The organism is Sphingobacterium sp. GW821-FHT03E03 (assembly GCF_059420745.1).
Genome location: NZ_JBWKUH010000017.1, coordinates 57,672 through 115,342 on the forward strand (window position 1 = coordinate 57,672; position 57,671 = coordinate 115,342).

At 40.5% G+C, this 57,671-nt stretch carries 50 protein-coding genes and 3 tRNA genes (2 of these 53 cut by a window edge); 9 read left to right on the plus strand and 44 right to left on the minus strand.

Features of this window, described 5'->3' with window-relative positions; all coding sequences use genetic code 11:
* Together AC07UV_RS17635 and mnmA are read right to left on the minus strand one after the other, a co-directional pair.
* A protein-coding gene (locus tag AC07UV_RS17635; protein ID WP_495184673.1) for a PA0069 family radical SAM protein crosses the window boundary here: on the minus strand, positions 1–631 show its 5' portion. Its footprint begins 434 nt before the window's first position; only the first 631 of its 1,065 coding nucleotides appear in the window; its start codon is at positions 629–631; its stop codon lies beyond the left edge, outside the window.
* Positions 632–1,008: 377 nt separating this feature from the next.
* Entirely contained in the window at positions 1,009–2,100 is a 1,092-nt protein-coding gene (mnmA, locus tag AC07UV_RS17640) for a tRNA 2-thiouridine(34) synthase MnmA (RefSeq protein WP_495184674.1), read from the minus strand.
* 187 nt (positions 2,101–2,287) lie between these two features.
* On the opposite strand from mnmA, the gene AC07UV_RS17645 reads away from it, so the two are divergent.
* Both AC07UV_RS17645 and AC07UV_RS17650 read left to right on the plus strand, forming a co-directional pair.
* Positions 2,288–2,360: transfer RNA gene (locus tag AC07UV_RS17645), tRNA-Phe, on the plus strand.
* Positions 2,361–2,402: 42 nt separating this feature from the next.
* Positions 2,403–2,475 (plus strand) — tRNA-Phe (locus AC07UV_RS17650).
* A gap of 65 nt (positions 2,476–2,540) precedes the next feature.
* On the opposite strand, the gene AC07UV_RS17655 is transcribed toward AC07UV_RS17650, so the two are convergent.
* From AC07UV_RS17655 to fucP (AC07UV_RS17745), 19 genes are all read right to left on the minus strand, one after another.
* A complete protein-coding gene (locus AC07UV_RS17655; protein ID WP_495184675.1) occupies positions 2,541–4,643 on the minus strand; it encodes a hypothetical protein in 2,103 nt (700 codons plus the stop codon).
* A gap of 29 nt (positions 4,644–4,672) precedes the next feature.
* Positions 4,673–6,430 carry a RagB/SusD family nutrient uptake outer membrane protein gene (locus tag AC07UV_RS17660; protein ID WP_282249815.1) on the minus strand — a complete coding sequence of 586 codons (1,758 nt, stop codon included), beginning with the start codon at positions 6,428–6,430 and terminating at the stop codon, positions 4,673–4,675.
* 11 nt (positions 6,431–6,441) lie between these two features.
* Positions 6,442–9,588: a SusC/RagA family TonB-linked outer membrane protein gene (locus tag AC07UV_RS17665; protein ID WP_495184676.1), complete on the minus strand. Its 3,147-nt coding sequence runs from the start codon at positions 9,586–9,588 to the stop codon at positions 6,442–6,444.
* 202 nt (positions 9,589–9,790) lie between these two features.
* Positions 9,791–10,843, minus strand: coding sequence for a hypothetical protein (locus AC07UV_RS17670; protein ID WP_495184677.1), 1,053 nt, complete (start codon positions 10,841–10,843; stop codon positions 9,791–9,793).
* Positions 10,844–10,845: 2 nt separating this feature from the next.
* On the minus strand, positions 10,846–11,862 hold the full coding sequence (locus AC07UV_RS17675) for a LacI family DNA-binding transcriptional regulator (RefSeq protein ID WP_495184678.1): 1,017 nt from the start codon (positions 11,860–11,862) through the stop codon (positions 10,846–10,848).
* A gap of 36 nt (positions 11,863–11,898) precedes the next feature.
* Positions 11,899–12,441, minus strand: a complete 543-nt coding sequence (locus tag AC07UV_RS17680) for an RNA polymerase sigma factor (protein WP_495184679.1) — start codon at positions 12,439–12,441, stop codon at positions 11,899–11,901.
* Between the two features lie 10 nt (positions 12,442–12,451).
* The gene (locus tag AC07UV_RS17685; RefSeq protein ID WP_495184680.1) at positions 12,452–14,116 is read right to left on the minus strand and encodes a ribulokinase; all 1,665 of its coding nucleotides are present in this window, start codon (positions 14,114–14,116) and stop codon (positions 12,452–12,454) included.
* Positions 14,117–14,132: 16 nt separating this feature from the next.
* A complete protein-coding gene (gene fucP / locus AC07UV_RS17690) occupies positions 14,133–15,479 on the minus strand; it encodes an L-fucose:H+ symporter permease (protein WP_282249821.1) in 1,347 nt (448 codons plus the stop codon).
* A gap of 30 nt (positions 15,480–15,509) precedes the next feature.
* Complete coding sequence (locus AC07UV_RS17695) at positions 15,510–17,273, minus strand: L-fucose isomerase (RefSeq protein WP_495184681.1); 1,764 nt, start codon at positions 17,271–17,273, stop codon at positions 15,510–15,512.
* A 5-nt stretch (positions 17,274–17,278) separates the two neighbouring features.
* Complete coding sequence (locus AC07UV_RS17700; RefSeq protein ID WP_495184682.1) at positions 17,279–18,517, minus strand: DUF6786 family protein; 1,239 nt, start codon at positions 18,515–18,517, stop codon at positions 17,279–17,281.
* Positions 18,518–18,528: 11 nt separating this feature from the next.
* The gene (locus AC07UV_RS17705) at positions 18,529–19,677 is read right to left on the minus strand and encodes a glycoside hydrolase family 172 protein (protein WP_495184683.1); all 1,149 of its coding nucleotides are present in this window, start codon (positions 19,675–19,677) and stop codon (positions 18,529–18,531) included.
* A gap of 574 nt (positions 19,678–20,251) precedes the next feature.
* On the minus strand, positions 20,252–21,040 hold the full coding sequence (locus AC07UV_RS17710; protein ID WP_495184684.1) for an L-fucose dehydrogenase: 789 nt from the start codon (positions 21,038–21,040) through the stop codon (positions 20,252–20,254).
* 195 nt (positions 21,041–21,235) lie between these two features.
* Positions 21,236–22,138: an amidohydrolase family protein gene (locus tag AC07UV_RS17715; protein WP_495184685.1), complete on the minus strand. Its 903-nt coding sequence runs from the start codon at positions 22,136–22,138 to the stop codon at positions 21,236–21,238.
* Positions 22,089–22,946: a fumarylacetoacetate hydrolase family protein gene (locus tag AC07UV_RS17720; protein WP_282249829.1), complete on the minus strand. Its 858-nt coding sequence runs from the start codon at positions 22,944–22,946 to the stop codon at positions 22,089–22,091. The genes AC07UV_RS17715 and AC07UV_RS17720 overlap by 50 nt, the downstream gene beginning before the upstream one ends.
* A gap of 62 nt (positions 22,947–23,008) precedes the next feature.
* A complete protein-coding gene (locus AC07UV_RS17725; RefSeq protein WP_282249830.1) occupies positions 23,009–23,773 on the minus strand; it encodes an SDR family NAD(P)-dependent oxidoreductase in 765 nt (254 codons plus the stop codon).
* A gap of 2 nt (positions 23,774–23,775) precedes the next feature.
* Complete coding sequence (locus AC07UV_RS17730) at positions 23,776–25,089, minus strand: alpha-L-fucosidase (RefSeq protein ID WP_495184686.1); 1,314 nt, start codon at positions 25,087–25,089, stop codon at positions 23,776–23,778.
* 20 nt (positions 25,090–25,109) lie between these two features.
* Positions 25,110–26,768, minus strand: coding sequence for a UxaA family hydrolase (locus AC07UV_RS17735; RefSeq protein ID WP_282249832.1), 1,659 nt, complete (start codon positions 26,766–26,768; stop codon positions 25,110–25,112).
* Positions 26,769–26,771: 3 nt separating this feature from the next.
* Positions 26,772–27,104, minus strand: coding sequence for an L-rhamnose mutarotase (locus AC07UV_RS17740; protein WP_495184687.1), 333 nt, complete (start codon positions 27,102–27,104; stop codon positions 26,772–26,774).
* Between the two features lie 9 nt (positions 27,105–27,113).
* Entirely contained in the window at positions 27,114–28,379 is a 1,266-nt protein-coding gene (fucP, locus tag AC07UV_RS17745; RefSeq protein ID WP_282249842.1) for an L-fucose:H+ symporter permease, read from the minus strand.
* 142 nt (positions 28,380–28,521) lie between these two features.
* Here fucP (AC07UV_RS17745) and AC07UV_RS17750 point away from each other — a divergent pair, with 142 nt between their 5' ends.
* Complete coding sequence (locus tag AC07UV_RS17750; RefSeq protein ID WP_282249844.1) at positions 28,522–29,385, plus strand: AraC family transcriptional regulator; 864 nt, start codon at positions 28,522–28,524, stop codon at positions 29,383–29,385.
* Here AC07UV_RS17750 and AC07UV_RS17755 read toward each other — a convergent pair.
* The 8 genes from AC07UV_RS17755 to AC07UV_RS17790 form a co-directional block, all read right to left on the minus strand.
* A complete protein-coding gene (locus AC07UV_RS17755; RefSeq protein ID WP_495184688.1) occupies positions 29,374–30,342 on the minus strand; it encodes an NAD(P)H-quinone oxidoreductase in 969 nt (322 codons plus the stop codon). The genes AC07UV_RS17750 and AC07UV_RS17755 overlap by 12 nt on opposite strands.
* A 79-nt stretch (positions 30,343–30,421) precedes the next feature.
* Entirely contained in the window at positions 30,422–33,187 is a 2,766-nt protein-coding gene (locus AC07UV_RS17760; protein ID WP_495184689.1) for an outer membrane beta-barrel protein, read from the minus strand.
* Positions 33,188–33,323: 136 nt separating this feature from the next.
* Positions 33,324–33,851, minus strand: coding sequence for a ferritin (locus AC07UV_RS17765; RefSeq protein ID WP_223583426.1), 528 nt, complete (start codon positions 33,849–33,851; stop codon positions 33,324–33,326).
* A gap of 385 nt (positions 33,852–34,236) precedes the next feature.
* On the minus strand, positions 34,237–34,611 hold the full coding sequence (locus AC07UV_RS17770; RefSeq protein WP_495184690.1) for a DUF6686 family protein: 375 nt from the start codon (positions 34,609–34,611) through the stop codon (positions 34,237–34,239).
* A 314-nt stretch (positions 34,612–34,925) separates the two neighbouring features.
* Positions 34,926–35,285, minus strand: coding sequence for a ribosome hibernation-promoting factor, HPF/YfiA family (gene hpf / locus AC07UV_RS17775; protein WP_282249853.1), 360 nt, complete (start codon positions 35,283–35,285; stop codon positions 34,926–34,928).
* 14 nt (positions 35,286–35,299) lie between these two features.
* Positions 35,300–36,181 carry a tyrosine-type recombinase/integrase gene (locus tag AC07UV_RS17780; protein WP_495184691.1) on the minus strand — a complete coding sequence of 294 codons (882 nt, stop codon included), beginning with the start codon at positions 36,179–36,181 and terminating at the stop codon, positions 35,300–35,302.
* A gap of 103 nt (positions 36,182–36,284) precedes the next feature.
* A complete protein-coding gene (gene rpsU / locus AC07UV_RS17785; RefSeq protein WP_046672133.1) occupies positions 36,285–36,479 on the minus strand; it encodes a 30S ribosomal protein S21 in 195 nt (64 codons plus the stop codon).
* 89 nt (positions 36,480–36,568) lie between these two features.
* The gene (locus tag AC07UV_RS17790; RefSeq protein WP_495184692.1) at positions 36,569–37,201 is read right to left on the minus strand and encodes an HAD family hydrolase; all 633 of its coding nucleotides are present in this window, start codon (positions 37,199–37,201) and stop codon (positions 36,569–36,571) included.
* Positions 37,202–37,290: 89 nt separating this feature from the next.
* On the opposite strand from AC07UV_RS17790, the gene AC07UV_RS17795 reads away from it, so the two are divergent.
* Positions 37,291–37,364 (plus strand) — tRNA-Ile (locus AC07UV_RS17795).
* Positions 37,365–37,501: 137 nt separating this feature from the next.
* Here AC07UV_RS17795 and AC07UV_RS17800 read toward each other — a convergent pair.
* The 10 genes from AC07UV_RS17800 to AC07UV_RS17845 form a co-directional block, all read right to left on the minus strand.
* Complete coding sequence (locus AC07UV_RS17800; protein ID WP_495184693.1) at positions 37,502–37,864, minus strand: nuclear transport factor 2 family protein; 363 nt, start codon at positions 37,862–37,864, stop codon at positions 37,502–37,504.
* Between the two features lie 61 nt (positions 37,865–37,925).
* On the minus strand, positions 37,926–38,513 hold the full coding sequence (locus AC07UV_RS17805; protein ID WP_495184694.1) for a hypothetical protein: 588 nt from the start codon (positions 38,511–38,513) through the stop codon (positions 37,926–37,928).
* 167 nt (positions 38,514–38,680) lie between these two features.
* Positions 38,681–42,325, minus strand: coding sequence for an ABC transporter permease/M1 family aminopeptidase (locus AC07UV_RS17810; protein ID WP_495184695.1), 3,645 nt, complete (start codon positions 42,323–42,325; stop codon positions 38,681–38,683).
* On the minus strand, positions 42,318–43,202 hold the full coding sequence (locus tag AC07UV_RS17815) for an ABC transporter ATP-binding protein (RefSeq protein WP_282249926.1): 885 nt from the start codon (positions 43,200–43,202) through the stop codon (positions 42,318–42,320). Before AC07UV_RS17815 ends, AC07UV_RS17810 begins: the two co-directional genes overlap by 8 nt.
* Positions 43,203–43,391: 189 nt before the next feature.
* Positions 43,392–43,904, minus strand: coding sequence for a GNAT family N-acetyltransferase (locus AC07UV_RS17820; protein WP_495184696.1), 513 nt, complete (start codon positions 43,902–43,904; stop codon positions 43,392–43,394).
* 136 nt (positions 43,905–44,040) lie between these two features.
* A complete protein-coding gene (locus AC07UV_RS17825) occupies positions 44,041–45,009 on the minus strand; it encodes a dimethylarginine dimethylaminohydrolase family protein (RefSeq protein WP_495184697.1) in 969 nt (322 codons plus the stop codon).
* 69 nt (positions 45,010–45,078) lie between these two features.
* A complete protein-coding gene (locus AC07UV_RS17830; RefSeq protein ID WP_495184698.1) occupies positions 45,079–45,465 on the minus strand; it encodes a VOC family protein in 387 nt (128 codons plus the stop codon).
* Positions 45,466–45,477: 12 nt separating this feature from the next.
* Complete coding sequence (locus tag AC07UV_RS17835; RefSeq protein ID WP_495184699.1) at positions 45,478–45,927, minus strand: SRPBCC family protein; 450 nt, start codon at positions 45,925–45,927, stop codon at positions 45,478–45,480.
* A gap of 108 nt (positions 45,928–46,035) precedes the next feature.
* Complete coding sequence (locus AC07UV_RS17840) at positions 46,036–46,455, minus strand: DoxX family protein (protein ID WP_495184700.1); 420 nt, start codon at positions 46,453–46,455, stop codon at positions 46,036–46,038.
* A gap of 21 nt (positions 46,456–46,476) precedes the next feature.
* Positions 46,477–46,899: an SRPBCC family protein gene (locus AC07UV_RS17845; protein ID WP_495184701.1), complete on the minus strand. Its 423-nt coding sequence runs from the start codon at positions 46,897–46,899 to the stop codon at positions 46,477–46,479.
* A 137-nt stretch (positions 46,900–47,036) separates the two neighbouring features.
* Between AC07UV_RS17845 and AC07UV_RS17850 the strand changes: the two genes are divergently transcribed.
* Entirely contained in the window at positions 47,037–48,005 is a 969-nt protein-coding gene (locus tag AC07UV_RS17850; protein ID WP_282249935.1) for a GlxA family transcriptional regulator, read from the plus strand.
* 98 nt (positions 48,006–48,103) lie between these two features.
* Here the strand turns inward: AC07UV_RS17850 and AC07UV_RS17855 are convergent, their stop codons facing one another.
* From AC07UV_RS17855 to AC07UV_RS17865, 3 genes are all read right to left on the minus strand, one after another.
* On the minus strand, positions 48,104–49,861 hold the full coding sequence (locus tag AC07UV_RS17855; RefSeq protein WP_495184702.1) for a DUF885 domain-containing protein: 1,758 nt from the start codon (positions 49,859–49,861) through the stop codon (positions 48,104–48,106).
* Between the two features lie 93 nt (positions 49,862–49,954).
* On the minus strand, positions 49,955–52,660 hold the full coding sequence (gene mgtA, locus AC07UV_RS17860; protein WP_495184703.1) for a magnesium-translocating P-type ATPase: 2,706 nt from the start codon (positions 52,658–52,660) through the stop codon (positions 49,955–49,957).
* 65 nt (positions 52,661–52,725) lie between these two features.
* Entirely contained in the window at positions 52,726–53,430 is a 705-nt protein-coding gene (locus AC07UV_RS17865) for an MgtC/SapB family protein (protein ID WP_282249939.1), read from the minus strand.
* A gap of 223 nt (positions 53,431–53,653) precedes the next feature.
* On the opposite strand from AC07UV_RS17865, the gene AC07UV_RS17870 reads away from it, so the two are divergent.
* From AC07UV_RS17870 to AC07UV_RS17880, 3 genes are read left to right on the plus strand one after another with little or no spacing between them, the layout of a single operon-like run.
* On the plus strand, positions 53,654–54,127 hold the full coding sequence (locus tag AC07UV_RS17870) for a carboxymuconolactone decarboxylase family protein (RefSeq protein ID WP_495184704.1): 474 nt from the start codon (positions 53,654–53,656) through the stop codon (positions 54,125–54,127).
* 48 nt (positions 54,128–54,175) lie between these two features.
* Complete coding sequence (locus AC07UV_RS17875; protein WP_223583409.1) at positions 54,176–54,514, plus strand: YciI family protein; 339 nt, start codon at positions 54,176–54,178, stop codon at positions 54,512–54,514.
* 45 nt (positions 54,515–54,559) lie between these two features.
* Positions 54,560–55,789 (plus strand): RNA polymerase sigma factor, encoded by a 1,230-nt coding sequence (locus AC07UV_RS17880; protein ID WP_282249944.1) that lies wholly within the window; start codon positions 54,560–54,562, stop codon positions 55,787–55,789.
* Positions 55,790–55,857: 68 nt separating this feature from the next.
* Here the strand turns inward: AC07UV_RS17880 and AC07UV_RS17885 are convergent, their stop codons facing one another.
* The gene (locus AC07UV_RS17885) at positions 55,858–56,400 is read right to left on the minus strand and encodes an STM3941 family protein (RefSeq protein ID WP_495184705.1); all 543 of its coding nucleotides are present in this window, start codon (positions 56,398–56,400) and stop codon (positions 55,858–55,860) included.
* Between the two features lies 1 nt (position 56,401).
* Positions 56,402–56,935: a hypothetical protein gene (locus AC07UV_RS17890; RefSeq protein ID WP_282249946.1), complete on the minus strand. Its 534-nt coding sequence runs from the start codon at positions 56,933–56,935 to the stop codon at positions 56,402–56,404.
* A 199-nt stretch (positions 56,936–57,134) separates the two neighbouring features.
* Here AC07UV_RS17890 and AC07UV_RS17895 point away from each other — a divergent pair, with 199 nt between their 5' ends.
* Positions 57,135–57,671: the 5' portion of a hypothetical protein gene (locus tag AC07UV_RS17895; RefSeq protein ID WP_282249947.1), read on the plus strand. It continues 282 nt past the right edge of the window; 537 of the gene's 819 nt are visible here — the first part of the coding sequence; its start codon is at positions 57,135–57,137; its stop codon lies off the right edge, out of view.

Here is a 57,671-nt window from a genome sequence, read left to right on the forward strand (position 1 = left end):
GGGCCGAAGCTGTAGCGGTCCTGGGCTCCATCTTTTGGCGTACCTCTTCACGAAGCGAATTGATGGTCACGGCAACAGATACCAGATTTAGTGCTGCAAGCTCACCTAGGAGATCAAAATCTCGTCGCATCAATACATTCTTACTGATAATAGAAACTGGATTCCTGTATTTAAGCATCAATTCTAAAAGTGAGCGTGTGATCCCCAATTTCCGTTCAATAGGTTGGTAGCAATCTGTATTGCCGGAGAGCATAATCAAATCAGGCTGATAGCTTGACTTGCGGAATTCATGCTCCAATAGTTGAGCGGCATTGTGTTTGACCAGGATCTTGCGTTCGAAATCTAATCCAGCACTAAAACCCCAATACTCATGCGAATTGCGGGCATAGCAATAAATACAACCATGCTCACAGCCCTGATAAGGATTAATTGACCTTTCAAAGCGCAGGTCTGGACTATTGGATTTGGAGATAATGGACTTCGGATGTGTCGGAATAAACTGTGTTTTTTCGGCCCCAAGAAATTCTTCGTCCAAACCTTCGATATGTTCCTGAACATATTGATTGGAAAAAAATTTGTTATTGGGATTGATCTGTGCCCCTCTGCCCTTAAAATATTCTGACGGATTCATAATTTAAAATTACTAAAATTATTAGTAAATAGAAAATAAAAATCTGTCTTTAAATATTCTCATTTGAACGATTATGGATACAATCTCGGCCACTTATCCATGTTCCAGATATCGATAAGTTTGAGGGCTTGCAAACGGCAGGCATAGTTATTCTCTTTCTTCTAGCAGAACCATGTGAAATAAATATGCTAGTTCAATAAACTTAGTACAATTCGTTTTTAAATCCCGCCAGCACAATAGCTGCAAATAACCTTAGAAATCCCTTATGAAACTAGAGTAGCACGATCGTTTACGCTGGGCGCACAAATAAAAATCCCTATACTGCATCTACAGTATAGGGATTAGATTTCTTCTGCTGAATTTCAGATCAGCTTTTATTATTTCATCAAGAAACCACCGCCTAAGAGATCATTTCCTTCGTAGAATACGGCTGATTGTCCCGGTGCAATACCTTTCACATTGTGTACAAAGTCTATACGCACTTTATCGCCTTCTTGCGAGATGGTAGACAAAGCACCTGAATCTTTATAACGCACTTTTGAAATTGCCTCCATTGGTTGTTCGAGACCTGCATATTTGACAAAGTTCACATTGCGTACATAGGCATGTGATTTTTCAAGCTCATGCTCCTCACCCAATACGACAGTATTACTTTCAGGGAGAATCTCAATCACAAACATCGGTTTACCCAAAGCAATACCTAAACCTTTACGTTGACCGATGGTAAAATAAGGGTAGCCAATATGTTTACCAACAACTGTTCCGTCTGAAAGGATAAAATTACCCGGACCGATCTGCTGATCTAATGTAGGTACTTTATGTCTCAGAAACGCACGGTAATCATTGTCTGGCACAAAACAGATTTCGTAGCTTTCCGATTTATTGGCAAGCTCCTTCTGTCCCATGTCAAGCGCCATTTGACGGATTTCTTTTTTCGTAAAGGATCCTAATGGGAACTGTGTCCGCGCCAGATTTTCCTGCGATACACCCCATAGGACATAAGATTGATCCTTATTTTCATCTTTACCCTTTGATATGACATAACGGCCATTATCGTGCATACGAATATTGGCGTAGTGTCCTGTAGCGATAAACTCGCAATCCAGTTTATCAGCACGTTTCATCAACGCTTCCCATTTGATGTGGGTATTACAAAGAACACAGGGATTGGGAGTACGCCCAGCAATGTATTCCTCTACAAAATTATCAATTACAAAGTCTCCAAACTCATCGCGTATATCTAATATATAATGAGGGAAACCATAGTTTACGGCTAATGTACGAGCGTCATTGATACTGTCGAGGCTACAACATCCAGTCTCCTTAGACGAACCACCTGCAGATGCATAATCCCAAGTCTTCATCGTGATACCTATGACCTCATATCCTTGTTCGTGGAGCATGACAGAAGCAACGGAGCTATCGACCCCTCCACTCATTGCAACTAAAACTCTTCCTCTTTTACTCATCGCTATTTATTGAAATGCAAAGATACAGCTTATTCCTTTTTCTCTATGTTAGTTTCTTGTAATTTTATCTCGATCAAAATCAACACTTTCGAAAAAAGAGCAAAAATAATCCACATAAAAATTTTAGAATTCAAATTATCACACTATATTTGCATCGCAATAGGGGAACAAACCCATAGCAGAAAGCGGTGCCATAGCTCAGCTGGTAGAGCAAAGGACTGAAAATCCTTGTGTCCCTGGTTCGAACCCAGGTGGCACCACGCTTCAATCTGATGATCACAGATTTAAATAAAAGGTCAACTGGTGCCATAGCTCAGCTGGTAGAGCAAAGGACTGAAAATCCTTGTGTCCCTGGTTCGAACCCAGGTGGCACCACAAAAAAAGCCTGTTCATTTGAGCAGGCTTTTTTTGTTTCTTAACTACCATACATTGGTAAAAGACTACAAGCCCTTCCCCTGCAAAAAATCCGTTCCATAATGGTCTAATATTCGATTATAGGCTTCCGCTGCAGCACCATTGCCCCAATCATAAATTGTAAACTCCCCTATGCCCAGACCTTTTGCATTTGTCTCGCCACCATGACCATAGTTTTCCATCATAAAGCCATAATCTTCTTTTCCAAAAAATGGCCACGCTTCTTCCCATTGTACTTGGGTATCCGGGTTTTCAGGACAGTACATCATAACAAAGGAAGCCCGTAAAGCCGCTAAACCACGCTGAAGGTATTCCTTTTGCTTCAATTCCTTACCATAGCGAATAATCAACTCAGCAAACAAACTCTGCCTGGCATCGTTCCATTCTCCATCTGCATTCATCACGCCAAATCCGCCCAAAGCTTTTATCGGAATAAAATGGGGCTGCCATGCGGCCTGTGTCATCAACAGTTCGTCCAAGGTACGCTGGCCAATCTTGAGGTATTGTTTCGATCTAGTGGCTTGATAACATTCCAATAGCGCCTCCGCTGTCCAAAACATAGAAAAATTATTCTGCTTGTACATGTCATTGCGCAATACCTTTTCCCCTACCCAATCTTCGGCACCGACACGCGAACAGGACCAATAGGTTTCAAAATCTTCCCAGCGCCCATTGGGTATAATTTCCTTTATAATTGCTTGCATTGCTCGTAGAGCCGCTACTTTATACTCCTCCTTTTGCGTCATGCGATAAAGAGTCAATAAAAAGGTAACCGACAACGCGCTTTCGGGTGAATCATTTAGGTGAGTAAGAGGCTTTAATGTCTCTACATCAAGCCAGCCTGGAAAAAATCCATCCGCTGATTGAACTTCGAGCAGAGACCTCGCGTAATCTTCGGCATAAGCGAGCAAACGAGGGTCTTTTTCGAGCTCGTCGTACCAACGCAACATCAGCAACGCCGTCCAGCTCATATCCAGCAGATGAAAAGGGGATTTACGGGCATCCCAGGTATAAGGATTTCGATTTGAATTTCCCCAATAATAGTGTTCCCAACCTTTACTACGAACGGATTTTTTATCGCCTTGTCCGTCGATAGTTTCTTCCATTTCAGTTCCGATCAGACCATAGAAAAATCCCCCCTTTTTGGGATAGGATAGCGCCAGTTCCTTGGTTAGATTCGCCTTATCCAGGAGTTCAGAGTCTCCTGTCCGCTTTGCAAAGCGATATAGGCCACTGGCTGAACGTAAAGAACTAAACCAGGCCTGATTCCATATTGAACGAAATTCCCGTTCATTGGTTTTCCCAGGATAATTCGGACTCTGTGTGGTATTGACGATAAAAGTCGGTGCACCTACTTTTTTTCCATTAATTTCAAACGACTGCCATACCTGCTTGACCCAGGATTGAAATGCCCAGTGATAGCTATGCCGCACATAGGCTTCCATATCTCCGGAGATTGGTTCGCCCTTCTCAAAAAGACCTGCGCCCCAATTTTTCCAGTAGAAAGCCAGCGGCCTACGAAAGGGATTTTCTGCCACTTCCCGATCGTCAAAGGCAAGAACATAAAATGCAAATTCAAATTTACCACGCGTGTATGTATTTCCGGATTTCCGTTTGAACAAAACATGTTCTCCGACTTGCGCCAGCGACCGTCCCAGTGTTAACTGTTTTTTTTGCGCGTCCATATCCATATACCAATCCTTGGCCAAAGTACTATTCAACAGATCTACATCGGGAATAATAACAAGTTGCTTCCGTTGATCAGTTAACATTATCATCGGCGCCCTAAAGACATGCTGTGCAATAATATGGCTATCCGAAGGTGTCAAATGTGGTGCCCAATGAAATGTGGGCTGAAATGCTGGCAAAATTCTGATCCGCCAATCATCACAACGCACATCTTCGGGCAGATCTACCGAAACCCGCACCTTCACTACCTGACTCGCAATTTTCTGATAGCTCAATTGGGGCAGTTGCCCCCCTATACTATCAACTTTAATTGCTTTAATCAATGCATTTATTTTCCCTGGATCCACATTCGCCCAGCATTGCTGGTATAAGCAACATAATGTCAACAGTATCAACAAACAGTAAGGAAATACATTATTCTTGATCAATAATTTTATCATCACACTTCGGTTTCATTTATAGTTATGAACTAATAGCCAGGATTTTGTACATAATTCCCTTTGGCCCAGTTAATCTGAGGTTGAGGAATCGGAAAATATTCATCACGTCCTGCTGTAAAACGTCCTGCTCCCAGCCACTTAAACCTATTTTTTTCTACTGAAAAGTAGGCATTCATTGTTGGCTCCAATATTCCCCAGCGTTGCAGATCAAAAAAACGGCGCCCCTCCGCGGCCAGCTCGAGACGATTTTCCCATTGTAATGCCTTCCAGGCAAAAGCTTTATCCCAAGTACAATTGACACCAGGTTGATAGGTCGCAATTTTGTAATTGAGAACCGGAGAACCATCCTTTTTCACTAACCTCGCTGTGCTTTTAGCAGCTCGTTCACGAATCTTGTTGATCAGTATCAATGATTCGTTCCAACGGTCCAGTTGAATCAGTACCTCGGCTTTCCAAAGTAAAACCTCATCATAGCGAATCATTTTCTTGTTCATCGAGTTAAATTGCCAGCCATCATATAACAAACATTTACAATCTGGTTGTGGCAATTCCTTAATAGATTTCAAGTAACCATACTCGGCACCATTTCGAATTCCCTTTGTTTCAAAAAGAAGATTCGGATTATATTTCCAAGGCTGCCCCGGCGCGGCGACAGTATGGCTAAATCGCGGATCAAAGCTGTTCCCACCAAAAAATACAGCGTCCCCATCCGCGTAACTCCCATTATTGTATGTATCAAATAAAGGAAGACCGTTTGTTCCAGTTTTAAATGCATTTGCCATCGTATAGCTGATCTGGTGAAATCCGCAACATTGAAAACCACCCCATTGGAATGGGTGATTTAATCCCTCACCTCGATTGATCTTACCTCCACTCGAACTTCCATCATCAATGGAATATTGAATCTCCCAAATAGATTCTTTTGTCTTGTTATCAAAATTTATGTCAAAATTTTCGGCAAAATCTGTTTGCAAACCAACCTTCCCTCCTTCCTGGTCGGTCAATTTGTTGAGATAAGTCAATGCTTCGCTCAACCTTTCTTTATTAATATTTACAACAGTATGTTTATCATTTTGTTCATACGCCATAAATAACAGCGTTCGGGCAACCATCGCTGTTGCCGCATTTTTATCAACACGTCCTTTCTCAGGCTGCGTCGCTGGTAACAACTGTTCGGCCTCTTTAAAATCAGCCAATATTCTTCCCCAAAGATACTGATCGTTGGGTTGGTCTTTTTCTCTATTCGGTACCGCTTCAAAGTCTGCACTGGTGCCAACGACTTTTTCATCAATATAAGGAATGTATTTCCAAAATTGCTTTAGCCTAAAAAAGGTGAATGTCCGTATAAATTTCACCTCTCCGAGACGGGCATTCTTTTGTGGAAAGTCTTCCTCCTTGATCTGCTCCAATTTTTGTATCGCCGTATTGCAACGTTGAATAATCTGGTAAGAGACATACCAGGGATAGTCTAGGGGCCATCCATTGGGATTGACTCCAACAAAGATCTCCATATTATGCCAGCCATCACCATCCCATGTTCCGCCACCACCTTTATAGGAATCATCTGCCCGCATAGAACCCGACCACCAGGGTGCAAAAGGTGAATCAAATGACGGAATATCGGTCATCCTTGCATAGGCGGCGGTCACAAAACCGTCCATATCCTCTGGTTTAACCAGAAAAGATTCGTCCAGCACCTGTTTGGGTGCAATATCAAGGGAATCAGTACAACTTACAATAGTTAATAGGAAAAGCGCAAGGCATATTTTTATTTTATACGTTTTCATAATAGGGAAGTTTAAAAGGTTACATTGATACCAAAGGTTAAAAACATCGGAGTCAGATAGCCATAGTCAGGCATTTCAGGATCAAAACTGGTATATCGGTCTTTTCCCCAACCTTTTTTGAATGTCAGGAGATTACGGCCAGAGACATAAAATCTTAAATTATTCATGGCTGCTTTCTTGGAAATCGCTTGTGGAAGTGTATACCCAAGTTCTATATTCCTCAATTTCAAATAAGATCCATCCTCCACAGTATAACTGGAGGGGCGCTGTTCCGCATTAAGGGTGGAATTGGAAATCGCCGGAATATCAGCATCCATCTGATCAAAATACCATCCATCCAAAATACGTGTGGGGTGATTTTTGTGTGCTGGGACATTGATATTCCACAGGTCAGATTCCAATTTCCATAGGTTATTTACTTTATTGCCAAAGACCCCCTGAAAGAAGATATTAAGGTCAAAATTGCGGTAACTAAAGTCAAAGGTTATCCCACCGAAAAACTTAGGATCTTTGACTCCAATATAAGTCCGGTCATAAAACTCTTCGATCTTTCCATTGCCATCGATGTCTTTGTAACGTATCCGCCCCACTGCCTTTCCAGGCTGCGCAGCATGATTATCAACTTCCTCTTGTGTCTTAAAGATACCATCTTCTACCATGCCATACAAGATATTTGGTGTCCTACCTAACACAAGGTCATTGACCCCATTTCCCGGGTATTTATTGATGACATCTTTAGGAAGGCTAACGATTTTGGTCTTATAAGTCCCCAGATTTGCAGAGATGGTATACCGAAACGCATTTTGCGGATTGTTGTGATAACTAATATCCAATTCTATCCCGCGGTTATTCATACTTGCACCATTGATCCAGGGTTCCCCACCTTCACCCATGGCGGCAATGTATGGAGTCTGAACCAAGATATCTTTTGTTTTCTTAAAATAGTAACCAAAAGATCCGCTAAGCCTGCTATCAAATAGGCTAAAATCTAGGGCGACATCAGTTTGTGTGGTTGTTTCCCATTTGAGATTAGGGTTGCCTAGCCAGGTCCGTCGATATCCCGAAAATATTGGTCCGGTTTCATTCCCTTCGATCGGGTAAGATGTTCCAAAATAGTCTGTTGTAAATGGTGTCGAGGTATAACCTCTTGGCAGCCCCTGTACACTTCCATTAGCTCCCCATCCGCCACGCAGCTTAAGGTCAGATATAAATGCATATTTTTTCATAAATGGTTCGTTGCTGATCCGCCAACCAGCAGAAAATGCTGGGAACATAGCGAATTTGTTGTTTGCGCCAAAAAGTGAGGATCCATCCCGACGCAAAGTCGCCGACAGCAGGTATTTTTGGTTATACACATAGTTGGCTTTGGCGAAATAAGACAGGTATACATATTCGTCGGCCGTGCTTCCAAGTGAATATTTGGTTCCATTGGTTACTCCAATATGCGCAAAATCACGATCTTCCAGATATATTCCTTCCCGTCGGGCAGAGAAACCTTCCTCGACAAATCGTGTGTATTCAGTTCCCAACACCGCATCTAAGCTATGTTTATCATTCTGCAGGCTGTAAGAAAGCGTATTTGTCCACACATAACTGAGGGGATGAGACTGGGTATTCCCCACATAATTTTCATCGTCACTATTTCGTCCACCTGTTTCCGACCATTTCTTCTCCACATTCCTTCGATAGGCATTCCCATAGTCTATACCAAATTGTGAGCGGGCAGAAATTCCCTTCCAGATATTTAGATCCACAAAGACATTACCGATCATTTTGACATAATTATTTACATTGTCTTTGTTATCGGTCAGTACACGCACAGGATTTGTGAAGTCGTCAAAACCCGCCGCACCAGCCCAGCCGCCATAAATATCATGTACAGGAACAGCTGGTGGATTGATCAATGCCCAACGCATTTCGTTTGCATCACGGTATCTTAAATACGAAACCGCAAAATTCTCCCCTACTTTTAGGCGGTTATTGATTAAATTAATCTCATTGTTAGCACGCAGTGAAAACTGTCTAAAAAAGGTATGGATCTGTGTTCCTTGGTTTTCAAAATAACCCAATGAAAACATGCTTTTTGATTTTTCCGTCCCACTGGAAACAGATACCTGATGATTTGTCATCAGGCCTGGACGGAGAATTTCATCAAGCCAGTCAGTATCGGCGCTTTTCACCGTTTTCTCGGCATTGAGATACTCCGCTGGTTTAACAGCATCGAGCACAGCGCGTCCTTCAGCATCCCTATGCCAGGTAAAATCATACGTTTTGGGCAAAGTCAATGGCACCCCATAGACCGCCTCATCGTAGGCATAAGCCCGAAAGGTCGCCCGCCCATATTCCTCGGCATTCATCAATCTGGGCTTGCGCACAATACTGCTTACTCCAACGCTACCATTATAGTCCACTTTTGTCTGTCCAATTTTGCCCTTCTTAGTTTGGACAAGAATAACCCCACCGGAAGCCCGTGCACCATAGATACTTGCGGAAGCCGCATCTTTCAGGACCTGAATAGATTCAATATCTGCTGCATTGATGTCGCGTAGATTGAGATTCTCGGTAGGCATACCATCCAAAACAATGAGCGGTTTAACTCCGCCGGAAAGTGACGACAAACCTCTGATCTGTACGTTCACACCCTCTGCCGGATTTCCACCATTGGTGGTGATGTGCACACCCGCTAATTTTCCCTGAAGTGATTTCATGGCATTCGCCGATGGGTTCCTAGCAATATCACTCGCATTTGCGATAGAAACGGAGCCTGTTAAATCGGCTTTCCGTTGCGTCATATAACCGACATATACTTCGGCAAGCATATTGCTCTCATCCGTAAGGCTCACATTAATCAAATCGTTTTCACCCACTAAACGTTCTTCAGTCTTCTTCCCGGTATACGAGAAAACAAGTACACTTTCTTTGGAGTCAATCGGGATTTCATATTTTCCGTCTGAGGTGGTGACAGTCCCGCCTGTTTTCCCTTTGACCTTCACATTGACGCCTGCAAGTGTTGTATTCGTACCACTTTCCCGCACTTCGCCCCTGATGATCCTTTGCTGTAATACGGTCGGGGATTCTATAGCTTTTGCATGCAAAAAAAATGTACAAAACAGAAAGGCTATACAGAGCCGGTGTGCTAAATTTAGGTAGCGTTTCATAGTCATTAATATTAGGTGTTATTAATCAGTTTATACTACGGCACAAAAATTTAATCGTTTAAGCTAAATATCGGTAATGATGCAGCAGCTATATACTTAATACGTTCGATCATACGAAATCCTCTGCTGGGAAACTATTTTTTTATTAAATCAACCCGTTCTGCGGGTGGATTCGTTTTCTCGTTGGTTATTGTTTCGTTGGTTAATGTTTGATATGCTGGATGAATGCTTCGGCCGAAAGCGGCGTAATCCCAAAAATAAAGGAATCTCCTGCCTTAAATGGTTCCTTCAATTCAAAATTTTCAATGGAGACGCCTCCGGGTATGGGTTCTTTACTCGCCCAATAAGTGAATCTTCCGGTTAGCAGTCCATTGAGCTGCTCGCTGGGATTCTTTTTTATCCAGTATTGGGTCGCCGGTTTACCCCGATACTTCCAATGCTGATTAGTCCCAGCTGTATAAACGGTTTTGAGATAATCTGCTTCATCAGGAGCTGCAATAAAATAAACATGCCCTTTTTTGTCTCTGATCATACGTTGTTGCGGAAAATAGGCATGTGGCGTAAAATGGATGTCTTTGTAATCGGACCATAACTCCAGCGAGGATTCTTTTCCATCTTGCAAGAAAAGTGTCCTTAGCCTAGATTTATTGCCCATTGTCGCGGTTAGTATGAAATAATCCAGTTCTTCAGATCCTTCATAGGTATAGGTCGCCAATTCAAATTCATAGGGTCTGGATGCAAAAAAACGAAGCCTAGCATAAACTTTTGCACCATTGTCAAAGGGTTCTGCAAATAGATATATTGTGAGGGTCTCCTCACCATTGTTTTGGGCAACGATCCCCCGTGCTGGATATCTTCCATCCAGGGCTGATACCCCTGTCGGATGGTCTGTACTCCAAAAATGCTTTCCGCGTTTTCCGGGATGGATACTACTCATTTCAAGTTCGGAAAATCCACGGGCCTCCTTTCCCTTGGGAATAGGCTCAAAGGCAATAAAATTCATGACTTCCGGAAACCCATAATTTAAATAAGGGGTATAAATCCGGATCAGTCCTCTTGGTCCCGGCAAAGGATCTAATCCGATCCTTATACCATTTACATGTCCCCAAACTGGCATCGCCGGCTTTCCCTGTACAGGTTGTACCCAAGCCCCCATCGTATCCGGTGGTGCCAGTTCCAGCCATGACATGGAACTTCCCTGACCATATAAAAGGTCTGCCACCAACACTAGTAAAGGGAGTAATAGCCGTTTCATTTTTATTTTTGACAAGACTTTCGTGCAACGATTTCCACATCCAACATAACCTTCTGTTCGCTGGAAACTTTCCCACGTAATTGTTCAAGCAATATCTTCACTGCTTCTTTCCCGATCATGGACAATGGTTGTTTGACATAGCTTATTGGGCAATAAAACAGATCATAGGCTTCACTCTCATCAAAGCAAAAAACTGCTAAATCATCTGGAACAGTAATATTCAGTTCGTTGATAATCTTTAAACCCATAATAGATAGGGTATTTGTTGAAAAGAGAATAGCGTCTACACCCCTATCCGGCTGCAACAGCTCGATAAATTGCTCCCTAAAGTAAGTCGCATTATTAAACTCCACCTCACATACCAAGCTACTGTCCTCGGTATTCCCCTGATCTAGTAACGCTTGCAGGTAACCGCTATAACGATCCTCTGTATGCTGCAGCTGGTTTTTATAACAGACATAGGCAACTTTAGTATGCCCTTGGTTCAGCAGCAGCTGGGTAGCCTGATAAGTTGCGTTAAAATTATCAACAACCACATAACTTGTTTCCAAATCCTTAAAATAACGGTCAATGAGTACGAAAGGAATATTGGCTTTCTTCAGATATTCCAGTTGCGAAGCTGTACCCTCTGCAGGTGCTATAATAAAACCGTCTATCTGCCGATTCATAAATGTATCGATCAATCGCTGCGAGTTTTCTAGATTCTCATCAGAACTTCCAAAAAGCACACTATAACCATGTTTTTTAGCTTCATCCTCTATCGCACGAGCGAGATTCCCAAAAAAAGGATTGGAAATATCAGCCACCAATAATCCAATCGCCTGCGACTTACCGCTTTTTAAGCTTTTCGCAATCTGATTGGGTTGGTAGTTCATCTCTTTTGCCATCTCCCGTATACGTTTTGCCGTGTCTTTATTTACCCTTGTCTGTTCGTCTTTATCGTTCAATACATAAGACACTAATGCGGTAGAAACGCCTACCGCTTCTGCTATATCCTTCAGTGAGATCTTCTTGCTCATATTTTTATACTAAATAGTGTGGACACCGTTATCATATTAGTTCCAATGCACTTTAATAAACTGCATAGCCTTAACGATGTGGTCACTTATTGTTGATGGTGAAATATGCAATAATTCGCTTACTTCTTCATAACTCCTTCGCTCAAATTTACACAGTTCAAACACCTGCTTTCTTCGCGGGGGTAATTTATTGATAATTCCTTCTAATTTAGAATATTTGTCCTCATGGAATATACATTCCTCATCAATTTGATCCACCACATTTATAAAATCACGATAGGTCAATGTAAAACCTTGCTCCCTTTTTTGCCTACGATAGTGATCCATAATTAAATTTCGGCCAATCTGAAACAGATAGCTTTTCAATGATTTTTCGGTCTTGATCGTATCCCGCAATTGCCAGGTCTTCAAAAAAACATCTTGAAGAATATCCTCTGCTGTCTCTTGAAAATTGAGCAGAAACATAAACTTTTTATACAAAGTCCCCTGATAGGTTGTATAGACCAGATTAAAAGTATCATGATCCAGAACACCCTGCAGCCCGCCCATATGGGCTTGTTTTTGCATTATCGTTTCCATCCTAAAAGCATTAAGTCAGCACTTTATTATCATGATTATTTTGAACAGCACCATAACGTAAATACTGTGCATACCGATGATCAAAATGCGCCCTATATTCAGGTCTAGGCTGTACAATTTCCTTATCTCCCTTTCCCATACGGGCTGCCGCTTCTTCTATTGTATCATAACTGTTGCTAACCACTGCTGCAAACATACAAGCTCCCAATGCGCAGACCTGTTCTGTAGCTGCAATATGTATCGGTCGATTTAATATATCAGCCATCATCTGCATAGCGAAGGGAGATTTACTAGCGATTCCGCCAATCGCATTGATCCCTTCCACCCTTACCCCTTCGCTTTCGATACGCTCCATAATCGCCCGTGAGCCAAAGCAAGTTGCCTCAACCAAAGCGCTAAAAATTGCAGGTGCCGTTGTCCCTAAGGAGAGACCACCGATCAGACCTTTCAGCGTTGGCGCTGCATCCGGTGTCCGTCGACCATTAAACCAGTCTAAAGCAAAAGGATCATCGATATGCAATGGTAACTGTGCAGCTGTACGATTGAGTTCCTTTAACAGTTCTGTTTCCAAATGTTCATAAACAGCACTGAAATCGGCCGAAGAATTTAATTTTGCTGGCCAGAGAAGCAAATCCTTAAACCAAGAAAACACATCGCCAAAGGCAGACTGTCCAGCTTCAAGTCCCACCATCCCCGGAATAATGGAGTCTTCAACCTGACCACATATACCTTCCACAAATACGCCTTCCATCTCTGGTTTGGGCACGACCATCATATCGCATGTCGATGTACCTATAACTTTGCTGATGTAGTAGGGTTTTATTTCTCCTCCTACAGCGCCTACGTGCGCATCGATGGACCCGATACCGATTTGCACGTCGGTAGAAAGCCCCAGTCGCTCAGCCCATGCTGCGCAAAGGTATCCCGCGGATTCAGTAGCCGTATATACGCTATCCCCAAATCGTTCGGCATAGGTACCCAACATCGGATCGATCTCATTAAAAAACTCCGTATCGGGTAAACCGCCAAAAGCGGGTGACCAAAGTGCTTTATGTCCTGCCGCACATACATTCCGCTTCATCTGATTTGCATCATTGCCACCTACCAACAAAAAAGGCATCCAGTCACTGTGTTCTACCCAGGTATAACAAGCTTCCCTAACGGCTGGATCAACACGAAGTACATGTAATAATTTTGCCCAGTACCACTCCGAAGAATAGATTCCACCGACATATCGCAAGTAACCTCGGTGATCTTTTTTTCCGACCACATTGATTTCTGCCGCTTCATGGATAGCTGTATGATCCTTCCAAAGCACAAACATTGCATTGGGATTTTCCTTAAGAGTATCAAGAAGAGCCAGGGCCGTCCCCTGTTCATCAACAGCTACGGGTGTCGATCCCGTCATTGCCATAGATAAGGCGCCAATGCTTTGTCTAACTTCCGGATCCACCGTCTGTAGACAGGTTTTAACCGCTGAGGTCAACCCTTCTATATAATCCGATGGATGCTGACGAAATTGACTGCTGCCGGCATCACAGTACAAACCTTTATGCCACCGTTCATATAAACAAACCGATGAAGAAAGGATCTTTCCAGTGATTGTATCCATCAGCATAGCCCTGACAGAATCCGTCCCAAAATCCACTCCAATAACATACTTATTCTTACTCATATTCCTGTTCTCCTTATTAATGGGACACACCCACAGTGATACGTTCTGTTTTAAGTTTACGCTTGATCCAAAACCCGTAAAACGCAATAAACAAATAACATAGTAATGGTATAAAAAAACCAACAGCCATCTTAGAATGATCAGAAATCAATCCCATAATGGGTGGACAGAAGGCTCCCCCTGCAACAGCCATCACCAAGAAAGAAGAAGCCTTCTTCGTCAATGTACCTAGATCTTGAATTCCTAGTGCAAAGATGGTCGGAAACATGATGGACATAAAAAAATATGTCGTGAATAGGCTGAAAACCGAAAGCCATCCGATATCAGCAATGACAACCGTAACCAACACACTATTCGCTATCGCGTACCACATCAATAATTTACGTGGACTCACAAACCGCATAAAATATGCACCAGTAAGACGCCCGATCCAGAAGGCTCCCATCCCACCGATAGCGAGCAGGATCGAGGCCGCCTGTTCATTATTTTTGGGCATAAAAAAATCGCCAAAATAACCTAAGTGCACCATGATATTGCTGATAGGCGTTTGCAGATCATGAACAGCATCTATGACATAATTGATAAAAAATGAATTCGTGCCGGTCTGTGCAGCGACATATAAGAATTGCGCTGCAACAGCCAATATAAAAGCTGGATATTGCAATAGCTTTCGCAATGGCGGGTTTTCCTCCCCATCTGTATCGGGGTCTTCTTTGACTTCGGGCAGCTTGATGACCATAAAAATAAGCAGCACCACCACCACGATACTACCGATCATCATATAGGGTGTCACTAAAGAATCAAACTTATCATGTTCACCCGTTGACTCCATCCCAAAAACGAAAAGCCCTCCGATAAGTGGTCCTAATATCCACCCGAGTCCGTTGAAAGATTGAGAAATATTAATTCGTCGGGCAGCTCCAGCCTTATCTCCCAATACAGTAGAATAGGGATTAGCAGCAGTTTCTAAAAAAGTAAGTCCACAGGCCAACACAAACAAAGCGATTAGGAAAGGAATAAAAGCGCCCAAGGCCGCAGCAGGATAAAACATAAAAGCACCTATAGCAAAAATAGCTAGGCCAAGGATAATACCTCTTTGATACCCATAGCGTTTAATGAATAATCCTGCAGGCAAGGCCATGGCCAAATATCCAATATAAAGGGAAAACTGCACAAAGCCGGATTGCGCTTTACTGACATGCAAAAGATCCTGAAAATGCTTATCCAGAACATCTAAGAAACCGTGGGCAAAGCCCCAAAGGAGAAATAGGCTGCAAATAAAAATGAACGGCACAAGATAATTAACTCCTTGCTCATTGACAAAAAGGGATTTTTTCTTTTTTCTTGGGGATGTCGTGTTCATGGTAATAGAAATTTTATTGAAGCCTAAATCTTATTTATACAGGGGTCCATATACCTGGCATGCTCTATAATCGCTGCCCTCACTGTCCATTCCAAAAGCTCCCCATGCCGATGGTCGAAAGATTACCTCCTGCGCTACATTATGCATATTGACAGGAATGCGTAACATGGCTGCCATCGTAATCAGATCTGCACCAATATGCCCATAGCTAATGGCGCCATGATTGGAACCCCAATTGGCCATAACGGCATATACACTAGAAAAATTAGTTTCTCCGGTCAAGCGTGGTACAAACCAGGTGGTTGGCCAGATTTTATCTGTGCGTTCATCCAATATACGATGGACATCTTCTGGTAGATCGATTGTCCATCCCTCAGCAATTTGCAAAACTGGCCCTACCCCCTTAATGAGATTGAGGCGGCACATGGTTACAGGCATTCCCCCTTCAGTGACAAACTTGGACGAAAAACCACCGCCTCGCATATAATCTCGATTGGAGGGATAAAATGTGGTGGCCTTCAGACAGGCATCCACTTCTTTATCCGAAATTTCCCAATGTGGTTTCATCACAGGCTTATCCCCAAGACGCTGTTTCCCCGTACCATCAAGGGTCGCCGATCCGGAATTAATTAAGTGCAGAAATCCATCCGCAGCCCTTCCCTCAGGTTTCCAACCAGACACGCGCTTCACGGCCTTAGGACTCCAATAAGTCCGCACATCAGCAAAGATCTGCGCAGTATTGGTCAATAGATAATTAAACAGCATGGATACTCCATTCAAAGCATCGTTTTCAGTAGCCACCAAATAAGGTGCACGTATGCCATTCCAATCAAATGACGAATTCAATAGTGCTTCGGAAAAATCACCATCTGGTAAGAAATCTGTCCATTGCCGTTGCCCCTGAAATCCAGCCAAGAGCGCATGGTGGCCTTGTGCTTCTTCTCCAAAGCCTTGATCGACAAGTCTTGGATTGCCGATCATGAGATCACGCATAATCATCGTCATCTTGACAACAAACTCCCAATCCTGATCTTTCTCTTCGCGGTTTTTGACATTCTTTGGTTGATTAAAGTCTTCACCCTCCTGACAATGTTCACGCGTCCACTTCAATGCTAATTTAAACTCCTCCGGATCAAAAATATTTTGTTGTATCCGGCGTAAGATTTCTGAGGAATCCACATACTCATTACGCATACCAAGGTAACTTTGAAAAAAATCAGCGTCTACAATGGACCCCGCTATTCCCATCGAAACCGAGCCGATAGCCAAATAGGATTTGCCCCGCATGATTGCCACAGCTAATCCTGCTCTCGCAAAGGCTAGTAACTTCACACACACATCCTCCGGTATATGCTGGTCGCCCATGTCCTGTACATCCTTACCATAGATCCCAAAGGCTGGTAAGCCCTTTTGATTATGAGCGGCCAAGGTTGCCGCCAAGTATACTGCTCCTGGTCGTTCGGTGCCATTAAAACCCCAAATTGCTTTGGGTAACAGTGGATTCATATCCATCGTTTCAGAACCATAACACCAACAGGGGGTAACAGAAAGCGATACACCGACATTCTCACGCTCAAACTTATCGGCACAGTCTGCGGCTTCTTTTACACCACCAATACAGGTATCCGCGACAACACAGACCACTGGTGTTCCATCGGGATATTTCAATTCGGTGTTAAACAATGCCACGACAGCTTTAGCCATATTCATTGTTGTTTCTTCCAAAGATTCGCGTATACCGCCCAGGCGACCATCGATAATAGGGCGAATACCAATTTTAGGATATGTTTTCATATTTGTTACTTTTTAGGTTGACCAAAAATTGTTGAAACACGGGCTAGGGAGGTTCCCAACACCTTCTCAGCAATTGTATTCAGCTCAGTTTTGTCTCCAGTAAAATGGAAGACACTATGTGTGTGCACAATCTGTTCATTAGGTGGAATAAAAGCCGCTGGAGAAACACTTTCAATTTCATAAAAAGGCCCCATTTGTGTACCGTCCGCTAACGGACCATCGTTATAAGCATTCATTGCATCACCTAGGAAAGGATCTTTTTTTGTCGTCCATTCCTGGTTTAGATAAGTAGCTGTATTAGCCACGTCAAAAAGGGTGATCGTAAGTACACCTTCATCAACAGCATAACTTCCGGCTATAGGTTTGGCGCGATGAGGTGGTATACCGAGTTTACCCCTTGATAAACCATCAGCTTTAAAGTATAAAACACCTTTTTCCATTGCAATCCGATCAGATTGAATCTCACCAAAGTAGTCTGTTGTGGCCACTTTACCTTCAGCTTCTTCTTTATAGGGAATTAAAATCACGGTTTCTGGTGTAGGTGTAAACATATCCAAATTCCATATGCAGGGCGCTCCTGTTTTTTTATCCCAAGTAAAATCACCTGTATTTCGCAAGCTATTGGTTGTTTTAAACCCAACAGATTTCACCTTATCCCCTAATACAATGGAAAGCATACCTTCGATCTCCTTACGTTCCAATATCTCCACCTGGCGATTAACATTTATTTTGAACTGTGTTCCAGCATAGTTTTGCAATTCCATATCCTTGGCGAGTCGCACACTTTTCGTGGAGGATGAAACCAAAGACCAACTTTCGGTGTCAATTGCCGCTGGGGTACGCCAATGATCAAAAACCATGTCTTTTTTCGGTGCAAAGAACAACGAAAAAGGCCCACCTTCTGGCCCCAGCCATAGCCGATTTTCACCACCATAAGCATTCATATGTGGATCAATAGCTTGATCAAAAGCTTTGTAGTTGATCCAGCCAAAACTCTTCCCCTCCTGACCTTCTGCGGTAGAAGTAAACACTTTCCCTTGGTATTTGGGCGAAACAATCAGCTTCGCCTCCCCTCCGGAAGCTGAAAGAACAATCAGTTGCTGATCCCATTTTTGCAGAAAAGTGAGATCATGAGCGAAATTAGGCGCAGCTTTCTGCGGGTGCCCTGGTACTTTATTATTACCCTGACAGGCTGAGAACAATACTGAGAATATCATCATAGCTTTGAATAGTTTTGTTTTCATGGTCCCGAACTTTAATTGATTTCTATCCCATTCTTTCCTGGAAGTGGTTTAAATTTGCCGTGAGGTTCTGTCTGGTACCAGTAAGCCACCGAAATAATATCAGACTTCTGCGGTAGGTATCGGTCTTCGGACCGCCAGCCCAGATCTTGAACGGTTACCTTTAGATCACCGTCAAAACGTACAGGATCCAGAATATGCCAACGGTACATGCCAAATCGCTGCTGTGAATCATATATACCATCCGGGCGGATCACTTGATGTAGACCAGCATAAGGTGTAGTAAACTCCTGATATCTACGCGTTTCTTTGTTTTCAAAATTGTAAGATCCACAAAAGTAGTCTTCCAAGCCTGTTGTGACGATCGTAGCAAACTCTTTATCGCCATCAAGGAAAAATTTGACTTCACCTTCACCCCACCAGCCCGTGTTGTTGACTCCCACAGCTAAATAGGTTCCAACGTAATGTCCTTTCCCTTTTACACCATCCAGAATGGTATGTAAGGAACCTTCTGTAGGGTGAGATCTTCGGTATTGCGCATGGAAATAAGCTTCATCATTACCAACCTCAGTCTCGGCATAATTGACTTGATAATAGAGTACCATGGGGTGAATGCTGACATTCTCCATTGTTATCTTGCATTTTTTTCGAAAAGGCATTTGCCAATAGGAGTTAAATGCACTACCTGGATTGACTGTCATCGCAAGTGAATTCAAAGGGGCGTATTTATTCCAGCCCATTCCAAAAAAGGCTCCGACAGGTGCTTCAACCGAAGGTTCGGTCTCCCCATCCCAATAAAACCGAATAATGGATTGACTCCAGTTGCCTGTCGGTGTCATCCAGATGTGCTGAATGATTCCTGATCCATCTATTTCAGCCAGCGTAAATGTCTCCCCGTCTCCAATATGGACATAAGGATTAACTTTCCATCCTACACCGAGCTCTCGGGCGGCTTTGGAAGCATTTGCCTGATTACGAGCCCCCTCCTTTTCATTAGGGACCGCCATTCCACCTTTACCTTTTCCACCGCTAAAGTTTTCAGGACTGATTGACCTTGTTTTAGCATTCGATAATTTCGATAGATTACCTAATCCATTTGAATTTTGAGCGAAAGATGTGTAACCGAACATGACTACACACCATAAAAAAATGAATCTTTTCATATACTATAATTGATTATCTTATTGATTGTATATTTTAAACAGTATAAATGAGTGTGTTGCACTCTTTTTTCCATCAGTAAGATGGAATATTTCCTATTTAAAAATTACATTCAATTGTGTAATAAAATTGAAATTTTAAATATGGACGGTTTATAATCCATGTAATATTTATTTGGAACTTATTTTATATAATCAGTTCTGTAGGATTTATTTATCTTTTTAAGCTTAATCGTTTAAACAAAAAAAGCAAAAAAAAAGCAAAAGGATCCCTCAGTTTATCTTAAGTTTATAATTATCAGTTACACAAGTATAAGCTTAATCGATTAAATAACAAAATAAAATTTATATTTTTTTTATTAACATCAAAATCCTCAGCAGATTAACTAGAAAACCAGCCTTATTTGTATGTTTTCACGGTTTTGGGCATTACACCTATTATCAGCGGGTATAAAAATAAAAAAGTCAGAAGAGTAGTTCTTCCGACTTTAACAGGCACTGCCCTATTTTCTTATCGCGTATAGCTCAATGGAACATGGCTAAACACGATGCTTCAGTTTCTTATTTTTACGGGATACTATTCCGCAATAATGGAGCGGTCCAAATGTACATAACCGCCATCAACATGGATCAATTGACCCGTCGTATGACTTGACTTGTCAGATAGCAAGAATACGGTTGTATCTGCAATTTCCTCCGACGTAGTCATGCGATTTTCCAATGGGATACGATCGGTAATCTTTTTCAATATTTCCTCCGGATTTGGTAAAGTCTGGATCCAGGTATCGTATTGTGGGGTAGCACATTCAGCAACAACAATAGCGTTTACACGGATTGAATAAGGCAACAATTCTACAGCCCATTCGCGTGTCAATGCATTTCGTCCACCATTGGAAGCGGCATAGGCTGATGTATTGCCCTGTCCGGTTTCTCCTGTTTTGGAAGATATATTGACAATACTTCCTTTAGATGCTTTCAATGCATCCAATGCATGATGCGCCATTAAATAATAATGGATCAGATTTTTATGTAATGAGGCAACAAATTTCTTATAATCACCAGATGCCAAACCCACCCCATCATTCTGTCCCGCATTATTCACCAGGCCATCTATGCGGCCATAAGCCTCCAGTGTCTTTTGTACCGCTTTTTCACAATCTTCAGGTTTGGACAATTCAGCCTCAATACACAAAGCATCAATACCGAACTGTTTCACTTCTTCCCTTACTTTTTCATTGTCGGCCTGCTTACGTCCCACAATAACAGGAATAGCCTGCTCCTTGGCCAAAGCATGCACAACAGCACGCCCTATCCCTTTTGCACCACCTGTAACAATAACAACTTTATCTTTTAAATGAAGATCCATAATAATTTTATTGAATTGTATGTTTCATTGATGAGTGTCTGTTTTCTGCATCAACGAACTCGTTTCACTGGTTATTGATTAAAGCTTATCCCAACAGCAACGAGCTGATTAGACTCGATTTATCTGCCATTGAAACAATCAGTATGCATACTTTCCCTTTCGTGCATACTGATTGTTTTTTTGGATTATATAGTTTTATAGATTATATATACGTATAGCATTCTCAGCCCAAAACGCATTTTTTTCCTTTTCTGTAAAGTCACCCAACTTATCCTCAACAATAGCGATACTTTCCTCATAGGAGGCCGCTAACAGGCATACAGGCCAGTCAGATCCAAACATAATCCTTTCTTTTCCAAAACGTAGGAAAATATGGTCTAGATACTGTTTGAAATCATCCAATTTCCATCTGGACCAATCAGCCTCTGTAGCCAGCCCGGACACTTTACAGACCACATTTGAAAACGCAGCAAGTTTATCGATAAACGCGGCCCACTCATCAAACTCCCTTGATTTAATCGGAGGTTTAGCAATATGATCCAGCACAAATTGAAGATTTGGATTTTGCTGTACACATTGCAATGTAGCCTCATAATGACGCGGACGAATCAATAAATCGTAGGTATAGCCAAACGCGGCCAATGCTTTTAACCCATTCAACACAGCTGGTCGAATCAGAAAATCTGGGTCCAACTCTCCCTCAACAATGTGGCGGAAGCCTTTGATCACCGGTAGTTCTTTATAACTTATCAACTGCTGTTCAATATCTTCGGCCTGGAGATCAATCCAGCCAACCACACCTTTGATAAAGGGGTGACTTTTGGACAGCTGAACCAAATAATTCGTTTCCGCGTCAGATTGATCAGCCTGAACCGCTACACTACCTACAAATCCATTTCGTTCCAATACAAACTGAATATCCAATGGCGTGAAATCCCGTTTAATAACGAGCATCTCGTCTGTAATCCAACTGTCTCTCACAGGATCGAATTGCCAAAAATGCTGATGGGTATCTATACGCATAATAAAACCTAAAATAGGAAATAAATTAATTCTTTGAATAAGCAACCACAGTCTGACGCGATTCGCCAAGTCCATCTGCACCCAATTCAATCACATCACCAGGGTTCAAGTAAATAGGAGGATTAAATCCAAGGCCTACACCAGCAGGAGTTCCTGTTGAAATCACATCTCCAGGTAATAGGGTCATAAATCTAGAAACATAGGAAACAACATGTGCGATTGAAAAAATTAAATCTTTGGTATTTCCATCCTGATAGGTTTTACCATTAACTTTCAACCAGATACGTACATTATTAATATCCTTGATCTCTTCTTTGGTAGCCATAAATGGTCCCATCGGTGCAAATGTATCACAGCCTTTTCCTTTATCCCAGGTGCCACCTCGTTCCAATTGATACTCACGTTCAGATACGTCATTGTGAAGTACATAACCCGCAACATAATCCAAAGCCTCATTTTCTTCTACATAAGAGGCTTTTTTACCAATTACAATACAAAACTCCACTTCCCAATCCGTCTTTACAGAATCTTTAGGAATCATCACATTATCGTATGGTCCTATTAATGAAGTGGTGGACTTCATAAAAATAATAGGTTCAGCAGGAATCGGTGCATTTGTTTCCTTGGCATGATCCATATAATTCAGTCCGATACAAACTATTTTAGATGGACGGGCAAAAGGTGCTCCGATACGCTCGTCTTGTGGAATTTCAATCAGTTTACCTGCATTAGCCTTGACAAATTCTTCCAAACGAGCCAAACCATCTTCTGCAAAAAATTGTTCATTGTAATCACCACCAAATGCACTTACATCGTAGTTTACTCCGTCGACCTGAACTCCAATCTTCTCTTTGCCAAAGGCTCCAAAACGTATTAATTTCATATTTTTTTATATTTGAGATATGAGATAGTAGATATGAGAATCTAATGTCTCAAATCTAATATTTAGTTATTCAATTTAATAAAACCACCATCGATAGGATAGTCATTACCTGTGATAAACCCTGCGTCATCACTACAAAGAAAAAGTGCCAGCTTAGCAATTTCTTCGGGTTGTGCCATACGACCTATTGGCTGGCTGGCAGACAGTTTTTCAAACATTTCAGCCTCTTTACCAGGATAGTTCTTCGCAATAAAACCATCTACAAAAGGGGTATGTACACGCGCTGGCGAGATACTGTTGCAACGGATACCATAAGCCATGTAATCACGTGCTACTGACAAAGACATTGCATAGATCGCACCTTTACTCATGGAATAGGCAAAACGATCCGTAATTCCTACCCACGCCGCAATCGAAGCGAGATTAAGAATAGCTCCAGAGCCTTGCGCTTTCATGATTGGCACAATAGCATACAACGCATTATAGGCCCCTTTCACATTCACATTAAAAACGCGTTCGAAGTCTTCGGATTTACAATTTTCCAAATTACCAACGTGAGCAATGCCAGCATTATTCACTAAAATATCAATTTTCCCGATATTTTGAGCTATGTCGATAATTTCCTGTTGATCGGTTACGTTACAACGATTGAACACAGCCTGCCCACCTAGAGCCAAAATTTCCGCTACTACAGCATTCCCACCTTCCTCATTTAAATCCAGAATATGGACTTTCGCTCCTTCTGTAGCAAATTGCACACTGATAGCACGACCAATCCCACTACCACCGCCTGTAATAACAGCTACTTTTTGTTCTAATTTTCCCATTGTTATTTAATTGTTAGTGTTAAAACTAGATCTGCCTCATCAGTCGATGCCGGCAAATCCAATCGTAAACTATTATCTTTATTACTAAATTTAATATCCTTATTTCCGATAAATGTCTTTACTTTCTTCACCTGATAAGGAAGCTTGGCAATATACAATTCCTTCTTTTCAGGTTTAAGGATATGCAAGTACACCTGATTTCCTTTTCGCGTTAACGCATAATCATCCGTAGGTGCTATTCCCCCAGCTTCAGTTCCATAGATAGTCTCGCCATAAACAGCTAGCCACTTACCAAGATCTTTTAAGCGATCTTGTTGATAGTCCTGAATCTCGCCATTCGGCATCGGTCCTACATTGAGTAACAAGTTTGAACCATGTCCCGCAGCTTTAACCAAGTAAGTCAATACCTCTCTAAACGATTTACGTGTTCTATCTTTTAATTCAAAGCCCCAAGATCCAGCGATGGTACCACAGACCTCTTTAGGCAATTTGCCTACATCATGTGCACTTGTTCCAAATCCTGTCGTGTTTTCCCCTGGCAGATCACGTTCAAACATCTGAAAGTCTTCTCCTTCAAAAGGCGCTAAATGATGATTATTACCCACCAAACATTGTGGCTGCAACTTATGTATCAACTCATAGATTTCTTTAAAATGCCAATCTTCTTTAGGTTTGTTCCAATGACCATCAAACCAAATCCCATCAACTTGACCATAACTTGTAAGAAGCTCAGTCAACTGACTTTTCATAAATTGGACATAACGATTCCAATCACCTTTTGTAGAATCACGCCCAGCGATGCCACCTCCTGTTTTACCAGCAGGTAGATAATCGTTACGGTTCCAATCCAAAAGCGAGTAATAAAACATGACTTTTATTCCTTCTGCATGACATGCTGCTACCAACTCTTTTACGATATCACGCTTGAATGGTGATTTTTTCACGATGTTATAATCCGAAGTTTGGCTATTCCACATGGCGAAACCATCGTGGTGCCTTGTCGTGAATGTAATATATTTTGCACCGGCCTGTTTAAATAATTTAGCCCACTCTTTTGCATCAAAAGAAATGGGATTAAAAAATTTAGGCAACAGTGCATACTCATCCAAGCTGATGTTCTGATTATTCATGACCCACTCACCATCGCCCAACACACTATAGACACCCCAATGGATAAAGACCCCGAATCGAGATTGTTCGAACCATTCCCTATTTTTTAAATTTTCAGGACTTGGCTGGTACTGTTGTTGGCTATAACTATAGGATAGTGATCCTATGAGCAAGGCCAAACTGCAGATGACATGTTTTAATTTCATTATGTTTGATTTTTGGTTATTTACAAAGAAACGCCCCTTCGCCAAGGAATAAAATCATCCTGTCCCAACAAGACTGCTTTAGGCTTGACCTCACCTGAAGCAACTTCAATTACATAATCAAGTATACGATGTGCTGCCTTTTCAATAGTCTCTGTACCTTCGATAATGGTACCACAGTTAAGATCTATGATATCAGGCATTTTTTCAAAAGTCTTTGTATTTGTCGATAGCTTTACAACTGGCGTAATCGGATTTCCCGTAGGCGTACCCAATCCTGTCGTAAATAAGACAATATTAGCACCCGCAGCAACCTCTGCTGTGGTACTCTCCACGTCATTACCAGGTGTACATAGTAAGTTGAGCCCTGCCCCGTTAGCCAATTCTGGATAATCAATCACAGCTGCGACTGGCGAGGTACCTCCTTTTTTAGCTGCTCCTGCTGATTTGATCGCATCTGTGATTAGACCATCACGGATATTGCCCGGAGATGGGTTCATATAGAAACCCGAACCATCCGCTTCTGCTTTAGCATTGTAGGTCCGCATTAAATTCATAAATTTCTCGGCAGTAGGTTCATCGACACAGCGATCACTAAGCTCCTGCTCCACACCACACAATTCCGGAAATTCAGCTAAAATAACAGAACCGCCCAAAGTCACCAGAATATCCGAAACAAAACCAAGTGCCGGATTGGCCGAAATACCTGAGAAGCCATCTGAACCACCGCACTCCAAACCGATACATAGTTTATCTAAAGTAGCTGGCTTGCGCTCATTTTTATCCGCTTGCATCATTCCAGCGAAGGTTGCTTTGATTGCCTTTTGCATCAATTCTTTTTCAGTTCCTTCTTTTTGTTGCTCAAAGATGTATAAAGGACGGTCAAAGCCAGGATTCCTTTTCTCTATTTCAGCCTTCAAAATGGACGCCTGTGCATGTTGGCAGCCTAAACTCAATACAGTCGCACCTGCCACGTTTGGATGTGTAATATATCCCGCCAACAAACCGCATAGGGCATCAGAGTCCATACGGGTACCACCGCACCCCATTTCGTGGTTCAAAAACTTAATGCCGTCCACATTTTTAAACAAACGTTCTTGTTCATTTGATGTCGAATTAGCCAATAAATCTTGTCCCAGAATTTGGTTTACATCCGCACCGGATTTATACAAGCCGATCAAGTCTTCCACTTCGGAGTTGTAATTGTTAGCTTTGACCTTATAACCCAATTTCTCTTCGAAAGCAGCTTTTAGCGTCAATACATTTCTGTTTTCACAAAATACTAATGGAATAACCAACCAATAATTGGCAGTTCCTACCGTACCGTTCGAGCGGTGAAATCCATTGAACGTTTTCTCTTTGAAAGCAGCGATATCTGGTTTGGTCCAAGTGGTCTTGCGATCACCCATTCTAAAATCTTCGGATGCATGACGTAGATTTTCTGTTGTGATCAACTCACCTGCTTCTAAATCACCATTCAACTTCCCAACCAAAACACCATACATCAATATTTCGGCATCTTGCTCCATCGGCTGAATCGTAAACTTATGCTTGGCCGCAACGGCTTGCTTCAATGTAAACTCTTTACCTTCGAAAACAATTGCTGTTCCTTCAGCCAGGTCCTGCAATGCAACCAGGACATTATCCATTGGATGGATTTGTAAATAACGTTGTATGGCCATAACTTATACTAATTCAAATATTTTATTCATCATTACCCACTTTTCACCTGGTTTGGATCCCGGGATAGCGGCCTGATATTTCCACATCAACTGCTCCCATTCCTGAACTTTTTCATTGGCAGCATCCATAGCAGATTTTCGCTCAAATGAAAAATCCTCACCAACTTCCATATTCATAAACAATCTATTCTCAAAACGATAGATCTCCATTTTCGTTACCCCGGCATCCAAAATCGATCGCTTGATCTCTGGCCACACTGCACGGTGATAATCCTCATATTCTTTGATCAATTGTGGATCATTGACAAGATCCAATGCCATGACATACTTTTTCATTACTATCTATTAATGTGATTTAAGATTTTCTGTTTCGGCGATGCTCACGTTCCTATTCTGAAAGGCAAAAGCCAATACCACGACAAAACATACTAAAGGCACAAAATAACCATATTGAAAATGGCCTGTTGTATCCGATATTAAGCCCAAAAGTGGTGGCAATAACGCTCCGCCAACAATAGACATGACAATCAGACTCGAAGCTGATTTAGTATCTGCACCAATACCTTGTACTCCAAAAGCAAAGATGGTCGGAAACATAATGGACATAAAAAATGCGATTCCAATCAAGGCATATAATGTTTGTACCCCTGTTCCAAAAATAACGAACAGTGATAATGCAATCGTAACAAATGAATATATGATCAACAGTTTGGATGCTGAAACAAAACGCATAAAGAAGGTTCCAATAAATCGACCTAACATAAATGCTAATCCTGCAAAACCTGCATAGTCCGCACCATCTTTCCCTGATATCCCCGCTACTTCTGTCGCGTATAGAACCAAAAAGCTTAAGATACAGACCTGAGCACCAACATAAAAAAACTGAGCAATGACCGCCCATCTTACATTTTTATGTCTCAAGGCATGAAAGAAACCTGCTTTACCCTCTTCCTCATCATCCTTGATATCAGGCAATTTGGTAAAGAAGAACAAAGCTGCAATCAACAGGATCAATACGCCTAAAACAAGGTAAGGCATCTTTACTGAAGCTGTTTCCGACTGGATGTAAGCCAGTTTGGCCTGTTCAGCCATCTGCGCAAGTTCTTCTTGCGATTTCGGTTCATGCGACAAGATAAATTTCCCACCGAATATCGGTGCCAAGAATGCTGCAAGACCATTGAATGACTGCGCAAAATTCAGCCGTTGAGCAGATGTTGCAGGATCACCTAAAATAGCGACATACGGGTTAGCCGCTGTTTCCAAGATAGTCAAACCACATGCGACCACAAACAAGGCCCCCAAAAAGAAAGCATAACTTATGGTATTTGCTGCAGGAACAAATAAAAAACAACCTAGCGCGAAAAATAACAATCCGATCAGAATACCGGCCTTGTAGCCATAACGTTTCATAATAATTCCCGCAGGGATTGCCATCACAAAATAGGCAATAAATACCGCTGAATCGACCAAAGAAGCCTGGAAATGCGATAAACTAAAGGCATTCCTCAAGTGTGGAATCAAGATCGGATCAAGGTTATGGATAAATCCCCAAAAGAAGAACAAGGAGGTCACCAAAATCAAGGCAAATGTGTAACTCTTTTTGTTAGTCATATATTCAAATGGTTATAAGTAGTTATTTATGTAAAATAAGCCTAAAAAACCTAGACAATATTCAAGTATATTATCAATTTATTAAGCTATATTACCATATCTAAACAAGAATATGTAACTTTAATGCATATATTTCATAGTTATGAAAGCACAATTACTCCATTTAAACAACAATCTCACCCATTCATTCAACGCAAGAAGAGATAATACACCACAATACCACAACATTTGGCATTATCACGAAGAACTTGAATTAATCTATTTTGCAGAGGGCTCTGGCACACAGTTTATTGGAGACAGCGTTCGCCGTTTTGAATCCGGAGATATTACACTAGTAGGCTCCAATCTCCCTCATTATTGGCTGTTTGATGAAATCTACCTAAGGGAAGATAATCCACAAGCAGCAGATATACGTGTACTGCATTTTAAAGAAAATTTCTGGGGGAATGAATTCACGAACCTGCCTGAAAACAAAAACATCAAAGAGTTGATACGGATTTCGAAACGAGGAATAGCACTTTCTAAATCAAATAAGGCTGAGACAATAGCACATATTGATGCAATACTAGACAACGCTGACACAACAAGAATCATCCACCTATTGCAGATCCTCACATCCATCGCAACAGAAGAGCAGCATGACCTATTAACCAGCACTGGCTTTACGATTCAATCTCAGGATCAGGATGCTGACCGCATGCGGATAGCCATGCACTACATCGGCGAAAATTATCGCGATCAGATCCGTCTACATGAGCTTGCCTCATTGACAGGAATGACGCCCAATTCATTTTGTCGTTATTTTAAATCGCAGATAGGTAAGACACTTTTTCAGTTTCTAATTGAAATGCGTGTAAAGACGGCTTGTAATTTATTACTTGAAAATAAGCAAACGATTAAGCAAATCTGTTTCGAATCTGGATTTCAAAACTTCTCAAGCTTTCATAAATATTTCAAGAATATCACGGGTACGACCCCGCTTAACTATCAGAAATCAAAAACTTAATACGATTTTTCCCAACAAATTCGAATCCTCCATGAATTGATGTGCCTTTGCAGCTTCATGATAAGGCAAAACACGAAACAGTCTGGGTTTAAAATCACCAGAAATAATCTTTGGCCATACCTCAGCCCAGATCTCATTACGTAATGTTTCTTTAAATTGATGATCTCTTGCTCGTAAGGTACTTCCGGTAAGTAGAATTCTTTTTTGCATCAATTTGAGCAAGTTGATTTCCGCTTTAGCCCCTTGCATTGCATTGATATAGACTAGACGGCCATCGGGGTTCAAGAGATTGATGTTTTTTTCGAAATAGGCACCACCTATACTGTCTAAAATCACATCAACTCCCAAGTCGGCTAGCACTTCTTGGAAGTCTTGGGTCCTATAGTTTATTACTTTTGATGCACCTAGAGATTGGCAAAAAAGACCTTTCTCCTCCGAACTAACAGTTGTATAAACTTCCGCACCGAATAGTGCACCTAATTGAATAGCTGTACTACCGATTCCGCCTGCTCCACCATGCACCAGGAAGTGTTCTCCAGATTGTAGTTTTCCCCTGCGAAAGACATTGTCCCACACGGTGAATACTGTCTCAGGGAGTGCTGCCGCTTCCTCAAAACTTAGATTGGCTGGAATAGGTAGGCAATGCCCCTGGTAAACAGAAACGTAACTAGCATACCCCCCTCCTGCAACCAGCGCACACACCGAGTCACCAATATTCCAGCTATCGACCAAAGAGCCTTTCTCCACAATAACACCTGCCACTTCGAGCCCCGGGATACGTGGATCAACACCTGGAGGGGCTGGATAATTTCCCTTTCGCTGGAAAACATCTGGCCTATTCACACCAGCGGCCCTGACTGCGATCAATACATCCATATCTCCGATCTGTGGTCGCTCCAGCTCCTCAACCGTTAATACCTCAGGATCACCTGGCCTGCTTATCACAACTGCTTTCATCTGTAAATAACTATTTATTATGTTTTTAATATCTCACATCCAGTCAGAATAACAATGTCATCTTACGCCTGGATGCATATCAGGATTTCTTGGGGTATTTTTGTAAACGAATATTCAGTGAGAGCATAAAATAACGGGCCAAACGATTATTTTGAACATCCAAAATATCATTTCCAACAACAGCACGGGATATTCCAGTATTCTGATTCATTAAATCGAAGCCCTGAAACCGCAACATACCCAGATTATTTCGTCCAAAAGTATATTCCATATATGCATTGATGATCGTTGGACTAATATTACTCCAGGAACTTGAATATCCTGCATTAAACTTTTGGGATAGCTCCAGCCCCATCGTGAAATGCTTCCCCAAATAAGCCTTGGAACCAAGCCCAACAATTCCAGAATGTGCAGTAATATTGTCCCTGACCGGCCAATCAAAAGTCGCCCGATTCAACGAATAATTACCATTTAATTCGGCCTCAAAAATATCATTCCAAGCATAACGAAATTGAATGGCCTGAGTAATTAAAATATGCCCACCAAAACTCTTCTTATCATTAATGAAAGAGATATTGTTATAGTAATCCCCATTTCCATTAAGACTCATCTGCAAATTATCCGAGAATAAAGAAGCTGTAAAAAGGTAATAGCTTTTAATATCAAAATACCCATCCGTATTCCGATAGGTTGTTTTTTGTATTGTAGAGTTAGGCTCAATGGTACGATCTGCAACAATTTTATCATTTACCAGGTTATAAGCAAAACTTGCCTCAAAATACTGTCCTTTTCCCGTCATTGATTTACGGTACTTTGAAACAATTGTATTTGCAAATTCTGATTTTAATTTCTCGTTTCCAATAACAATATTTTGTGTATTTGTATTATCCACCACGGGTTGTATCTGATAGAAGTTAGGTTGATTATTACGTCCATAGTAATCTATGGATAAATCTTCCTCTTTGGTAAACTTCCACTTTAATCCGGCTGAGGGTACAAAATTTACATTTGGATAGGAGGCTGGATTATTTTGACCTGTTAGGGCTCCTTTCAATTCTGAAGCCTGAACAGCAAAGCCAAAATTTAATTTCACATTTTTCCCAACATCCTGCCGATAAATCATCCCAACCTTATTACTCGCGAAAGAATAATTATATTTTAGGCTGAGTGAATCGATTAATAAAGGTTCTTTATCGGAATTTGTATTATCAAAAGTTGAACGGCTGGCATCTATTTTTGTGTAATCAAGATCATAGTTGAGTTCTAACACCCCACCGAGATCTACCGGTTCGACAAGAGACAAACGGCTCTGAAAATTTTTGCTCTCGTTATCCGTTCGGATCATTTGATTTAGAGAGGATGTTGTTATCTTAGGCAGAGTACTAGTACTGTCTATCCCTTCGTTCTCATCGCGCAGTACTTCGTCCTTATCCAACGCATTAAAATCTGAATGAAAAGTATATAATATTTTCCTGCCCGGTTTGTCGAAACTCCGCGTATAGAACAGATCAAGAGCTGCGGCAGGACTTTCGGTACTGTTAGCAGCCTCATAATGACCCGTACTGCTCAACCTGTTGTTCTTGATCCGTCGATCCTTTGATGTTCGACTGGTCGAATTCGTCCAGGAGAGCTTTGGCGAAATCTTTAATTGGTCTTTTGCTGACAGCTTCATATCAAAATCCCAATCCATTTTATGTGTCCGATCAACGGACTTTATCTTATAATCCTCATAATTACTGATCGAGGTATTCACTCCTTTTCCAGCCCCATAGATGGACTGCAAAAAAGAATTTCCTATGGTAGAATTGTTGCGCTGTGTAAAAGAATATTTTCCACTGGCATTGACAGTCTTTGAAAGTGGGCTGGAAAAACTAGCCCCGATAGAACTTATTTTATTGACACCATCTGTAGGATCAGCGAAATCTGCCAACTCCCCCATTTCACGTTCCCGCTCACCTCCATTTGGAGAGCCAAAAGAAAAGAGATTGGTATTGGTATTATTGACAGAGGATACAATAGAATATTCCTTTCCATTATCAAATCTATTTACACCAATACTTCCAAGGTAGCGGTCGGCGGAACCTCCACCCAATGTTGCCTGTCCAAAAGTGATTTTTTTCTTATCCTCTCGAAGTACAATATTCAATATCTTTTCAGATTCGGTGCTTTTGATCCCTTTGGCCGTCGCTTCATCTCCATAAAAATCAATAACCTGTACACTTTTCACAAAATCCGCGGGGAGATTTCGTGTAGCAGTCAGGACATCCCCGCCAAAAAATCGCTTACCATCAACTTTTACAGAAGAGATGGGTTTTCCGAAGGCGTAGACAGATCCATCTCTAGATACTTGCACATTTGGTAAGGCTTTAAGCGCCTCCTCCAAAAGTGCACGTCTGTCGAATTGAAAAGCGTCTAAATTAAATTGTACAGTATCTTGTTTATAGACAATAGGCTTATATTTGAGAATAACAATCTCCTTTAATAAGGAAACATGCGGAAACATTGTCAATTTCCCTACATCCAGTTTGGCCGTACTACTATTGTAAAGCGGATAACTACGTTCGAGAATGCTCAAACCTATTTGCGTACAGCTTATCCGAATATCGTTTCCTAAAACACGTCCGAAGTGAAAATATCCCATCGCTGATGTTGACGAAAACAGTGTATCTCGAGAACTCGTCAAATGCACACTAACACCTTTGAGAGGATTGCCCGCAGTATCTATAACAATTCCATAAACCTCTTTTTTTGTCGCCTGACCAAACGTATTCGTTGGCAGAAAAAACAAGCTTATAATAGTTAACAAAAGTATAAACCGGATGATATTCCCGCCCCTTAGTTTCATCAAACAGACTTTGCAATAATACAATTCAATATAAGAAATTCTTAAGCTATTAACGTAAAAAGTTGTGATTTTGTATAAAAAAAAACGAGTTGTCAGGAAAACAACTCGTTATTACTACTAAAATTCTTATAATTTGTTACTCACCAGCAAAGGCTACCTTAACAAGGTGTTTGTCAATTTCCCAACGGCCAGTACCATCTTCACCAATTACATCAAATAATTCAAGGATACGTCTTGCAACAAATTCTTCCTCTACTTGCTCTTCCAAGAACCATTGTACAAAGTTGAACGTCACGTAATCCTTAGCTTTTGCACATTTGTCAGCAATGTTATTAAATTGCTCTGTTACAAACATCTCTTGCTCCAATGTCTGCTCAAATACACCACGGAATGATTCGAAATCTTGTGGAATACCCGTAATCTCCGGAGAGATTGCACGACCACCACGATTATTAATGTAGTTGAAAAGTTTCAACATGTGCTCGCGCTCTTCATTGGACTGTTTTGCAAAAAAATCAGCCGCATTTTCCAATCCTTGATCATCACACCATGAAGACATTGCCAAATATAACGCTGAAGAATGTGCTTCAACTTTAATTTGTGCATTTAGTATATTTTCGATCTCTTCTTTCAAAGAAGATTTTAATTTCAATAAATCTTTCATATTTACCTTAAGTTTAATTTCTAAAACAATATCAAGTGATATAACTTATCATCTGATTACAATACAAAGATACATCGGATTTCGAAAATCTGTATAAATAATATGCAATACAAATTCAGTCTAAATTAGACAAACAAACCACAACTTGTTTAGAATCAATACAATTACAAATACCATTTATTGATACTTTCAATTGCCCATAAATTTAAATAATAGGAAGGTATTTAGGTGTAATAAATACCGAATCACAATAAAGATAATTGAGAGACACAGTACACTTATTTAATTTTAATTTAAATAAGTATTTAGCTCAATAGAAAAAGCGGTGTATACCCTAATTGGACATACACCGCTTTTCTGATATTTTTATATAAAGTATTCTTCCTTATACTAAGACAGCAAATGGAGAGACCTGTAGACAGGTTCTGACAACGGAATTTAATTCCATCATAAATTTGGCTCCATCCAGTAGTTCACGAAGTTGAAGCACATCCTCTACAGCAAGAATGAAACATCTTTCTGTACGGAAAGGCATAACAATTTCAAAATCAGAAGAACGTGTGGTATCATTAATCATACGCTCTACATCGATTGAATCCATACGTTTCTTGAATTTCAAAAAGTCCGACACCGAAAAAGATGTAGTTTCATTATTATACTCCAACCAGAAGCAATTTTTACGACTACATTGGTAAACTTTACCAGCTGCAGTGGAAAACACCTCTTCAACATGCGCTAATGGACAAATCAATTCTGACATTTCTATTACCCTTCTCTTTTAAACTGTTCAAAAATAAATATTATTTATAATCAATCCAAGTAAAATAAGTGATTATTTTGATTTAATATAAATAAGCAGCTCTATTATTTATCCCATCGAGAAACTGTCCCTTCTATCGCATTATAAACAGCGCGAAAAGTTCGGGATAGTCCTAAACCAACTGAATAGATTATAAAATAAAACCAGTTTTCAAACACAAAAAAAATCCACAGTAACCAATATGGCAAATCGTTCCAAAAAAAAGGAGGTCAATTATTGTTTGACCTCCTCCGTTAAATTGTATGTGTTATATTTTAATCGTATTCTTCCTCTTCTTCTTCCTCTACGGTAAGTACTTCTTTGCGATTAGTAACGACTGTATTTTTTGTCTTTGTTTTATGTTTATTAATCTGCCTACGCAAGGATTCTACGGCGATATCCGTTGCCTCCTCAAAACTCTTCGCCTGCCCTTTTGCGAAAAGTTGGCTCCCTGGGATATTCAGTTTGATTTCTGAAATCTTATTTGCCTCGTCATCGACATTCTCCAATCGCAGGTAGCATTCACCACCGATGATTGAATCCAAAAACTGCTCTAATTTTCCTGTTTTCTTTTTAATGAATTCGATTAACTTTTGATCTGCATTAAATCGAATGGATTGCACAGTAATGTTCATTTTTCCTCCTTTTTTTAAGCTTTTGGATGAGCTTGTTTATAAATAGACTTCAATCGTTCTGCTGAGTTGTGCGTGTATACCTGCGTTGCGGCAAGCCCTGCATGTCCCAACAGTTCCTTAATTGCATTTAAATCCGCCCCATTATCTAAAAGGGCCGTTGCGAACGTGTGCCTCAAAATATGAGGGCTTCGCTTACCTTGTGTGGAAATCAGTGTCAAATACCGATGCACAATATCATAGATCAGCTTGGCATACGCTGGTTTACCATCTTTTGTAACAATTAGTAAGCTGTTATTAGTATCAACAAATTGCGACGCTTTTTGTTGCAAATAGTTTTTCAATTCTTTTACTAAAAGATCATTTATCGGGACAAGACGTTCTTTGCTCCTTTTACCTAATATAAGAATATTTTTATTAAAAAAATCTATATCCTGCTCCTTTATTTTCAACAATTCAGCCAAGCGAATCCCTGTACCAAAAAGCAATTCCATCACCAAATAATTCCGGCATGATTCAAAATCATTCTTCTCCTGTTCCAGATGATCCAACAACTGAACTAACTTTTCCTTCTCCACAACAACGGGTAGCTTCTTCGCAGTTTTTAATGCCTTAATAAGTGTCATGGGATTTTTATCAAGGTATTCTTCCCGTTGAAGAAATTTAAAATAGGTACGCAGCGAAGACATGCTTCGATTGACAGAGCTTGCATTTTTACCTGACTCCATCATTTGAGCGAAGTAATGACGCAGATCTCGATAGACAACATCCGATAACACGAGCCCCTCCACATTCAAAAAAGATTGAAACATTTCCAGTTCATGCCGATAAGCAATAACGGTATGTTCTGAATATCTTTTTTCAATCTGTAAATACCGGATAAATTCCTTTTCCAACATAATTTCCCTCGCTATACTATCCTTAAATTACAAACTTAAAAGCACAAAAAAAAGGGAGAAGCAATGCTTTTCCCTTTATATTTTTAAATTCTCAGCGAATCAATTAGTTAGCCACATCTTGATTCAAAGATTGTTTGTAAATCGCTTTTTTCACTTGAATGCGACGAGTTACAGATCTCTTTTCATAAGCTTGACGTGAACGCAGCTCTCTTAAAACTCCTGTTTTCTCGAATTTCTTCTTGAAACGTTTCAATGCTCTATCTAAAGATTCTCCTTCTTTTACATTTACGATAATCATGCGTTGTATATACCTCCTTTCGTCGCTTTTAAAATTTAAAGTGGGACAAAGGTACAATATTCCATTGAATATGAAAAGAAAAATAATTTTTATAATAGTCCAAATTCCTCCAGAATCAATTGCAATGGTTTTTCCCTGGTACACAGTGCTGTATGCCAGCCCAACTGCTGTGCTGCAGCCAAATGCTGAGGGCTATCGTCAACGAACAGTGTCTCTACGGGATTCAACTGCTGATCCGTCATCACCAATTCGAAAATCTCGGCGTCGGGTTTGCGCATACCGATTAAATGCGAATAATAAGTTTTTTCAAAAAATCCGGCATTATCGGCCACACCATATTTTTCTTGAATATCATTCATACAATAGGCGTAATGAATAGCATTATTATTACTCAACAAAAAAGTACGGTACTTATCTTTCAATTGCAATAATAGTTCATGATATCCTTTAGGGACTCCAATCAACAGACTGTTCCATGCTGCATCAATTTCTGTATCGGTCAATGCTGGATTTTTGGTAACTTCACGAATTCCATTCCGAAATTGCCTAGCATCAATTTTTCCCTTATCAAAATCGTCAAAAAGTGCACTTTGACCATGATGCCCAAAAACTTCGTCAACATTTTCTATACCTAACTGAGTAAAAGCAACTTTCAACTTTACAAAGTCGATCATGAAGATTACATTCCCATAATCAAGAACAATATTTTTAATTTTTTCCATCGAATTATTTTGAAATACCGATACAAATATCGATAATTGCATCGTCAAAACAGCATAACCAATGCCAAAATTGACAAAACAAACGACCTGCTCCTATAGCTCAGTCGGTTAGAGTAGAAGACTCATAATCTTTTGGTCCCTGGTTCGAGCCCAGGTGGGAGCACAAAACAAAAAGTCGCTTTTCTGAACAAGAAAGCGACTTTTTTGTTTAATACCCAAAAAAACGGCTACTTCAATTTATTCGCTTTGGGATAGCCCCGATAGCGTTGGCCATCAAAGATAAACGAAAGTGTGTCCTTGTTATTTTTTGGAAGGTATACTATCGAAAATGACAGCATGAGCACTCCAAGAATCCACCTCTTTCTTCGGATTAGCCGGAAATTTATCTCCATTTTTATTGTAGCTCTCCGCCAGTAGAATCATGGATTCACTTGTTGTCTCACGTAAATAGTCTTTACCAGTAGCCTTATCTTTCCAAAAAGTTCGTTTCACCATCCGCGGATGTAAAGCCCGCTCCATTTGCTCAGGTTTCACCTGATGCTGCGATTCAATATAATCAAGGGCAGCTTGTTTGATCGCTACACTATCCTGTTTTGTCTGCGCCAATAAACTACAGATAAATGCTAAAGACATGACTGGAGTAAAAAGATATTTCATTCTCATTTCAAAATTGATTTACTCGTCGCACTAAATAACACAAGAATAATAAGATAACACTTTATAGTTATTGATAGGCTTTAATCGTCCTATAGGTACTAAAGCTCGAATATATTCTGGTTTCTTTTAGCTTGCCTTTTTTATATAGCTCAATTTTTTCGGTGTCACCGGATTTTTTATTAAAATAACGTATACTGGTCAGTTGCTTTTTAGAATCGTAAAATTCAGCTGTCTTATTTCGTCCGTCCTCCTGAATATAAATCGCCTTCAAATCACCATTCTTTCTATAGGTATAACGCTTTGAATTATAGAAGTTCCCCTCCTTGTAAGTGACACCTTCATAAATAAAACTGGCACTAAATTTCCCCTCCAAAACCAATTGTTGTTTATCATTGTAAATGAGGTAATATACCCCATCTTTCGGGGCGATCAATTCATAGCTTTCTACCAACTCTGGCTTACTACAGGGGCGAGCCACGACATTTTCTACGCTTCTAAAAATTGTTGTATCGTGCTGTGAGACCCGCAAAGTATCGGTCTCACAGCACATATTTCCATACGTCATTGTTGAAATATTTCCACTCTCTTTTGATATAACACTATCATGGGGAGCAGTAAACAACCAACAAAGTAAGGTCAAATAGTACATATCCATGCAATTACTATAAAATTATCTACTGAATACCTATATCAAAGATACAAGCTATTGTCATTGCCGGATGATAGCAGTTAAAATTCGTGGACCCTTATCTATTATTCGCTGGATAAAAGCTATTTTTAACTATTGAATGCTTCGTAGACCGCTTTCATTGCTTAGTGGCACTAAATATCTTTTCTATTATCATCCGAATCTATGTCAATCAGTTTGTTATATGGATCAATACCGACCTGAATAGGCTGCTGATCAACAATCAATGTCAACTTATTATTAATTTGATCAATACGATGTTTTCTCAGATAAAGTTCCTGTGGTTTTCCATTTTTCTTATCCATTGATTTTGAAAAAACGCCAATCTCAATATAATCCCTAAGAGGCAAAGATTCCAACGTCACCCGATCAGATTTCTTAAACACCAGTGGTTTGCTCCCGTGATCATTATAGCTCTTTTTCCCATTGGCATCCACGCGATATTTGGCAACTTCAAATTGAATATCGACTTGGTATTTTCCATTTTTCAGTTTTTTAGAACTCACACTCTCCACCCTATTGTTATATAAGGTAATCGTTTCAAACATATCTTTGATCAGATAACGCAACGAATCTGGTGTGGCTCTTCGAAAGGAATCCACAAACTCTAATGATGTTGTATAAGGCGGGTTTTGAAAGGCAGTACTTTTCAAATACGCTTTTGCTGTCTGGTTGAAAACAGCTTCACCTAGATAGTCACTCAGTGCGTACAATACTAATGACCCTTTTTGATAATGGATATACATCTGATTTTCATTGTACATCAATGGTCTTTCACCCAATGCCTCCGCACCTCTTCCCTTTAAGTAGCCGTCCAGTGCGTCTTTAAGAAACTTGCGCATCTGTCCTTTTCCATACCTTTTTTCCAGGACTTTCAAAGAAGAATATTCAGACATACTTTCAGACATCAAAGTTGCTCCTTGCGCGTTGGCACCTACCACTTGATGCGCCCACCACTGATGAGCTATTTCGTGTGCTGTGACGGCATAAGGATAATCCACCGCATCATCTTTCTTCTCATCCACATCTGCTATAAAGCCTATTGCCTCGGAAAAAGGAATGGTATTGGCAAAAGACTGCGCGAAAGTTCCGGCTGTCCGGGGAAATTCAACAATACGCAACTGCCGATGCTGATAAGGACTATATTCGGCAGTATAATACGCTAAGGAAGCCTTGCTCGAAGCCATCATCCGATCGAGGTTGTAGGTATGTCCTTTGTGGTAATATATCTCTAAGTTGACCCCATTCCATTTGTCTTTTTTAATTTCATATCGAGCAGAGTTAAACGCAAAGAAATTCAATATCGACGAATCCATTTTATACTGATAATATTTCCGCCCATCTTTCTCCCATTGCTTGGTCAGGTACCCCGGAGCTATGGCCAGCTGGTCCGGATCCGTGCTCACAGTTGCCTCAAACCGGACCCAATCTGCATCATTTGAGATATAATTATTCCGCAATGCTATTGAATCAGTGGGTGGAGCCATACGATCGCGATGAGGTAATCCGTATTTCTTGCGAATATCATTATCCACCAGTTCGCCTCGATCCAGATAGCCAATATTTGGAAACAGCATATTGTTAATAAAGGTTCCGTTACCTTTGACAGGAGATTTCTCGTTCACCCAGGTGTTAAGCGGACTAACTGTACTGAAATTTAAGACGATGGAATCTCCCGGAGCCATTGGCTTGGCCAACTTGTAGATATTGAAATTGTAAATATCATCTGCAGAGACCAACTTATTGGGAACATTGAAGGAGAAAGTATAGTCATAATCATTATAATTGACAAAAATAGAATCTATAGCGACCGCAGTCTTATTCTTTAACACATAAGAAGCTTGCGCTTTAAAACTACGTTTAGAAGGATAAATATCCATATTAAACTTAATATCAACAACACGGGGTTGTGGTCTAAATTGATATTTTTTAAATTTCTTCTCCCATTCTACAGATTGTTTTTCGTGATCCAAACTGGTATAATAAGGGTTTTTAATATGATCTTCATAATAGATCCCACTACCGATAGCAATAAAACCAACAAAACTCACGATAAGTACAGTCATACTGCTCGCCTTTACATTCGATCGTAAGATAGCCCAACGCTCTCTTATACCAGCGAATCCACCTCTCCGCCACAACAAAAGGGCTAGGGTTAGAAAAAACACAGCAAATAACAACCAATACACCCGATAGGTTAAAAAAGGTAAGATATAGCCAAAACCGTCCATATCTGAATAATCGAGATCAGGTCCCTGGTTAAACTGATAAATCGCCTGCTCTACTCCCATAAAAGACAAAAATGGCAATCCGATAAATAAGGTTAACAGGATAAAAAAACCAGCCAGATAATTTTTGAAGAGCGTATGTACAAAGATCGACACAAACAACCATACGATATTTCCCAACATACCATATACCATCAGGTGCATGATGTACTGCCCGATTTCGAAATTATAATAATGATGGTAAACTTGAAATGCCATACAGGTGAACATGACCACCGCAAGCAAGGTTAATTGCATCAAGATGATCGCGATTATTTTGGACCCCATGAGCGCCCAATTTGGAACGGGTGTCGCATCCAATAATCCGCCCATACGAGTGATGCTACCACGGTGAACCAATAAACCGCTGAAGAGGAAGGTCAAGATCAACAAAAAGAACTTAAAAGTCGTTCCTGGTATCATCAGCATTTTCCAGGTAACAGGATATGTCGAAGTACCGAATATTGTACCGATTGTACTAGCCATCAAGATGATAAAAAGTACACCGACCAAAGTCAAAATCAGAAAGACTGGATTCTTAACAATATAGCGATAATCATACCGTGCCAGTGTCCAGGTCGTTTTCAGGTAATGGACTATTGAGAAATCGTAACTCACTTTCGGGAGATTGATACGAAAAACACTGTCAAAATTATTTTTTGTCAAGCGCTTTCCTTTTTTCCCTGTTTTTATCGAGATGGAATCCTGCGAGAAAGAAAATAACAGGTAAAATCCACCGATAAATAAAGCCGCTACAGCTAACCAAATCAGTCGATTATAAATTATTGCACCAAGAAACGGAAGATTGTTTGTATTCTTTTCCTCCGGAGACCAATATTGGGTATAGTAAGAAATGGCACTATCGCCAAAAGGGTCTATCAATGCCCCAAGATAACGGTTATCAGCATTTGTGGTCAGATTTTGAATAAGCACCTGTAAAATAATAAGCACCAGAACCGCAACAAAACCCACATATACATTCCTCGTAAAAGTAACTAATACAAAAATAATAGCGCTAAGGATAATCAGATTAGGAATAATCTGAATCAGATAGGTCTGAAAGTAAGCTAAAACATGTACCGGCCCCAATAAGCTTGGATTGATACCAGGGATAAACTGTGCGACGATAATACCTAGTGTGGATGCCAGTACGATTATAAGTACAACAGCAACTGATCCAAAAAACTTACCCAGTAAATAGTCTGTTTTGGTAAATGGGTAACTAAAAAGGATGGTATGTACATTATATTGAAAGTCCCGATAAACGCAGGCTCCCACAATCGATGGAATTAAGAAATAGATAATGGAAGACATTCCATTTATCATCTCGTTAATAGCCCAGGGTGAATTTCTGATCGTATTGGATGAAGTGGTCGCTGTGACCCCATCAAATATCCCTAGTGAAGAGAGCATGATGAAAAGCGAGAGCGCAAAGAATAAAGCCATATAAATATAGACAGCAGCATTCTTAAACCAACGCATAAACTCAAATTTAAAAATCGGACTAAACATGGCGCTGGTCATTTTTTAGTGCTACAAAATAAACATCTTCCAGTTGCCCTTGTGCATTGACAAAAGATTCATCTGGTTGCACATCACTATAAACCCGGATATTGAGCGTATTATCCTGATTGTAGTTGGTAGAAATGACATTATATTTCTGGGTATATTCATCCAATTGATCGCGACTAATAATACGCACCCAGATCTTGCCTTCCAATTGTCCTATCGTCTCCTTTGGTGTCCCCCGCAATAGTATCTTACCACCATTGAGAATCGCAAGTTCATGACATAGTTCACGTACATCATCCACAATATGTGTAGAGAAAATAACGGTATGATCGGTACCGATCTCACGTAATACATTCAAAAAACGATGTCTTTCGGCGGGATCAAGTCCTGCGGTAGGCTCATCAACAATTATCAGCTTTGGATCATTCAATAATAGCTGGGCTATTCCAAATCGCTGTTTCATCCCACCTGAATAGCCACTGACACTCTTATTACGAACATCCCAAAGATTGGTAACCTCGAGCACACGCTTGATGATGGCCTGTCGGTCGGCACTTGTTTTAATGCCTTTGAGCTTTGCAAAGTATTGCAATAAATCTGTCGCTGACAGGTTCGGATAAACACCGAATTCCTGTGGTAGGTAACCCAGAACCTTTCGCAGTTCCATCTGCCTGCCAAGTACATCAATATCACCAAAAGTAATGCGACCGCTATCTGGCTTTTGTAGCGTCGCTATGGTACGCATCAAGGATGACTTTCCCGCTCCATTTGGCCCGAGAAGACCAAACATACCCGGTTTAATTTCCAAATTTACTTCATCAAGGGCTTTTACACCATTCGGATAGGTTTTACTGAGGCTTTCTATTGATAAATTCATAAATAAGTTTAACTGTTAATAATTCGTTAGTATGCTAAAACGACAATTTGTTACAACAATATAACAAAAGTTCATAAGAAAATCCGTAGATCTATCTATTTTTCAGCACAATATCAAATAAAAACAGCTATTAATCCAGCTTCCACATCTCGAAAAAACAGTGTAAACAAATTGGCTTGATTACTTCTCTCAAAGCTTTATCTCAAACAAACTTACAATAGCATTGTCATAATGTGCTGGTAAGCCTGCTGTATTACGAAGCTTCTTTAAACCCAAAAAATCAAAACCACATTTGGTGTAGTAGTCAATCAGTCCTTTATTCTCACCTACTGTATCCAATCGAACAAACTTCTTATTATTTGCAATAGCATATTCAATCGACCAATTCACAATATTGTTAACAAGATTCTTACCTCTAAAATTGGGATTCGTTGCGATGCGATGGATGTAAACTGCTGGGTCGTCATTTCTCTCTTCCCAAATATCAGGGTCGTCGAATGTTGTCGCCCAGACACAGGCGATATCCTGATCAGTAATCATTTTCCATTGTCTACGCTCTTCCAGCTCCTGTTCGATAAGTTTCCGATCAAACTCAGGCCAATAAACCATGGATTTTGCCTTTTGAAAATCAGTTGCAATCCTATAAAACTTAAAGATCGAATCAATATCGTAAAGTGTGCTATTCTGTATCTGTAATTCCATGATGATGACTAAGCTATTTATAATAAAACTATGCCTAAAGCATATACAAAGTTACAGTTCGGCGAATAGTAGTAATGGGTACAGATCAGATACATCTTGCGGTATCAGTCCTGGCTTCTGAACGAATATCATCCGCTTAAAATCGTCGCAATAGGGGTTGCGTACTACAGCGGAATGAACCACCAAAACTTCTGCTGATCTGGAAGTCAATATATTCGACATATATCCCATAAAGTGAAAGCTTATCGCCAATAGGTTTAAATACAGGGTCAGTGACGTATACATTGGGGTTGATCGGTAGACCGTTGGTTGCCAACTGCCCGGCCTCGGTTAGGGTAACATTAATCTTATCCCATTGTTTTAAATGTTCCGGTATGCCCTCGAGAAAAGCATCTTCACAAACAACCATTAGCCCTTCACGAATAAGTCCGAGTGCACAGTCCAAATGCAAAATATCCGGATGCAATCTTATTTCCTCGACCTGATAACCATAGGGTTTGAGTAATTTTGACAACCAACGAATTCCTAAGCTATTGGATGCAAGTCCAGAGTTACCGACAAATACCTGCTTGCCAAGTACCAACACATCCCCACCCTCGATAAAAGGCCCATGCCAACGCGAAAGATCACCATGATCATGGATCGCGGGTTTGGGTGCGGCAACATAGAGGCAGTCATCTGGATAGACCTGTTGTTCAAAAATATCCCGGATCGGCAAGATTTCATTTCTTCGTTGGAGAAAACGCAAGGAACCTTCGATGACAGCATTACCCACAGTAAAAAAAGGATCGCGTACAAAGAAGTTGGCATAGCCGTCTTTAGCTTCGACTTCTTTCTCCAATTTTGTCAACTGACGGGGACGCAACACTTCTACCCCATATTTTTCCAGTACAGCAGCAAAATTTGCACGTTCAAGATCCCATGCTTTTTGTTGCTCAGGATGCACTTCTGCGAAATCTTTTCCCGCATTTGCAACATCACTTTCAGTGTCGGTATCGGAGAGAAAACGAAGATCTTCCGCTCGAATTGCTTTCGGAAACCCAAACTCTGAAACCGCCAAGATCACTTTCTGCAAAGGAGCGAACTCATTTTCTACATATACCATAACAATAAAGCTTTTTATAATACTACTGATTTTGCCTTAACTTAACAAAAAAATAAGATTTAAAAATCACTATTGAATCCCCAATATCCACCTTACGTCGAAAATATCTGTTACTTCTACCAGCTGGTCTGTCTCATTATTTCCCAATACAGCTTGTTGTCCAGCCGCAAGCTTGGTGACAAGACGACCACGATCAACCAAATTTGTACAAGGCAAAAACACTGAAAGATAATTGCCAATTTTTCGTCCATCATCATGTACCAGATCCGAGCCGTAGATGACCACACTTGGGGAAGTAAGAGAGGCACTTACAATGGGCAACTCTGAAAACCCATTTATCTTTTTATCCAGCCTGTCAAAATGTAGGCTTCCGCCAAAACAGGACTGATAAAAACGAAGTGCCTTTCTGCAATTCCCTGAAAACGTGATAAAAACCCCGCTTCTTAACCCTTCCATATCCTAAATTAATTATGCGTCTGGTATGACGGGTTCTACAAGTTTTTTCATTTTTTCCAAAGATTCCTGCCAGCCCAGGTAACACATTTCAGCAGGAATAACTTCTGGAATTCCTGTTTGCTCTATTTTAAGTTCAGTACCACAGCTGACAGCACGCAAAGAAACTGTCCTTGTCATTTCTCCCGGCAAATTGGGATCATCAAAGCGGTCAACATACTTGATAAATTCATTGGGTGTAATTTCCAAATACTCTCCCCCAAAGGAATGACCATGACCTGTACCAAAATTGATAAATGTCATCTTAAATTGACCACCGACTTTAAAATCCATCTGTTGTACAGTACAGACAAAACCATAAGGAGGCAACCAAGTAGCGTGCGCTACTGGATCCGCGAATGCGCGGAAGACTTTTTCAGGGCTTGCCTGAATAACCCGATGTAAAGAAACACTATTTGTTTTCATCTCGATTGATTGTTTATAATGTAAATAGATAATACTACCTTTTTGTTCTTTCTAATAAATTTTCGCAGGATCCAACCTTTCGGAAGCGAACACTGTCATACCAAGATATTACGATATTGCCGATGCGCTAGTATATGCATTCTGCTGCGAGGTACGACTTGCATCAGCTAGCTTGGACCGATAGACATAAGATAACATCAGTATACCCAATACGATAAGTGGCAATAACATATAGGTTATATTTTTATCCACACACGCATGACTGATAAAGGCAAATAGTAAACTGAATGTCAATCCTGCGTAAGCCCATTCTTTTAGCTTAGCCGGAAACTGTGGAATAGCAATGGCAATAACCCCAAGAACCTTACAGATAATAAGGGCGTAGGCAAAATAATCAGGGTAACCCAAGGGTTTGGTTCCTGCATTCATATATTGCGGTGCAAATAGTAATGTGCCCAGTGGCATAACGCCTTCCCAGATAACAATAAATATTGTCGCTATCCAGAAGATAATTTTATTCTTTTTCATGATGTTGGTATTTTGTGGTGATTAATTTGTTGATTCAACGTGTTTTACAAAATTATTGAGAATAGCTTGCCAACCTTGCTTCTGAAATTCAGGATCATTCATCTGCTCCGCATCAAAAGTGGTACTCATCATTGTCTTTCCATCTCTTTCGGAAAACACTGTGCTTACTGTCCGACCATCAGACATGGTATAGGCGATTTCCTGATGCAATTCAACCTTATCATAAGTTCCCTCAAAATCGAACCCAAAACTTCCATCCTTTGCTTCCATCCGATTTTTAAAAGTGCCATTCACACGCAAGTCGTTTTGACTGCTTGGACAATGCCAACTTGGATCCGCGGCATTCCATTGCATAATATCTGCTGGCGCATTCCATTGTTGCCATACCTTTTCTACTGGCGCGTTTACCGCTGCTTCTACCTTAATTTTTGTTTGTCTTTCCATGATTTCTTTTTATTTGTTGATTATGATATAGCAAAGATGCGAAGGATTTTAAGGGGAGGTACATTGTAAAAACGACAACTTTAGGGGTGGATTACGACAAAAACAATTTGTACCTTTATCTTATAAATCAAAAAGATATGCAAATCTCTGTTTTTGTTCCCCAATATGGTACTATTGAAGGCATTACACCAGCATTTAGAACCTTTCTCACGGCCAATGAATTTCTTTCGGCTTTTGGAAAAAAACCGATATTCAATGTTGAGTATGTAGGTCTTAGTGAATATGTACCGGCTAATAGTGGTGAGTATACCATAAAAACCAATCGTTTGCTGCAAGATGTGGAACGGACAGATTTATTAATCATACCACCGACTTTCGGAGATGTTGACACCGGAATAAAGGATAATGCCGAAGCAATACCCTATTTCAGAAAACTCCATTTAAAAGGTACCCGCCTGGCCAGCTTATGTGTGGGAGCTTTCCTCTTAGCCGAAACGGGTTTATTAAATGGTAAAAAATGCTCAACCCATTGGGCCTATGTGAGCGAATTCAAGGAAAAATACCCTGAAATAGAAGTGGAAGATGGGGCAGTTATTACAGAAAACGATAATATTTACAGCAGTGGTGGTGCCAGCAGTCTATGGAATTTGATTCTATATCTTGTCGAAAAATTTTCCGACCGTGAAACGGCAGTTATGATAGCCAAATATTTTGCGTTGGATATCAGCCGTGATAGTCAGTCCCAATTTGCGATATTCCGCGGCCAACGCAATCACGAAGATCTGGATATCCAAAAAGCGCAGGACTACATTGAACTGAAGTATGAGGAAAAAATTACGGTCGAAGATTTAGCCAATTTTGTTAATATTGGCCGCCGAACTTTTGAACGAAGATTTAAAGAAGCAACAAATAATACACCCGTGGAATATATCCAGCGTGTACGCATAGAGGCCGCAAAGAAATTTTTTGAAGCTTCAAGGAAGAATGTTTCCCAAGTGATGTATGATGTCGGATACACAGATACAAAAGCATTTCGGGATATTTTCAAAAAAATAACAGGCCTTACTCCAATAGAGTATCGAAACAAATTTGCTAAAGTCGCTTAAGATAGAACGACTTATTAACAAAAAGTAGCTGTATAGCATAGCAATAAAATCAGAAAGCCACCCGGTATCAGGTGGCTTTCCAATGCGGTTTCTTATACCTATTTTTTCAGCATCATTTCCCGGATATATTTTACGGGCGAATTACCAAAGCTCAGAAATTCCTCATTGAAGGCTTTCAGCTTAAATTGAGCACCCTCCTCCTTTTTCACAGCTTCTCTTAAATCATAGATTTCTTTATATCCCGTAAAATAAGATGTTAGCTGTACGCTGCTGACAGATACCCTTTTCCATTTCCCAGCGGCCTCCGCCTGTTGTTGAAATGCCTCGTCAACCAATAAATGCATAGCATCCTTTTCACTCATATTCTTCACATGCACACTATAGTCCAAAATAGCATTACATACAGTACGTAGATGCCATTTATACCACATCAACCACATTTCAGGTGCATTATCGCCATAGCCATTTTCTAACATCATCTGCTCGGTATATACAGCCCAGCCTTCGATCATGGCCCCATTACCCAAAACACTCTTGATTAAGCTAGGCGACTGGTTGGCATAGACCAACTGCGTATAATGCCCAGGAATAGCTTCGTGGATATTCAGAATCTGCAAAATATAGTGATTATATTCCCGCAGATAGCTTTCTGAAGCTTCTTTGGTCCATCCGGCAAGGCTACCAACATTATAATACGTATTCCCACCTTTATCATAAGGCCCTGGAGCACTGATAGACGCTCCAGCAACACCGGCCATATAAGCAGGTTCTTTCCGTACAACCAAAGGTTTGCTATCATCTATGTACAGGAGATCTTTGTTTTTCACAAATTCCACCAATTTTGGAATCTGCGCTTCAATGGCCGATTGAAATTCATCTGCTTCGACGTGATTGACAGACAAGGTATCAATCATCTTGCGAATCAGCACTAAACTATCTGTGGGCTGTACCGTCTTTCCAAAATACTTTGGCCACAGTTCCTTACTGATTTTATACATTTCGCCATGTAAATAGCTCTTACGTGCCATTGCCGCATCATAGATCTGTGCAGCAGTAGACCCCGACTGGATATCAAACTTGAACTTTTGATCGTATAGCTCCTGCCCCAATCTAAAGCTTCGTGGCGATGGATTCGGATTCGTTTTTAAAAATGTTACAAATCCATTGATCGCCTTTACGGCTTGATCGGCTTTCGCTTGAATAGCAGCTTTTTCAGTCGCTGGAAGACTAGATTTTTTCAAGGAATCACGTAGATCCGTTTCAAACACAGATAATCCGCCCAAATTCTGCTGTATAGCCAGATCTGTTAATACCAACGCTGGATTCTTAATCTGTCCTTTCGCAGCCTCATAATAAGCTGGAATTTGTGCCATCCGTTGTTCAATAGCGTGAAGACGATCATGCAATGGAGCATAATTCTCAGCCAACATAAAGGCGATAGTTCCACTTACATTGTAGGATGAAGGATTCCACTCATAAGAACGCTCTTTTTCAATTGACCATACATTAGATTCTAGGTAATTCTGGATCAAATGGTAATCGGTCTGTTGGGAGAGATTCAGCTCGTTCAGATCAAAACTTTTCAAATGATCTAAATGTTGCTTAGAAAATTCCAAACGTAATGCCCTGCTTTTGGCATCGGGTATCGTTAACAGCGAATCGTATCGATGAAAACCCACCTGTGTAGCCCATTCTGGATTTTCTTTCCAGAGCTGCTCGATGAATCGATCTTCATAAGCTTTAAAATTTGCATTCGAAGTCGTATCCGCAAGGGCTTTTTTTGTATTGGATCCCGACCCACAGGAAGCCAGGATTCCCAAACCCAGGACAGTGAATGTATATGTTATCAGTTTCATTGGAGTAATTTGATTAAAAATAACAATTGTTGTTGATTTTTAATCAAACCACCTCAAGGATTTTACAATTAAAAATAGTTCCATCATTTTTACTTACAGCCAGGTATGGAATTTTCTGATAAACCAATTCTTAACAAACTGTGTCAACAAACAATAACCGATCAAAATAACTATCAGCCAAGGAAAATAAGACAATGGTAGCGCCTGTAATTTCAAAGCCTCCGCAAAAGGTGAAAATGGCAGCAGAATACCGATAACCATAACCAAGGTAGTCAAAGCCACAACAGGAGCTGCAGCCCAGCTTTGTATAAAAGGTATTTTGCGTGTACGGATCATATGGATGATCAAAGTCTGTGAAAGCAGTCCTTCGACAAACCACCCCGATTGAAAAAGCGTCTGATGTTCGGCCGTATTTGCCTTGAAGACAAAATACATTAATGCAAATGTCGCAAAATCAAAGATAGAACTGATCGGACCAATAAAAAGCATAAACTTTGACACACTCCCCGCATCCCATTTTTTCGGTTCTAGAATAAATTCTTCATCCATACTGTCCCAAGGAATAGAAACCTGTGAAATATCATATAAAAGATTCTGTATCAGCAGGTGAACCGGCAACATCGGTAAAAAAGGAAGAAACGCGCTTGCACCGAGCATACTGAACATATTTCCAAAATTACTACTGGCTGTCATCTTAATATATTTAATGATGTTACCAAAAGTACGTCGACCATAGATCACGCCTTTTCGCAGAACCATCAGATCTTTTTCCAATAGGATGATATCCGCACTTTCTTTGGTAATATCCACTGCCGTGTCCACACTAATGCCCACATCAGCCTCTTTAATTGCCGCAGCATCATTAATACCATCGCCCATAAAACCGACAGTATGTCCCTTGGCGCGTAGAGCTTTCACCACACGTACTTTTTGCAATGGACTTAATTTTGCAAAAACAGAAACGTCAACGATACATTGATCCAATTCTTGATCATTGATCTGATCCAGTTCGCTACCATTAATAATACGTTTCACAGGGATCCCCACGTCATTACAGATTTTACGTGTGACGATCTCATTGTCTCCTGTCAGCACTTTTACAGCTACCCCCAATTTATGCAGGGCTTCAATTGCTGGTGCTGCAGAAGGTTTGGCTGGATCCAAAAAACCGATAAAACCAGTCAATGTTAACTGGGCTTCATCAGCAACGGCATAAGTCAATGGATGTGATCCCTCAAATTCCCGAATGGCAACCAACAACACGCGCAAACCTTCTTCATTCATCTTTTTTGATGTATTCAGCACGATTCTCCGCATGGTATCATCCATAGGTACAGTGCGATCATTTTCAATATGCAGGCTACGATCATCCCCAGGATCAAAAGCATGGGTACACAATTCCAGCATTTCCTCCACAGCCCCCTTGCAGATCAAAAGATGCTTACCATTGTACTTTTTTAGAATGACCGACATTCTTCGCCGTTGAAAATCAAAGGGTATCTCATCCACTTTCAGGTATTGATCTTCCACTTTTAGATAATCATGCAGTTCAACATGTTCCAGTACAGCCTTATCCATCAAATTTTTTAAGCCTGTCTGATGAAAACTATTGAGGTAGGCCCATTTGAGTACCTCGTCATCTTCCACACCATAGACATTGAGATGCTTTTCCATCACAATCTTGTCCAGGGTCAGTGTACCTGTTTTATCCGTACAGAGAATATCCATCGCACCGATATTCTGAATGGAATTCAGACGTTTGACAATGACTTTACGTTTACTCATATTAACCGCTCCTTTAGCCAGATTTGCTGTTACAATCATGGGCAGCATCTCAGGTGTGAGCCCTACGGCCACAGCAATCGCAAATAACAACGCTTCGGTCCAATTCCCTTTCATCAGGCCGTTGATCAAAAAGATCAGTGGAACCATCACCAACATAAAGCGAATAAGTAGAAAACTCACCTTGTTTATCCCTTTGTCAAAACTTGTTTCAGGCCGTTCGCCTGTAATGGATTTACTGAGGCTTCCAAAATAAGTATAGTTACCTGTAGTTACAATAATCGCTATAGCTGAACCACTAACAACATTGGTTCCCATAAAACAGATATTGCTAAGGGCAATGGCCTGCTTTTCTTTTGCATCCCGAATTGGCAAATAATTCTTCTCTACGGGAAGCGCCTCTCCCGTCAGCATGCTTTCACTCACAAAAAGATCCTTACTCTGTATAATCCGGCAATCGGAGGGAATCATATCGCCTGCAGAGAGATAAACAATATCCCCTGGTACGAGCTCAGCAATAGAGATCTCTCGTCGTCCTTTAAATTTTCGCAATACAGTAGCTGTGGTCTTCACCATTCCTTTGAGTTTCTCAGCTGCCGCATTACTTCTATACTCCTGTATAAAACGTAAGAGGGCACTGATCAATACCATAATAGAAACCACAAAGACAGTCTTATAATCTCTGTCATCCGGTGATGCAAGCCAGACATCTAGAACGAAAGAGACAGCAGCAATGACAAGCAATATGTAAATAAAGGGATTAGCGAATGCCTTTATCAATTGGATATACCATTTAGGAGCCTTTTGATGTTGTATTTCATTCAGTCCAAATTTCTGGCGGCGCTCAACCGCCATATCCTCTGTAATCCCCTCATCACTACTTTCCAGCATAGCACAAGCCATTTTTTCATCCTGACTCGCGACTTCATGCAATTTGGTGATCGTTCCCACGTTCATACCATTTGAACTAATCATGCTATGCAATGGATTTCTTATTTTGTCTCTAACGCTGATCATAACCCTAGTCTTTGTTTAATTTATATGCGATACAACTTACCGCCACAAGAAGTGGCACAACAGTTTTACAGATCGGCTTCAGTGCCGATAATTTTCCAGCTTATTTTGCTTACTTTTTCTTCCATCGTCAGTCGACTGGCTATCCGTTCAATCAGACTATCTTGTTGGCCAACAGCTTTGATAACAGCAGTAATTGCGGCCGCATTCGCCTCTACAGTATCATCGCTGGATAGTGAAGTCAATAATACCTTCTCCTCATTGCCCAACATTTGGATCAACAGCACACGGATATGATTTTCGATAGCGATGCCGCACCGGATGGATACCAGATAGTCGGTTTGTGCCACTGCTGATTTACTGAATTTGATGAAACCCATCCGCTGGCCAATGGGCCGGAAGATCAAATGCGTCAGAATAATGGCCGTCGCTACAAGCGCTGCCTGTGGATACAAACCCAACCCCGATAATGCACCTACGGCAGCTGAGCACCAGATCGTAGCCGCGGTATTGAGACCATGCACGTTCAGTCCGTCCTTCATAATCACTCCGGCACCGAGGAATCCAATCCCACTAACGACATAGGAGGCGATACGTCCAGTAGCATCACCACCTATTTCAATAGAAAGAAGTACAAAGGCTGCTGAACCGAGTGACACCAATGTATTGGTGCGAAGTCCGGCATTCTTCTGACGCCATTGTCTTTCGGAACCAACTGCGGCCCCCAAAAGTAATGCTGCCAATAATCGTAGTGCAAATTCAAAAATAGCCATAGCTCATCCTCCTTTGCGGGCAAAGGTCAGCAATCGTTACCAGGATGGCTGTTAGAGATCATATAGAAAATCATTAGAATTTCATTAGAAAAACAATAATATTAAAAGTCTGTAAAACAACAACTTAAAAAGAAATAAAAATATATTTCAAGCCTTATGTCCAATTTCTTTAACTTCAATCATTATTGTAGTGTAAAACAGTTACACTTAAAACAATAATAAAATGAAACAACGAATCAATTTTTTCGCAAAAGGCCAAAATGCTATGAAAGCTATGTTTGGATTGGGTGCTTATTTAGGTAAATGTACAATCGAGCAAGAGCTTTTGCATCTGATTTATTTTAGAGTATCACAGATCAACGGATGTGCTTATTGCCTAGATATGCATTCAAAAGATTTGCTTGCTACTGGCGAAAGTCCACAGCGTCTATTTTTATTGGACGCTTGGCGCGAGGCACCACTTTATAGCGCACGCGAAAGCGCTGCCTTGGAATGGGCCGAAGCTGTAACAAAAATAACCAATGGTGATGTATCTGATGACGTTTATGCTATTGCAAACCAGGAGTTTTCTGAAGAAGAATTGATAGACCTAACTTTGGCGGTAACAACAATCAATGCATACAACCGTTTTAATATTTCTTTCCGCACTGAAGCTGGAGGGTACAAGGTCGGTCAACATAAGGTGCAGACAGCATAATAACAAAAACTAGACAAATAATATTATTTAACATATTAAACTATAAGCATGAAAGATTTCATCTTATTATTTAGGCAAGCAGGCAATGAGCAGCCTCTTTTAAATGACGAAGAAATTGCCAAAATAAACAAAAAATGGTTCGATTGGATCGGCGACATTGAAGCGCAGGGAAAACTATCCGACCATGGTTCACGACTTGAAAAAGCCGGAAAGGTGTTAAAACCCGGGGGCGTCATTACGGATGGTCCATTTGTGGAGATCCGGGAAAGTCTTGGCGGGTTTATTGTCATCTCAGCAGAAAATCTTGAGGAAGCGACAACATTGGCACATGGTTGTCCTATTTTAGAATCTAATGGTAGTGTTGAGATCAGGGCACTTTTAGTTTAAAAAAATTAAAGGGCAGTTGTATAGTATACAACTGCCCTATTATGTATGATGGAATCTAACTTTCTAAAACAGCTATTCCAACAAGAATTCACCAAGATTGTCGCTGTAATTTCAAAAGGTTTTGGTCTACAATATATTGAAACTGCGGAAGATATCGTAAGTGAGACATTTTTGCTGGCTACGGAATCGTGGCAGACAAAAGGTTTGCCTCCAAATCCAACGGCATGGCTTTACACGGTAGCCAAGCAGAAAACCTTAAGCCACTTTAGACGGAATAAGATTTTCGAAGACAAAGTAATCCCTGAAATACATCAAAAACAAATCGCAGTGGATCATACCGATGAATTTAGCTTCACGCAGGAAAATATTAAAGATAGTCAGTTAAAGATGCTGTTTGCCATCTGTACACCTGCGATTGCTAGTGAAGCCCAGATCGGACTGGCACTACGGATTCTCTGTGGTTTTGGTATCGAAGAAATCGCCGAAGCCTTCCTCTCAAATAAGGAAACAATTAATAAGCGGTTATTCCGGGCAAAAGAGAAACTCCGCACAGAAAAGATCCAGCTTGAGTTGCCATCCGAAAAGGAGATCGTCCAAAGACTGGACAATGTGCTGCATATTATCTACCTCTTATTCAATGAGGGGTATTATTCCAAAACCCAAAACCAGATTTTACGCAAAGATCTGTGTATAGAAGCCTTGCGTCTCGCGTTAATGTTATCCACCTACGAGAAGACCAATGTTCCAAAAACAAATGCACTCATCGCCTTAATCTGTTTTCATTCTTCACGTTTCGACGCCCGGCACAGTACCGATGGTGAATTTATCTTGTATGAGCAACAGAACGAGAAACTTTGGAATCAAGAGTTAATCAATCAAGGGGTTTATTTTTTGAATCAATCGGCCGATGGTAATCAGCTGACCTCTTATCATATTGAAGCAAAAATTGCACAATGCCATTGTACAAAAGCAGATACAGCGGAAAAATGGAGCGAAATCCTTCAGCTTTACGACCGTCTGCTACTGGTCAATTATTCACCTAGCGCAGTACTCAACAGAACATTTGCTTTATATAAGGCAAAAGGAGCAAAAACGGCATTGATTGAAGCAAAAAAACTAAATCTATCAGACAATCACTTTTATTTTGCATTCTTAGGAGAACTCTACAGGGATATAGATAGACAGAAAGCAATCGCGAACTTTCAGCGTGCGCAAGCATTAGCAAAAACCTCCCTGGAACGGGAGACTATCCAACGCAAGATCGATATGCTGTAAAGTTCGCGAGCTAGTGTACATTGTTAACGCATGCACGCTAATGCATGTACTCTTCTAATTACTGCACTTTAGTGTATCCCCGATTCCTTTTTTGAGAGCTTCCAATAACTCATAAACAATTCGTAGAGCTCGTCAGATTCGATGGTTATTACAGAAGCTGAATACATGATATTTAATTCTTGTGTAGCTGCATGATAAGCCATTTTCCATAACATCGATGGAAGCCGGTCTTTATAATTGGAAGCATTCCTCAAAGTGACAACCACCAAAGTATCACCACCGACTTTTTGCAAGTTAATTGCTGTAACATCTTCCCAATTTCCTGCGCCAAAAGCTTTTGCCAATGGGGTTGTTTTTCCAGAGAAATAGCTTTCATTCAAAACAATCTGAGCAGACTTGTCCCGAAGGCTTAATAAACTATTCAACAACAGGATCAGCATCACCAGTAATGCACCACCCGAAAATACGGCGGGTTTAACTTTTAATTCACCATCAAAGAGTCCAATACAGTACAAGAAGATCAATAAAAGAACGACACAAATCGCACCAGACATACGTAAAAGCTTAGCTGTTTTGCTTTTATTTCTATATAAGTTAGTTTCCTGCCCCATCTTAGTTACCCCAGTTCACATTAAGATTATGTTTTTCTGCATACGATTTTCCTAAAACATATACTTCATCAAATACTTTGTCGATCTCAGGCATAGCATCTTTTTGAATCTTTTCAAGTAATGCCTGCTTTTCCTCAGCAGATCCCTTCGTATCGCAAAGTTTGGCATAGGTAGTATACTCATTTTTATAAACTGGAAGTACCTTTTCAAATAAGGTGATAGACTTTTCTTTTAATGCTTTTGCATCATCATCCGAAACATGAAGTTCATTGATGTCTTTCAATGCTTTTTCTACAGTTTGAATTTTAAAATCCACTGTTTTTTGAGCCTCATTCCCTTCTTTCTTGCTGGAGGGGATATCTGGAAATTCGACGGTTTCCTGTTCAAGACGTTTACCAAAACGCTCGGGAGCAAAGTCTGCTACAAGGTTTGTATTTAGAACAACTTTTCCGAAAAAATTTTCCGGACTTGGGGATTGGCAAGCCGTGAAGAATAAACTCGCCGACATGAAAATAATAAATAGTAAGTGCTTCATATAAATTTTATTTTGTTCCAAAGTAGCTAATATTACTTAAACACACAAACCTGTTCGTGATCCCCCCCTCCATCCAAAATAGTCAGCAAATCATTATATTGAATGAAATACCGCACGATGTTTTATATTATACTTGCCCAACACACTAATTTTTAATATTTTAGTAAATACAAAAAGAACAGATTAAAAACCGCTGATTATGGGCTTTGATATTAGTTATCATCCGATTTCTGAAGAACAGATTAATACCTGGTATTTTGAAGTCATTACAAATCCAGAAAAAATAGAGGCACTAGCATCCGATCACCAAATTGACGACTTCTATAAAACCAAATATCAGGACACAATAAACGCTGGTCGAGAAACAGATCAAAATGATTATTTTGACAAAACACACGGTTTCTTTATTGCAGTTGTTCAAGGATTTTTTGAAACCTACTTTTATATCCGTGGCGGTGCATTATCATTCTCAGAAAATAATCAGTTAGATTCGTACTATAAAAAATGGGAAGAGTTTATCCCTTTGGAATCACTAACGAAAAAAGTTGAAAACAGGCTGGTTGAAAATTATTGCTCGGGTGTATATATTTCTGCTGATCAGGTCGTACGTTTATTGGAAGACTATCACAATAAAGTAGAGATTAAATCAGAACTGGATCAATTATTTTCCGAGGGTCGCATCACTGTTTTCCTAAAAGCGTTAAATTTTGCCAAAGAGCACGGATTGGGTTTATTG

Excerpts from the sequence above, each read along its gene's own strand:
- mnmA (WP_495184674.1), bottom strand. The coding sequence starts at position 2,100 with ATGAGTAAAAGAGGAAGAGTTTTAGTTGCAATGAGTGGAGGGGTCGAT.
- AC07UV_RS17655 (WP_495184675.1), bottom strand. The coding sequence starts at position 4,643 with ATGATAAAATTATTGATCAAGAATAATGTATTTCCTTACTGTTTGTTG.
- AC07UV_RS17660 (WP_282249815.1), bottom strand. The coding sequence starts at position 6,430 with ATGAAAACGTATAAAATAAAAATATGCCTTGCGCTTTTCCTATTAACT.
- AC07UV_RS17665 (WP_495184676.1), bottom strand. The coding sequence starts at position 9,588 with ATGAAACGCTACCTAAATTTAGCACACCGGCTCTGTATAGCCTTTCTG.
- AC07UV_RS17670 (WP_495184677.1), bottom strand. The coding sequence starts at position 10,843 with ATGAAACGGCTATTACTCCCTTTACTAGTGTTGGTGGCAGACCTTTTA.
- AC07UV_RS17675 (WP_495184678.1), bottom strand. The coding sequence starts at position 11,862 with ATGAGCAAGAAGATCTCACTGAAGGATATAGCAGAAGCGGTAGGCGTT.
- AC07UV_RS17680 (WP_495184679.1), bottom strand. The coding sequence starts at position 12,441 with ATGGAAACGATAATGCAAAAACAAGCCCATATGGGCGGGCTGCAGGGT.
- AC07UV_RS17685 (WP_495184680.1), bottom strand. The coding sequence starts at position 14,116 with ATGAGTAAGAATAAGTATGTTATTGGAGTGGATTTTGGGACGGATTCT.
- fucP (WP_282249821.1), bottom strand. The coding sequence starts at position 15,479 with ATGAACACGACATCCCCAAGAAAAAAGAAAAAATCCCTTTTTGTCAAT.
- AC07UV_RS17695 (WP_495184681.1), bottom strand. The coding sequence starts at position 17,273 with ATGAAAACATATCCTAAAATTGGTATTCGCCCTATTATCGATGGTCGC.
- AC07UV_RS17700 (WP_495184682.1), bottom strand. The coding sequence starts at position 18,517 with ATGAAAACAAAACTATTCAAAGCTATGATGATATTCTCAGTATTGTTC.
- AC07UV_RS17705 (WP_495184683.1), bottom strand. The coding sequence starts at position 19,677 with ATGAAAAGATTCATTTTTTTATGGTGTGTAGTCATGTTCGGTTACACA.
- AC07UV_RS17710 (WP_495184684.1), bottom strand. The coding sequence starts at position 21,040 with ATGGATCTTCATTTAAAAGATAAAGTTGTTATTGTTACAGGTGGTGCA.
- AC07UV_RS17715 (WP_495184685.1), bottom strand. The coding sequence starts at position 22,138 with ATGGACTTGGCGAATCGCGTCAGACTGTGGTTGCTTATTCAAAGAATT.
- AC07UV_RS17720 (WP_282249829.1), bottom strand. The coding sequence starts at position 22,946 with ATGAAATTAATACGTTTTGGAGCCTTTGGCAAAGAGAAGATTGGAGTT.
- AC07UV_RS17725 (WP_282249830.1), bottom strand. The coding sequence starts at position 23,773 with ATGGGAAAATTAGAACAAAAAGTAGCTGTTATTACAGGCGGTGGTAGT.
- AC07UV_RS17730 (WP_495184686.1), bottom strand. The coding sequence starts at position 25,089 with ATGAAATTAAAACATGTCATCTGCAGTTTGGCCTTGCTCATAGGATCA.
- AC07UV_RS17735 (WP_282249832.1), bottom strand. The coding sequence starts at position 26,768 with ATGGCCATACAACGTTATTTACAAATCCATCCAATGGATAATGTCCTG.
- AC07UV_RS17740 (WP_495184687.1), bottom strand. The coding sequence starts at position 27,104 with ATGAAAAAGTATGTCATGGCATTGGATCTTGTCAATGATCCACAATTG.
- fucP (WP_282249842.1), bottom strand. The coding sequence starts at position 28,379 with ATGACTAACAAAAAGAGTTACACATTTGCCTTGATTTTGGTGACCTCC.
- AC07UV_RS17750 (WP_282249844.1), top strand. The coding sequence starts at position 28,522 with ATGAAAGCACAATTACTCCATTTAAACAACAATCTCACCCATTCATTC.
- AC07UV_RS17755 (WP_495184688.1), bottom strand. The coding sequence starts at position 30,342 with ATGAAAGCAGTTGTGATAAGCAGGCCAGGTGATCCTGAGGTATTAACG.
- AC07UV_RS17760 (WP_495184689.1), bottom strand. The coding sequence starts at position 33,187 with ATGAAACTAAGGGGCGGGAATATCATCCGGTTTATACTTTTGTTAACT.
- AC07UV_RS17765 (WP_223583426.1), bottom strand. The coding sequence starts at position 33,851 with ATGAAAGATTTATTGAAATTAAAATCTTCTTTGAAAGAAGAGATCGAA.
- AC07UV_RS17770 (WP_495184690.1), bottom strand. The coding sequence starts at position 34,611 with ATGTCAGAATTGATTTGTCCATTAGCGCATGTTGAAGAGGTGTTTTCC.
- hpf (WP_282249853.1), bottom strand. The coding sequence starts at position 35,285 with ATGAACATTACTGTGCAATCCATTCGATTTAATGCAGATCAAAAGTTA.
- AC07UV_RS17780 (WP_495184691.1), bottom strand. The coding sequence starts at position 36,181 with ATGTTGGAAAAGGAATTTATCCGGTATTTACAGATTGAAAAAAGATAT.
- rpsU (WP_046672133.1), bottom strand. The coding sequence starts at position 36,479 with ATGATTATCGTAAATGTAAAAGAAGGAGAATCTTTAGATAGAGCATTG.
- AC07UV_RS17790 (WP_495184692.1), bottom strand. The coding sequence starts at position 37,201 with ATGGAAAAAATTAAAAATATTGTTCTTGATTATGGGAATGTAATCTTC.
- AC07UV_RS17800 (WP_495184693.1), bottom strand. The coding sequence starts at position 37,864 with ATGAGAATGAAATATCTTTTTACTCCAGTCATGTCTTTAGCATTTATC.
- AC07UV_RS17805 (WP_495184694.1), bottom strand. The coding sequence starts at position 38,513 with ATGGATATGTACTATTTGACCTTACTTTGTTGGTTGTTTACTGCTCCC.
- AC07UV_RS17810 (WP_495184695.1), bottom strand. The coding sequence starts at position 42,325 with ATGTTTAGTCCGATTTTTAAATTTGAGTTTATGCGTTGGTTTAAGAAT.
- AC07UV_RS17815 (WP_282249926.1), bottom strand. The coding sequence starts at position 43,202 with ATGAATTTATCAATAGAAAGCCTCAGTAAAACCTATCCGAATGGTGTA.
- AC07UV_RS17820 (WP_495184696.1), bottom strand. The coding sequence starts at position 43,904 with ATGGAATTACAGATACAGAATAGCACACTTTACGATATTGATTCGATC.
- AC07UV_RS17825 (WP_495184697.1), bottom strand. The coding sequence starts at position 45,009 with ATGGTATATGTAGAAAATGAGTTCGCTCCTTTGCAGAAAGTGATCTTG.
- AC07UV_RS17830 (WP_495184698.1), bottom strand. The coding sequence starts at position 45,465 with ATGGAAGGGTTAAGAAGCGGGGTTTTTATCACGTTTTCAGGGAATTGC.
- AC07UV_RS17835 (WP_495184699.1), bottom strand. The coding sequence starts at position 45,927 with ATGAAAACAAATAGTGTTTCTTTACATCGGGTTATTCAGGCAAGCCCT.
- AC07UV_RS17840 (WP_495184700.1), bottom strand. The coding sequence starts at position 46,455 with ATGAAAAAGAATAAAATTATCTTCTGGATAGCGACAATATTTATTGTT.
- AC07UV_RS17845 (WP_495184701.1), bottom strand. The coding sequence starts at position 46,899 with ATGGAAAGACAAACAAAAATTAAGGTAGAAGCAGCGGTAAACGCGCCA.
- AC07UV_RS17850 (WP_282249935.1), top strand. The coding sequence starts at position 47,037 with ATGCAAATCTCTGTTTTTGTTCCCCAATATGGTACTATTGAAGGCATT.
- AC07UV_RS17855 (WP_495184702.1), bottom strand. The coding sequence starts at position 49,861 with ATGAAACTGATAACATATACATTCACTGTCCTGGGTTTGGGAATCCTG.
- mgtA (WP_495184703.1), bottom strand. The coding sequence starts at position 52,660 with ATGATCAGCGTTAGAGACAAAATAAGAAATCCATTGCATAGCATGATT.
- AC07UV_RS17865 (WP_282249939.1), bottom strand. The coding sequence starts at position 53,430 with ATGGCTATTTTTGAATTTGCACTACGATTATTGGCAGCATTACTTTTG.
- AC07UV_RS17870 (WP_495184704.1), top strand. The coding sequence starts at position 53,654 with ATGAAACAACGAATCAATTTTTTCGCAAAAGGCCAAAATGCTATGAAA.
- AC07UV_RS17875 (WP_223583409.1), top strand. The coding sequence starts at position 54,176 with ATGAAAGATTTCATCTTATTATTTAGGCAAGCAGGCAATGAGCAGCCT.
- AC07UV_RS17880 (WP_282249944.1), top strand. The coding sequence starts at position 54,560 with ATGATGGAATCTAACTTTCTAAAACAGCTATTCCAACAAGAATTCACC.
- AC07UV_RS17885 (WP_495184705.1), bottom strand. The coding sequence starts at position 56,400 with ATGGGGCAGGAAACTAACTTATATAGAAATAAAAGCAAAACAGCTAAG.
- AC07UV_RS17890 (WP_282249946.1), bottom strand. The coding sequence starts at position 56,935 with ATGAAGCACTTACTATTTATTATTTTCATGTCGGCGAGTTTATTCTTC.